General features: G+C 62.1%; 56 protein-coding genes and 1 pseudogene (1 of these 57 running past the window's edge). 34 read left to right on the forward strand and 23 right to left on the reverse strand.

Annotation, left to right across the window (positions count from 1 at the left end):
• The coding region (locus tag VFB05_RS23910; RefSeq protein ID WP_325016903.1) for a tripartite tricarboxylate transporter substrate binding protein at positions 1-957 on the reverse strand (957 nt) is incomplete at its 3' end.
• A gap of 138 nt (positions 958-1,095) precedes the next feature.
• Between VFB05_RS23910 and VFB05_RS23915 the strand changes: the two genes are divergently transcribed.
• The 5 genes from VFB05_RS23915 to VFB05_RS23935 all read left to right on the forward strand — a co-directional run bounded on the left by VFB05_RS23915 (position 1,096) and on the right by VFB05_RS23935 (position 7,570).
• A complete protein-coding gene (locus VFB05_RS23915) occupies positions 1,096-2,160 on the forward strand; it encodes an ABC transporter substrate-binding protein (RefSeq protein ID WP_325016905.1) in 1,065 nt (354 codons plus the stop codon).
• Positions 2,161-2,169: 9 nt separating this feature from the next.
• Positions 2,170-3,543, forward strand: a complete 1,374-nt coding sequence (locus VFB05_RS23920) for an MmgE/PrpD family protein (protein ID WP_325016907.1) — start codon at positions 2,170-2,172, stop codon at positions 3,541-3,543.
• Between the two features lie 108 nt (positions 3,544-3,651).
• Positions 3,652-4,407 carry a 3-oxoacyl-ACP reductase family protein gene (locus VFB05_RS23925; protein ID WP_325016909.1) on the forward strand — a complete coding sequence of 252 codons (756 nt, stop codon included), beginning with the start codon at positions 3,652-3,654 and terminating at the stop codon, positions 4,405-4,407.
• Positions 4,408-4,492: 85 nt separating this feature from the next.
• Complete coding sequence (locus VFB05_RS23930; protein WP_325016911.1) at positions 4,493-6,631, forward strand: molybdopterin oxidoreductase family protein; 2,139 nt, start codon at positions 4,493-4,495, stop codon at positions 6,629-6,631.
• Between the two features lie 156 nt (positions 6,632-6,787).
• Positions 6,788-7,570 carry an enoyl-CoA hydratase/isomerase family protein gene (locus VFB05_RS23935; RefSeq protein ID WP_325016913.1) on the forward strand — a complete coding sequence of 261 codons (783 nt, stop codon included), beginning with the start codon at positions 6,788-6,790 and terminating at the stop codon, positions 7,568-7,570.
• A gap of 1 nt (position 7,571) precedes the next feature.
• Here the strand turns inward: VFB05_RS23935 and VFB05_RS23940 are convergent, their stop codons facing one another.
• The 5 genes from VFB05_RS23940 to VFB05_RS23960 form a co-directional block, all read right to left on the reverse strand.
• Positions 7,572-8,024, reverse strand: a complete 453-nt coding sequence (locus VFB05_RS23940) for a hypothetical protein (protein WP_325016916.1) — start codon at positions 8,022-8,024, stop codon at positions 7,572-7,574.
• On the reverse strand, positions 8,021-8,482 hold the full coding sequence (locus VFB05_RS23945; protein ID WP_325016918.1) for a hypothetical protein: 462 nt from the start codon (positions 8,480-8,482) through the stop codon (positions 8,021-8,023). The genes VFB05_RS23940 and VFB05_RS23945 overlap by 4 nt, the downstream gene beginning before the upstream one ends.
• Positions 8,483-8,553: 71 nt before the next feature.
• Entirely contained in the window at positions 8,554-9,243 is a 690-nt protein-coding gene (locus tag VFB05_RS23950; protein WP_325016920.1) for a DUF4336 domain-containing protein, read from the reverse strand.
• 11 nt (positions 9,244-9,254) lie between these two features.
• A complete protein-coding gene (locus tag VFB05_RS23955) occupies positions 9,255-9,674 on the reverse strand; it encodes a hypothetical protein (RefSeq protein WP_325016922.1) in 420 nt (139 codons plus the stop codon).
• 64 nt (positions 9,675-9,738) lie between these two features.
• Entirely contained in the window at positions 9,739-11,439 is a 1,701-nt protein-coding gene (locus VFB05_RS23960) for an amidohydrolase (protein ID WP_325016925.1), read from the reverse strand.
• A gap of 354 nt (positions 11,440-11,793) precedes the next feature.
• Here VFB05_RS23960 and VFB05_RS23965 point away from each other — a divergent pair, with 354 nt between their 5' ends.
• From VFB05_RS23965 to VFB05_RS23975, 3 genes are all read left to right on the forward strand, one after another.
• Positions 11,794-12,246 (forward strand): hypothetical protein, encoded by a 453-nt coding sequence (locus VFB05_RS23965; RefSeq protein WP_325016927.1) that lies wholly within the window; start codon positions 11,794-11,796, stop codon positions 12,244-12,246.
• Between the two features lie 420 nt (positions 12,247-12,666).
• On the forward strand, positions 12,667-12,867 hold the full coding sequence (locus VFB05_RS23970; protein ID WP_325016929.1) for a hypothetical protein: 201 nt from the start codon (positions 12,667-12,669) through the stop codon (positions 12,865-12,867).
• A 60-nt stretch (positions 12,868-12,927) separates the two neighbouring features.
• Positions 12,928-13,188 carry a hypothetical protein gene (locus tag VFB05_RS23975; protein ID WP_325016931.1) on the forward strand — a complete coding sequence of 87 codons (261 nt, stop codon included), beginning with the start codon at positions 12,928-12,930 and terminating at the stop codon, positions 13,186-13,188.
• 289 nt (positions 13,189-13,477) lie between these two features.
• On the opposite strand, the gene VFB05_RS23980 is transcribed toward VFB05_RS23975, so the two are convergent.
• Positions 13,478-13,837: a VOC family protein gene (locus VFB05_RS23980; protein ID WP_325016933.1), complete on the reverse strand. Its 360-nt coding sequence runs from the start codon at positions 13,835-13,837 to the stop codon at positions 13,478-13,480.
• Positions 13,838-14,084: 247 nt separating this feature from the next.
• Between VFB05_RS23980 and VFB05_RS23985 the strand changes: the two genes are divergently transcribed.
• Positions 14,085-14,348, forward strand: a complete 264-nt coding sequence (locus VFB05_RS23985; RefSeq protein WP_325016935.1) for a hypothetical protein — start codon at positions 14,085-14,087, stop codon at positions 14,346-14,348.
• A gap of 111 nt (positions 14,349-14,459) precedes the next feature.
• A complete protein-coding gene (locus VFB05_RS23990) occupies positions 14,460-14,921 on the forward strand; it encodes a hypothetical protein (protein ID WP_325016937.1) in 462 nt (153 codons plus the stop codon).
• Positions 14,922-15,071: 150 nt separating this feature from the next.
• Here the strand turns inward: VFB05_RS23990 and VFB05_RS23995 are convergent, their stop codons facing one another.
• Positions 15,072-15,533 carry a hypothetical protein gene (locus VFB05_RS23995; protein WP_325016939.1) on the reverse strand — a complete coding sequence of 154 codons (462 nt, stop codon included), beginning with the start codon at positions 15,531-15,533 and terminating at the stop codon, positions 15,072-15,074.
• 138 nt (positions 15,534-15,671) lie between these two features.
• Between VFB05_RS23995 and VFB05_RS24000 the strand changes: the two genes are divergently transcribed.
• The 5 genes from VFB05_RS24000 to VFB05_RS24020 all read left to right on the forward strand — a co-directional run bounded on the left by VFB05_RS24000 (position 15,672) and on the right by VFB05_RS24020 (position 21,347).
• Positions 15,672-16,265 carry a DUF3592 domain-containing protein gene (locus VFB05_RS24000; protein ID WP_325016941.1) on the forward strand — a complete coding sequence of 198 codons (594 nt, stop codon included), beginning with the start codon at positions 15,672-15,674 and terminating at the stop codon, positions 16,263-16,265.
• A 69-nt stretch (positions 16,266-16,334) separates the two neighbouring features.
• Positions 16,335-16,925, forward strand: a complete 591-nt coding sequence (locus VFB05_RS24005; protein WP_325016943.1) for a hypothetical protein — start codon at positions 16,335-16,337, stop codon at positions 16,923-16,925.
• Between the two features lie 775 nt (positions 16,926-17,700).
• Positions 17,701-18,051, forward strand: coding sequence for a UBP-type zinc finger domain-containing protein (locus tag VFB05_RS24010; protein ID WP_325016945.1), 351 nt, complete (start codon positions 17,701-17,703; stop codon positions 18,049-18,051).
• Positions 18,052-18,603: 552 nt separating this feature from the next.
• On the forward strand, positions 18,604-19,755 hold the full coding sequence (locus tag VFB05_RS24015; RefSeq protein ID WP_325016947.1) for a lactonase family protein: 1,152 nt from the start codon (positions 18,604-18,606) through the stop codon (positions 19,753-19,755).
• Between the two features lie 260 nt (positions 19,756-20,015).
• Entirely contained in the window at positions 20,016-21,347 is a 1,332-nt protein-coding gene (locus VFB05_RS24020) for an MFS transporter (protein WP_325017351.1), read from the forward strand.
• Between the two features lie 149 nt (positions 21,348-21,496).
• On the opposite strand, the gene VFB05_RS24025 is transcribed toward VFB05_RS24020, so the two are convergent.
• Positions 21,497-21,943 (reverse strand): helix-turn-helix domain-containing protein, encoded by a 447-nt coding sequence (locus VFB05_RS24025; protein WP_325016949.1) that lies wholly within the window; start codon positions 21,941-21,943, stop codon positions 21,497-21,499.
• 192 nt (positions 21,944-22,135) lie between these two features.
• On the opposite strand from VFB05_RS24025, the gene VFB05_RS24030 reads away from it, so the two are divergent.
• The 4 genes from VFB05_RS24030 (at position 22,136) to VFB05_RS24045 (ending at position 25,444) form a co-directional block, all read left to right on the forward strand.
• Positions 22,136-23,299: an NmrA family NAD(P)-binding protein gene (locus tag VFB05_RS24030; protein WP_325016951.1), complete on the forward strand. Its 1,164-nt coding sequence runs from the start codon at positions 22,136-22,138 to the stop codon at positions 23,297-23,299.
• A gap of 44 nt (positions 23,300-23,343) precedes the next feature.
• On the forward strand, positions 23,344-23,964 hold the full coding sequence (locus VFB05_RS24035) for a permease (protein WP_325016953.1): 621 nt from the start codon (positions 23,344-23,346) through the stop codon (positions 23,962-23,964).
• A 59-nt stretch (positions 23,965-24,023) separates the two neighbouring features.
• Positions 24,024-24,194: a hypothetical protein gene (locus VFB05_RS24040; RefSeq protein ID WP_325016955.1), complete on the forward strand. Its 171-nt coding sequence runs from the start codon at positions 24,024-24,026 to the stop codon at positions 24,192-24,194.
• Positions 24,195-24,280: 86 nt separating this feature from the next.
• Positions 24,281-25,444, forward strand: coding sequence for an alpha/beta fold hydrolase (locus VFB05_RS24045; protein ID WP_325016957.1), 1,164 nt, complete (start codon positions 24,281-24,283; stop codon positions 25,442-25,444).
• Between the two features lie 46 nt (positions 25,445-25,490).
• Here the strand turns inward: VFB05_RS24045 and VFB05_RS24050 are convergent, their stop codons facing one another.
• Positions 25,491-26,156, reverse strand: a complete 666-nt coding sequence (locus VFB05_RS24050; RefSeq protein ID WP_414643314.1) for a lytic transglycosylase domain-containing protein — start codon at positions 26,154-26,156, stop codon at positions 25,491-25,493.
• Positions 26,157-26,529: 373 nt separating this feature from the next.
• Here VFB05_RS24050 and VFB05_RS24055 point away from each other — a divergent pair, with 373 nt between their 5' ends.
• Positions 26,530-29,130, forward strand: coding sequence for an EAL domain-containing protein (locus VFB05_RS24055; RefSeq protein WP_325016962.1), 2,601 nt, complete (start codon positions 26,530-26,532; stop codon positions 29,128-29,130).
• A 32-nt stretch (positions 29,131-29,162) separates the two neighbouring features.
• On the opposite strand, the pseudogene VFB05_RS24060 reads toward VFB05_RS24055, so the two are convergent.
• Positions 29,163-29,630, reverse strand: a pseudogene (locus tag VFB05_RS24060) (IS5 family transposase); the annotation flags it as partial.
• Between the two features lie 247 nt (positions 29,631-29,877).
• Here VFB05_RS24060 and VFB05_RS24065 point away from each other — a divergent pair.
• Complete coding sequence (locus VFB05_RS24065) at positions 29,878-30,195, forward strand: hypothetical protein (protein ID WP_325016964.1); 318 nt, start codon at positions 29,878-29,880, stop codon at positions 30,193-30,195.
• A gap of 31 nt (positions 30,196-30,226) precedes the next feature.
• Complete coding sequence (locus tag VFB05_RS24070; RefSeq protein ID WP_325016966.1) at positions 30,227-30,799, forward strand: isoprenylcysteine carboxylmethyltransferase family protein; 573 nt, start codon at positions 30,227-30,229, stop codon at positions 30,797-30,799.
• A gap of 12 nt (positions 30,800-30,811) precedes the next feature.
• On the opposite strand, the gene VFB05_RS24075 is transcribed toward VFB05_RS24070, so the two are convergent.
• Positions 30,812-31,504, reverse strand: a complete 693-nt coding sequence (locus VFB05_RS24075) for a flavin reductase family protein (protein ID WP_325016968.1) — start codon at positions 31,502-31,504, stop codon at positions 30,812-30,814.
• Between the two features lie 370 nt (positions 31,505-31,874).
• Between VFB05_RS24075 and VFB05_RS24080 the strand changes: the two genes are divergently transcribed.
• The gene (locus VFB05_RS24080) at positions 31,875-32,354 is read left to right on the forward strand and encodes a rhodanese-like domain-containing protein (RefSeq protein ID WP_325016970.1); all 480 of its coding nucleotides are present in this window, start codon (positions 31,875-31,877) and stop codon (positions 32,352-32,354) included.
• A gap of 290 nt (positions 32,355-32,644) precedes the next feature.
• Entirely contained in the window at positions 32,645-33,619 is a 975-nt protein-coding gene (locus tag VFB05_RS24085; protein WP_325016972.1) for an amidohydrolase family protein, read from the forward strand.
• Between the two features lie 79 nt (positions 33,620-33,698).
• On the opposite strand, the gene VFB05_RS24090 is transcribed toward VFB05_RS24085, so the two are convergent.
• Together VFB05_RS24090 and VFB05_RS24095 are read right to left on the reverse strand one after the other, a co-directional pair.
• The gene (locus tag VFB05_RS24090) at positions 33,699-34,673 is read right to left on the reverse strand and encodes an ABC transporter substrate-binding protein (RefSeq protein ID WP_325016974.1); all 975 of its coding nucleotides are present in this window, start codon (positions 34,671-34,673) and stop codon (positions 33,699-33,701) included.
• A 347-nt stretch (positions 34,674-35,020) separates the two neighbouring features.
• A complete protein-coding gene (locus VFB05_RS24095) occupies positions 35,021-35,272 on the reverse strand; it encodes a hypothetical protein (RefSeq protein ID WP_325017367.1) in 252 nt (83 codons plus the stop codon).
• Here VFB05_RS24095 and VFB05_RS24100 point away from each other — a divergent pair.
• The 3 genes from VFB05_RS24100 to VFB05_RS24110 all read left to right on the forward strand — a co-directional run bounded on the left by VFB05_RS24100 (position 35,162) and on the right by VFB05_RS24110 (position 37,000).
• A complete protein-coding gene (locus VFB05_RS24100) occupies positions 35,162-35,989 on the forward strand; it encodes an ABC transporter substrate-binding protein (protein WP_325017353.1) in 828 nt (275 codons plus the stop codon). The genes VFB05_RS24095 and VFB05_RS24100 overlap by 111 nt on opposite strands.
• A gap of 125 nt (positions 35,990-36,114) precedes the next feature.
• The gene (locus tag VFB05_RS24105) at positions 36,115-36,756 is read left to right on the forward strand and encodes a TVP38/TMEM64 family protein (protein ID WP_325016976.1); all 642 of its coding nucleotides are present in this window, start codon (positions 36,115-36,117) and stop codon (positions 36,754-36,756) included.
• A gap of 22 nt (positions 36,757-36,778) precedes the next feature.
• A complete protein-coding gene (locus VFB05_RS24110) occupies positions 36,779-37,000 on the forward strand; it encodes a hypothetical protein (protein ID WP_325016978.1) in 222 nt (73 codons plus the stop codon).
• Between the two features lie 72 nt (positions 37,001-37,072).
• Here the strand turns inward: VFB05_RS24110 and VFB05_RS24115 are convergent, their stop codons facing one another.
• From VFB05_RS24115 to VFB05_RS24125, 3 genes are all read right to left on the reverse strand, one after another.
• Positions 37,073-37,501 (reverse strand): heme-binding protein, encoded by a 429-nt coding sequence (locus tag VFB05_RS24115; RefSeq protein WP_325016980.1) that lies wholly within the window; start codon positions 37,499-37,501, stop codon positions 37,073-37,075.
• Between the two features lie 29 nt (positions 37,502-37,530).
• The gene (locus VFB05_RS24120; RefSeq protein ID WP_325016982.1) at positions 37,531-40,452 is read right to left on the reverse strand and encodes an FAD-binding and (Fe-S)-binding domain-containing protein; all 2,922 of its coding nucleotides are present in this window, start codon (positions 40,450-40,452) and stop codon (positions 37,531-37,533) included.
• A gap of 84 nt (positions 40,453-40,536) precedes the next feature.
• On the reverse strand, positions 40,537-41,265 hold the full coding sequence (locus tag VFB05_RS24125; RefSeq protein ID WP_414643306.1) for a GntR family transcriptional regulator: 729 nt from the start codon (positions 41,263-41,265) through the stop codon (positions 40,537-40,539).
• Positions 41,266-41,379: 114 nt separating this feature from the next.
• Here VFB05_RS24125 and VFB05_RS24130 point away from each other — a divergent pair, with 114 nt between their 5' ends.
• The 4 genes from VFB05_RS24130 (at position 41,380) to VFB05_RS24145 (ending at position 46,623) form a co-directional block, all read left to right on the forward strand.
• A complete protein-coding gene (locus tag VFB05_RS24130; protein WP_325016984.1) occupies positions 41,380-42,582 on the forward strand; it encodes an alanine--glyoxylate aminotransferase family protein in 1,203 nt (400 codons plus the stop codon).
• Positions 42,583-42,770: 188 nt separating this feature from the next.
• Positions 42,771-44,108, forward strand: coding sequence for an MFS transporter (locus VFB05_RS24135; RefSeq protein WP_325016986.1), 1,338 nt, complete (start codon positions 42,771-42,773; stop codon positions 44,106-44,108).
• A 369-nt stretch (positions 44,109-44,477) separates the two neighbouring features.
• On the forward strand, positions 44,478-45,683 hold the full coding sequence (locus VFB05_RS24140) for a pyridoxal-phosphate-dependent aminotransferase family protein (protein ID WP_325016988.1): 1,206 nt from the start codon (positions 44,478-44,480) through the stop codon (positions 45,681-45,683).
• 142 nt (positions 45,684-45,825) lie between these two features.
• Positions 45,826-46,623: an enoyl-CoA hydratase/isomerase family protein gene (locus VFB05_RS24145; protein WP_325016990.1), complete on the forward strand. Its 798-nt coding sequence runs from the start codon at positions 45,826-45,828 to the stop codon at positions 46,621-46,623.
• A gap of 156 nt (positions 46,624-46,779) precedes the next feature.
• Here the strand turns inward: VFB05_RS24145 and VFB05_RS24150 are convergent, their stop codons facing one another.
• On the reverse strand, positions 46,780-47,748 hold the full coding sequence (locus VFB05_RS24150) for a PDR/VanB family oxidoreductase (protein WP_325016992.1): 969 nt from the start codon (positions 47,746-47,748) through the stop codon (positions 46,780-46,782).
• 5 nt (positions 47,749-47,753) lie between these two features.
• On the reverse strand, positions 47,754-48,827 hold the full coding sequence (locus VFB05_RS24155; RefSeq protein WP_325016994.1) for an aromatic ring-hydroxylating dioxygenase subunit alpha: 1,074 nt from the start codon (positions 48,825-48,827) through the stop codon (positions 47,754-47,756).
• A 160-nt stretch (positions 48,828-48,987) separates the two neighbouring features.
• Between VFB05_RS24155 and VFB05_RS24160 the strand changes: the two genes are divergently transcribed.
• Positions 48,988-49,947, forward strand: coding sequence for a LysR family transcriptional regulator (locus tag VFB05_RS24160; RefSeq protein ID WP_325016996.1), 960 nt, complete (start codon positions 48,988-48,990; stop codon positions 49,945-49,947).
• 30 nt (positions 49,948-49,977) lie between these two features.
• Here the strand turns inward: VFB05_RS24160 and VFB05_RS24165 are convergent, their stop codons facing one another.
• From VFB05_RS24165 to VFB05_RS24180, 4 genes are all read right to left on the reverse strand, one after another.
• Complete coding sequence (locus tag VFB05_RS24165) at positions 49,978-50,946, reverse strand: hypothetical protein (RefSeq protein WP_325016998.1); 969 nt, start codon at positions 50,944-50,946, stop codon at positions 49,978-49,980.
• A 152-nt stretch (positions 50,947-51,098) separates the two neighbouring features.
• A complete protein-coding gene (locus VFB05_RS24170) occupies positions 51,099-51,926 on the reverse strand; it encodes an outer membrane protein (RefSeq protein ID WP_325017000.1) in 828 nt (275 codons plus the stop codon).
• A 210-nt stretch (positions 51,927-52,136) separates the two neighbouring features.
• Positions 52,137-52,970: an outer membrane protein gene (locus VFB05_RS24175; protein WP_325017003.1), complete on the reverse strand. Its 834-nt coding sequence runs from the start codon at positions 52,968-52,970 to the stop codon at positions 52,137-52,139.
• Positions 52,971-53,217: 247 nt separating this feature from the next.
• Positions 53,218-53,886: an L-fuculose-phosphate aldolase gene (locus tag VFB05_RS24180; protein ID WP_325017005.1), complete on the reverse strand. Its 669-nt coding sequence runs from the start codon at positions 53,884-53,886 to the stop codon at positions 53,218-53,220.
• Positions 53,887-53,978: 92 nt separating this feature from the next.
• Between VFB05_RS24180 and VFB05_RS24185 the strand changes: the two genes are divergently transcribed.
• A complete protein-coding gene (locus tag VFB05_RS24185) occupies positions 53,979-54,854 on the forward strand; it encodes an S-methyl-5'-thioadenosine phosphorylase (RefSeq protein WP_325017007.1) in 876 nt (291 codons plus the stop codon).
• Positions 54,851-55,712: the 5' portion of an S-methyl-5-thioribose-1-phosphate isomerase gene (gene mtnA / locus VFB05_RS24190; RefSeq protein WP_325017009.1), read on the forward strand. 221 nt of this gene lie beyond the right edge of the window; only the first 862 of its 1,083 coding nucleotides appear in the window; its start codon is at positions 54,851-54,853; its stop codon lies off the right edge, out of view. The genes VFB05_RS24185 and mtnA overlap by 4 nt, the downstream gene beginning before the upstream one ends.

Raw genomic sequence — 55,712 nt, forward strand, 5'->3', positions numbered from 1 at the left:
TTTCTTGACCACTTCCGCCCATTTCGCAATATCGCCGCGCAGATATTTGTCGAATTCGTCTGATGTCATCGACATCGGCAGCGCGCCCTGGTCCTTCCAGAGCTTGACGATATCCGGCCGCTTGACAAAGGCGGCGGTTGCCGCCGCGAGCTTGTCGATGATCGGCTTCGGCGTTCCCGCTGGTGCCATCAAGCCGAGCCAGATCGTGGCCTCATAGCCTGATACCCCGGCCTCGCTCGCGGTCGGCACGTCAGGCAGCACGTCGGAGCGTTTGGTCCCGGTGGTCGCAAGCGCGCGGACCTGCTTCTCGTTGATGTTGGGCGCCATCGCCGGCACAGCGTCGATCATCATCTGCACCTGGCCGCCGATCACGCCCGAACGCGCCTCGCCGCTGTTGCGATAGGGTACGTGCAGAACGTCGATCCCCGCCATGCTTTTGAACAGCTCGCCCGCCATGTGATAGGGCGTGCCCTGGCCGGAGGAGGCGTAATTCAGCTTGCCCGGCTGCGATTTGGCGAGCGCGATGAATTCGGCCAGCGTCTTCGCCTGCACCGATGGATGCACCACGATCACGAGGTCGGAATAATTGATCGGCGCGATGGGGGCGAGGTCCTTCATCAAGTCGTATTTGCGCTGCGCGGCCGGCACCAGCGATTCGTTGGCGGTCTGCGTGTTCGACATCATCAACAGCGTGTAACCGTCCGGCGGCGACTTCGCGACCTCCTGCGTGCCGATCACGCCGCCCGCGCCGGTACGATTCTCGACCACGAAGGGCTGGCCCATCGTTTCCTGGAAGACGTTGCCGACCAGCCGCGCCGCCACGTCGGCCGGCCCACCCGCGCCGAAGGGAACGATGATCTTGACCGGCCGCACCGGATAGTCTTCGGCCTGGGCGCCACAGACCGGCGCCGCGAGCAGGGCGGTCAGCAGCACAGTTGCAAACCTTGGGACGGTCATCTCGTCTCTCCCGAAACCTTGTTTGTTGCAGTCTAGCCCAGCTGCCATGCAAAGCAGCTGTCGACGATAGGCTAGGTTTACGCCCTTGGAATAAAAGATAATTTGCGGGGTCCCATCGCCAACAATGGAAACGCCCCCATGAAGAACCGCAAATTTTCGCGTCGTGACCTGCTCAGGGGCGCAAGCATCGTGGTGGCGGGCGCGACATTCTCGACGCGGGTAATGGCGAGCAGCCCGCCGCCGGAGCCGGTGACGCAGGCGCTGATCGACGCCGCGAAGAAGGAAGGGCAAGTCAGCTACTACACCTCGACCGACCTGCCGGTCGCCGAGAAGGTGGCGAAGGCCTTCGAGGCGAAGTATCCGGGCATCAGCGTGCACACCGAGCGCACCGGCGCCGAACGCGTGTTCCAGCGTATCGGCCAGGAATATTCCTCCAACATCCACGCGGTCGATGTGGTGAACTCGTCGGATGCCGCGCATTTCATCGTCTGGAAGCGCGACGGCATCCTTTTGCCATACGTGCCCGAGGATGTCGCGAAATATCCCGCCGAGCATCGCGACGTCGACGGGCAGTTCGCGAGCTTCCGCGTCTGGCTCTCGATCATCGCCTACAACACCAATCTGGTGAAAGCGGAGGACGCACCGAAGAGCTTCGCCGACCTGCTCGATCCCAAATGGAAGGGCAAGATCGTCAAGGCGCACCCGGGTTACAGCGGCACCATCATGACCGCGACCTATCAGATGCAGCGCGATCTCGGCTGGACATTTTTCGAGCAGCTCGCGAAGCAGAACATCATGCAGGTGCAGTCTTCGGCCGATCCGCCGAAGAAGCTCGATCTCGGCGAGCGCGCTGTGATGGCCGACGGCAACGAATACAACATCTTCCAGCTCAAGGAGGCCGGCCGCCCCGTCGAGCCGGTCTATGCCAGCGAAGGCTCGCCGCTGATCATCGGCCCGAACGGCGTGTTCAAGGACGCGCCGCATCCGAACGCCGCAAGATTGTTCCAGTCGTTCTGCATGAGCCGCGAGGCGCAGCAGCTCATCATCGACGTCGGCGGCCTGCGCTCGGTGCATCCGGACACCCAGGACAAGGCCGGCCGCAAGCCGCTGAAGGACATCAAGACCATGAAGGACGATGCGGCGGCGGTCGAGAAGCAGGGCGATCAGATCAAGGCACGTTACTCCAAGATCTTCCACGTTTGATCGCGGCTCATGAGTCCCGGCCCGCCGAAGGTGTCGGTTGCGCAAACGCTTGCCGACAAGATCGTTGCGCTGAAGCCGGGCAGCCTGCCCGCGACCACCACGCGCAAATGCGAGGATTTGCTGATCGACGTGGTCGGCCTCTGCGTCACCGCACGCAATGAGGACTACGTCAAGAGCGCGCTCGGCGGTTGCGACGATGACGGCGCCTGCACCGCGATCGGACATGCGCGCACGCTGACCGCGGTGGGCGCGGCGTTCGTCAACGGCACTGCGGCGCACGGCGAAGACTTCGACGACACTTTCGAAGGCGGCCCGGTCCATGCCGGCGCGGTGATCGTGCCGGCCGTGCTCGCGGCCTGCGAGCGCCATAATCCGGATGGCCGCATGGCGCTGATCGGGATTGCCGTCGGCACCGAGGTGCTGTGCCGGCTCAGCCTCGTGGTACCGAAGGCCGTGCACAAGGCCGGCTTCCATCCGACCGCGATCTTCGGCGCGATGGGCGCGGCTGCCGGCGTCGGCGCGGCACTCGGTCTCGACGCCAAACAGATCGTCGATGCGCTCGGCATCGCCGGCAGCATGGCGGGCGGCATCATCGAATATCTCGCCGAGGGCGCGTGGACCAAGCGGTTGCATGCCGGATGGGCCGCGCAATCGGGCCTGCGCGCCGCGCTCTTGGCACGCTCCGGCTTTGTCGGGCCGCGAACGGTGTTCGAGGGCGTGCATGGCCTGTTCCAGGGCTTTGCGCACACGACGCAAGGTGACTACGCTGCCCTGACCGGCGATTTCGGCACGCGCTGGGTCACCGATACGCTGGCGTTCAAGCCGTATCCATGCGGGACCATGGCGCAGCCCTACATCGACTGCGCCCGGCGGCTCGCCGCGCGCGGCATCAAGCCGGAGAATGTCGAAGCGATCCTGTGCGAGGTCGCGGAAGGCACGGTGCACCGGCTGTGGGAGCCGCTCGCCGACAAACAACGCCCGCGCAACGGCTATGCCGCGAAATTCGCGGTGCCGTATTTGCTGGCGGCCGGCTTCGTGCATGGCGGCGTCGGGCTCGGTGCGTTCACCGAAGACGCAATCAGCGACGAGCGCGTGCTGGCGCTTGCGGCCAAGGTGAAATTCGTCATCGATCCGGACAATCCGTATCCGAACAATTACACCGGTCATATCAAGGCGACGCTGAAAGACGGCAGCGTGGTCGAGGAACGCCAACCATATTTGCGTGGCGGCGCGCAGGAGCCGCTGACGCAGCAGGATATCGTCGACAAGTTCGCGCTGAACGTTCAGCATGGCGGCTGGAGCAAGGCGCAAGGCGCGGCTGCGCTGAAATTGCTTGCGGGGCTTTATCAGGGCAAGATCGAGTTGAAGGCGCTGCGCTCGTAGTTCTCGTCATGCCCGGCCTTGTGCCGGGCATCCACGTCTGTCTTTGTTGGCGCCAAAGACGTGGATGGCCGGGTCAAGCCCGGCCATGACGCAGGGTAGGGGACAGAAATGAGCAACACCGAACTCAGCGGCAAGGTCGCGATCGTGACTGGCTCGGGCCGCAACATCGGCCGTGCGATTGCGCTCGCACTGGCCGATGACGGCGCTTCCGTGGTCATCAACTCGCGCAGCAACCGCGACGAGGCCAAGGCGGTCGCACGCGACGTCGAGACCACAGGCGCGAAGGCGCTGGTTCATATCGGCGACATCGCCGATCCCGCCGCAGTGCAAGCCATGGTCGATCTGGTGGTGAAGGAATTCGGCCGCATCGATATCCTCGTCAACAATGCGGCGTTGCGACGCGAAAAGCCATTCGCCGAGATGACCTATCAGGATTGGCGCGAGGTCATGAACGTCATTCTCGACGGCACCTTCCATTGCGTGAAGGCCTGCCTGCCGCATCTGAAAGCAAGCGGTGCGGGGACCATCGTCAATGTCGGCGGCCTCAGCGCGCATACCGGCGCCAGCGACCGCGCCCATGTGGTGACGGCAAAAGCCGGCATCATCGGTTTTACCCGCGCGCTCGCCCATGACCTCTCCGCCGACGGCATTACCGTCAATTGCGTCGTGCCGGGAATCATCGGCACGCCACGGCCGAAGAACACGCCGGAGCCAGCCCACCATTTGATCCACCGGACGATCACTGGCGAGCGTGGCAAGCCGGAAGATGTCGCGGCGGTCGTGCGGTTCCTGTGTAGCCCGGCCGCCCGCTACATCAACGGCCAGGCGATCCATGCCAATGGCGGGGCTTATTTCGGGGGGTAGGGCCCGTCCGGCTGCATGGCTTTTCGGCCATCTGCGCAGGAAACGCGCTGGCGACTCCCGCTTTTGGTGTTAATCATAGTATGCCATGAACCAGCACACCAAGATCGAGACCGAGGCGCGCGGCAAAATCGCCATCCGGCATTCGACCTGTCCGCACGATTGCCCTTCGGCCTGCGCGCTCGACGTCGAGGTGATCGACGGTTCCTCGATCGGCCGTGTCAGAGGCTCGAAGCTCCAGACCTATACGGCCGGCGTGGTCTGCGCCAAGGTGGCTCGCTACGCCGAGCGCATCCATCATCCGGAGCGGCTGACCCATCCGATGTTCCGCGTCGGTCCGAAGGGATCGGGCAAGTTCGCGCGGATCTCCTGGGACGATGCGCTCGACGAGATCGCCGGGCGTTTCAACGCCGCCGAGCGCGAGTTCGGGGCGGAATCGGTCTGGCCTTATTATTATGCCGGCACGATGGGGCTGGTGATGCGCGACGGCATCAACCGTCTCGCCCATGTGAAGAAATATTCGCGCTTCTATTCGACGATCTGCTCGACGATTGCGCGCGTCGGCTTTGCCGCCGGCACCGGCAAGATCGCCGGCGTCGATCCGCGCGAGATGGGCGTCTCGGACCTCGTGGTGATCTGGGGCACCAACCCCGTCAACACCCAGGTCAACGTCATGACGCACGCGATGCGCGCGCGCAAGGAGCGCGGCGCCAAGATCGCGGCCGTCGACGTCTACAACAACGAGACCATGAAGCAGGCCGATATCAAGATCCTGCTGAGGCCCGGCACCGACGGCGCATTCGCCTGCGCCGTCATGCACGTGCTGTTCCGCGACGGCTATGCCGATCGCGCCTACATGGACAAGTACACCGACTGCCCTGGCGAGCTCGAGGCGCATCTGAAGAGCCGCACCCCGGAATGGGCCTCCAGCGTTTGCGGTGTGCCGGTGGACGAGATCGAAGCTTTCGCGCGGCTCGTCGGCCAGACCAAGCGAACGTATTTCCGCCTCGGCTATGGTTTCACCCGCAGCCGCAACGGCGCCGCGCAGATGCACGCGGCGCTGTGCATTCCCGCGGTGACCGGCGCGTGGCAGCACGAGGGCGGCGGCGCGTTCTTCAACAATTTCGCGCTCTGGAAGTTCGACGAGTCCATTATCGAAGGCCACGACACGATCGACGACACAACGCGCCGGCTGGATCAATCCAAGATTGGGCGCATCCTCACCGGCGATGCGGCGGCGCTGCATAACGGTCCGCCGGTCAAGGCGATGCTGATCCAGAACACCAATCCGATGACGGTGGCGCCGGAGCAGGCGCTGGTGCGCCGCGGCTTCGCGCGCAAGGACCTGTTCGTCGCGGTACACGAGCAGTTCATGACCGAGACCGCTGTCATGGCCGATGTCGTGCTGCCGGCGACGATGTTCATGGAGCACGACGATCTCTATTACGGCGGCGGCCATCAGCACATCTCGGTCGGCGCCAAGCTGATCGAGCCGCCCGGCGAATGCCGTTCCAACCACGAGGTGCTGCAAGGCCTCGCAACGCGCTTGAAGATTTCGCATCCGGGCTTTGAGATGTCGCCGCGCGAGCTGATCGACGCCACTTTGCGCAAGAGCGGTCATGGCGGGATCGCCGAACTTGAAGCCGATCTGTGGCGCGATCTGCAGCCGGATTTCCGCACCTCGCATTATCTCGACGGCTTTGCGCACAAGGACGGCAAGTTTCACTTCAAGGCGGATTGGGCCAACGTGCCGCTCGGCAATGCCGGCATGATGGGGGCGTGGGACAAGATGCCGTCGCTGCCCGATCACTGGGCGGCAGCGATCGAAGAGGCGGACGAGGCGCATCCGTTCCGTCTGGCGACCAGCCCGTCGCGCAGCTTCCTCAATACGAGCTTCAACGAGACGCCGTCGTCGCAGGCGCGCGAGGGCGCGCCCAGCGTGATGATCCATCCAGACGATGCGGCTACGCTCGGCATCGAGGACGGCGACGCCGTCACGCTCGGCAATCTGCGGGGCGAGACGACATTGATCGCCAAGCACTTTGACGGCGTGCGGCGCGGCGTGCTGATCGCCGAATCCATCCATCCCAACAAGGCCCATATCGGCGGCAAGGGCATCAACATGCTCACCGGCGCCGAGGCCGTCGCCCCTGTCGGCGGTGCGGCCTTCCACGACAACAAGGTCTGGATCAAGAAAGCGGACGCCGAGGCGATTCCGACGCCGTAGACTTACCGCCAAGACGCACTCTAAAATCTAGGCGTCATTGCCTGCGACAAACGCAAGGCGTTTGCGCGAGGGAGCAACGCGACGAAGCAATCCAGCTCTTTCTCGCGGCTTTCTGGATTGCTTCGCTATCGCTCGCAATGACGGGAGGAAACACCCATGACCGACACTTCAGCCGTCCTCATCGAAAAGCGCGGGCCAGCGCTGTGGATCACCATCAACCGGCCGGAGAAGCGCAACGCCATCAATGCCGACGTCATCGCCGGGATCTCGCGCGGCTACCGCATGGCGCATGACGACGCCGAGGTTCGCGTGATCGTGCTGACGGGTGCGGGCGAGAAAGCGTTTTGCGCGGGCGCCGATTTGCAAAATACCGGCGGCGCGTTTGCGCATGATTTCGCGAAGCCCAATGTCGAGTTCGCCGATCTGTTGCGGCAATCGCAGAACGCCACAAAACCCGCGATCGCGCGGGTCAATGGCGTCTGCATGGCCGGCGGCATGGGGCTATTGTGCATGACCGACATGGCGGTTGCGTCCGACCACGCGATCTTCGGCCTGCCGGAGGTGAAGGTCGGCGTATTCCCGATGCAGGTGTTGAGCCTTTTGCAGTCAATCGCGCCGCGGCGAGTCATCAATGAATGGGCCATCACTGGCGAGCCGTTCGATGCAAAGACCGCACAAGCCGCGGGATTGTTGAATCACGTCGTGCCGCAGGCCGAACTCGACGCCAGGGTCGATTGGCTGATCGGCCGCATCGTCGACAAATCGCCGACCGCTATCCGGCGCGGAAAATACGCCATGCGCGCGGTCGCCTCGATGTCGTTCGACGAGGCGATCGCCTACACCGAAAGCCAGATCGCACTGACCGCGATGACCGAAGATGCGAAAGAGGGGCTGAAGGCGTTTGCGGAGAAGCGCAAGCCGGTCTGGCCGGGGAAGTAGCTCACTTGACCAGCTCGCAGCCCTCGAAAGCATCGAGCGAGTTGGCAGCGAACAGAAAGTTGAAGTGGCTGTTCACCTTCGAATCATCGGCGAAGTTCAAGACCGCGGGGCTCGAATAGTTGCCGCGGATGAAGCAGGTCTTCTCTGAGTAGAGAATATAAAGGCCCTCCTGCTTCTTGAACCGATCGGCTTCGCGCGGCGACAGCTTCGCGCGATAGACATTCTTGTCATTCACGACCGTCAGCATCAAGCTGTCTTCCTTGCGTTCCGTCAGGAACACCTTGAGGCTGATATAGTGACCACGGCAGGTGAAGAGCGGCGTCTCGCCGCCTGTCGCGTTCCAGTTCTTTGGAAACAGCGCGCGATCTGCTTCGCAATTGGCGGCGGTGGCTGGGCTTGCGAAAGCGCTTGCCACGAGCAAGGCTACAAGCAGCGCGCTCTTCCAACGTGTCATGGTTTGCTCTCACGGTTGTCCAGTTGCATCACGGCGGCCCGGCTTGTCAGAGCGGAGGCGAGCGCGATCAGGGCAGTTGTTGCGACGAGTGCCGGCGGCGGAAATGCGAGGTGGCCGAACCAGTACCAGTTCTCGAAAACAAAGCAGCCTGCGAGCAGCGCAGCCGCCAATGGCGCGGACAGGAGCAGGGGCGCGAAAGACTGCGGCGCGCGCGTGACATAGACCGGGAAACACGCAACGAGACACAGTCCGGTGGAAAGGCCGATCAAGCGTAAACATTGAGCCGGTGTGAGGCTCTCGATCGAACGTATCATCCCGCTGACGGCTTCAGCCCATCCGTCGCGCATGAATTTCTGGGTCAGACCGATCATGCCGAGGCTCGTCCAAAAGATGACCGTGCCGGCCAGCAGGCAGATGGCCAGTCGCGTCACGGGCGTGTTTTGCAGCGTAAAGCGCATGACGTTTCTTTGTCGGCCAAGCGCTGCCAAAGGTTCGCTCCCACCGACACCCTTCCTGCGGATAAGGTCGCTCACCCCGTCAGCCATTGAAAGGCGCGGCCGATGAAGGCGCGTCCGTCAGTCGTAACGGGCTCACCGTGCGCCATCAGCACCTTCTCAGCGGGCCATTCAAGGATCCGCGCCAGCGCGGATCGTGCGGCGCGGCGGTTGAGAAAGGTGTTGCGGAATTTTCGCGGCACGGCCGGCTCGTCGCCCACCATGAGATCGAGCTTTGCCACGGTCTCCCGCCAGCCGGAAAACCAGCCTTTCGGAAACTGCTGGACCAGATCGGTGAACAGCACGGTCGCGCTCTTGCGGTGAAAGAACACGACCTCGGTCGTGATCAGATTGCCTGACACCACGACCTGATCGATATCGCGGGCCCATTCGGCGGCCGGCTCGTTGCCGAGGTCGGCGGCAAAGTTGATGTCCCTCCGCTTCTTCCGCAAACGGGGAGGCGCCCAGATCTTGGCATCGGGATAAGCGCGCCGCCAGTCGTCGAGAAACAGATGATGCAACGAATTTGGCGGAACGAGATGGTGCACGTCGCCGAACACCTCGATCTCATAGCGAAGTTGCTCGGTGAGCTTGATCGGCGACCAGACGAAGAGGCTGCGATCCGAAAGGCGGATGACGGCCATTCGCGTTCGATAGTGGAAGCCGCCGGTCGACACGTCGGTCCCGTCGGCAATCCAGATTTCCGGACCGAAGTGTTTGAGCATGGCTTGATGGACTAGTCCCGATAAACCCAGGCGCCCGCCAGCATCGACAGCACCGCGCCCACGAGCCCTGCAAGTGAGCCGACCACGATCGTGTTCATCGGATAAGCGCCGAGCGCGATATTCCCGAGCTCCGGCGCGAAGAACGCGCACACCCAGACCGCGACGCCGACTTTCGCCGCGGTGGCCGGCCCCGGAGTGAGCCTGGATCGAACGGCGGCATAGATCCACATGCCCGTAACGCCAATCAGGACCATGACGACCAGCCAGATCAGCGAGGCGACAAGCTGCGACGGCGCATGATTGAGCGGACCCATGGCTTTCGCCCAAGCTCCCCAGTCGCTGCCGAGGATCACGTTATTCGTGCCAGTGGCGCCGACGAACAGAATGATGCCGGCGAGAACGCCGCCATAGAAAATGCGTGTCGTGTTCATGCGCCCCCCTTGGGTCCATTCACGCATGGGAAACTAGGGTTTCACGGTCGCGGTGTCGAGGTCGCTACCGTAAGCCGTCCCCCGGCGCGTGAAAGACTTCGCGGCCGCCGACCCAGGTCGAAAGTGCTTTCATGTCGCGGATCGTCTCGGGCGGCACGGTGAGGAAATCGTCCGTCAACACCGCGAAGTCGGCAAGCTTGCCCGGCTCGATCGAGCCGCGGTTTTTTTCCTCGCCGATGAGCTTCGCGTAGTTGATGGTGACGAGCTTGAGCAGCAGCGGCCGCGAGGCGATCTTCTGATCGGCGCCGTAGACGCCGTCCGAAATCGTGTCGCGGCTTGCCATGTGGTAGAGATTCCAGAACGGATTGAACGGCACCACGGGACTATCGGTGCCGCCGGCCACCAGCAGGCCGGCATCGAGATAGGTTTTCACCGGCGTTACTTCGCTCGCCGTCTCCCAGCCCCAGTATTTCTTCAGCACGGGCGCTGCGAGATAGAGGTGGTCCTGCGCCGAGACCGCGATGTCGAGCTGCTTCAGCCGCGCGACCTGTTCGGGCCGCGAGACGAAGGCATGCTCGACCGACCAGCGCTTGCCCTTGATGGAGGCGTCCTTGTCGGCCGCTGCATAAGCATCGAGCACTTCATCGAGCGCGGCATCGCCGACCGCGTGGGTAATGACGTGCCAGCCCTTGCTGTTCAACTCGCGCACGACTTCGGTGTAGACGGAGGGCGGCGACACCGTGAGGCCGGTGAACGTGCCGCCTTTGCCATAGGGTTCGAGATAGGGCTTTGACAGGTGACCGCCTTCGAAGCCGCCGTCGACCATCAGCTTGACGCCGTCGACCTTGACCCAGTCGTCGCCTTCGCCCTGATGCGTGCCCCAGGCCTCCATCGCCTTGCGCGCGGCGTCCGCCGAGCGCAGCGAAAAACCCGGCATGTAGACGGTCCAGCGCAGCGTCAGCTTGCCTTCCGCCTCCGCCTGCTTCATCAGGTGGTAGGCCGCGATCATGTCGCCCTTGTAGGCGCCGGGGACGCGGATCGCGGTCATGCCGTAGGGCGCGACCGCCTTTTGCGTCGTCAGGATGTCGTCCACGCTCACGGGTTTCGGGCGCGGCAGTGTCACCAGTCCCTTGGCCTCGTCGAACAGTTCGCCGGTCAATTCACCTGAGGCATTGCGGCTGATCTGTCCGCCCGCCGGTACCGGCGTATCCCTGGTGATGTTCCACTTCTTCAAGGCAGCCTGGTTGAGGATGTATTCGTGGCCGCCGCGCACCAGCACGACCGGCTTGCCCGGCGCGGCCTGCTCGATCTCGTCGGCCGTCGGCAGGCGTTGCTCCTTCAGCTGCGCCTCGTGCCAGTCGGAGTTGGAGACGATGATCGTATCGGCCTGCGCAGCCGCTGCCGCATTGGCAACCGTGGTCAGGAGCTCGCCGAGCGAGCGCACATGGCTGAGATCGACGCCGGCGCCGCCGCCCTCGTTGTGGAAATGGTCGTCAGTGATGCCCGGCGACACGAAGTGGCCCTTGAGGTCGACCACCCTGGTTTGCGGACCGACATAGCGGCTTACGTCAACGTCGGTGCCCGTCGCAACGAAGCGATCACCCTTGACGGCAAAGCCCTGCACCACATGATCACCGTCATCGGCTGTAAAGACCTTGCCATGGATGAAAACGGTGTCGGCCGGGGCGGGGGTTTGGGCCTGCGCGGCGCTTGCGGCGGCACACGCGAGGGCAACGGCGAGGACAAAGAAGATTCGCGGATTCATGATCGTTTCTTTATTGCTTGAACGAACAGAGGTTTGTGGCCGAGATCATACTGAATGCCGGCGTCATTGCGAGCGATAGCGAAGCAATCCAGAGCCGCGAAAAAGCTCTGGATCGCTTCCGCTTACGCGAAAGGACGCTTCGGCGGACTCCAAGCCCGCCATAGCTAGCGCAGCTAGCGACGGCGGGTCGTCGTTGCACTCCTCGCGATGACGGGGAGGTACCTGCACTTTGCATCTCCCGGCCATTGCCGACATGCACGATCATGATGACGCAAACCTGCATTCCCGCCGCGCCAATCGCGCCCAGGTCTTGCCAGATCTCTGCCCCCGAGAAGAGGGCGCAGGGAATGCCGGGTGATCAAGCTCACCCGCAGCCTCGTGCGCAAAAATGAAAGCACACGAGTAAGTCCACCACAGGTTCGCCGAACGATCCGGCATTCCCTGCACGACGGTTTTACGACTTATTCCGTGCTCTCTCCGGCGATCGGGCTTTTTGTCACCGTCCCCGCGCAACGCGAAGCGTTGTCGCGAGTTCGCGCCAGCGTCGAGGCGCTAAGACCACACGGCTTCGTCGTCCGCGCTCCGGCGCATTCGTCGCATGCGCCAGCTCGCGTCCATCGCATCCCGCATCCAACGTTCGTGACGATCGCGAAACGCCCCTCTTATCGGGCACGGGACGCGCGAAGAGAAACCATTGATTTGCCCGACGTCACAACTGAAACGCCTGCGACAGATTGGCACGACGGGCAAATCACCTCGCACGGGGAAAATGCTGTCAAGGTCAAATCATCGCCTCGCAGCGGCTGAGGCTTACAAGCATTTGCGGACACGAAAACCGTGAAGCTGTGAACCAGGACACAGACTCCTGTGTCGCGGCCAAATAGGAAACTGGCCCGGATGGCCTTAGCGAAGGTCCCTACCTCCCGCAACGCTAAGCCATCGGCGGCCCCGTCGATCCAACCTTGGCGGGGCCGTCTTCGTTTGCGCACGCCAGAACCACCGCGCTCCGGCCTGCCTGCATTGGACGCTGATCCGGGCCGTCCACATTTGCCTCTACATCCGCCGCCCATCTTCATGAACGTCCACTTTCGAACACAGCAGACATTGTTTGCGCGGTCGGTCAGCCCGAGGTTCAAGGCTGTCGTCGTTTCTTTTGCTGTTCCGTCGAAACAAGTCTTGGACTGTTGTGTTGGCTTTAGAACCACTCAAGCCAGAAGGAGCCATTCGATGGCGAAGGAACAAGAGAAAGGAATCGCGGCTGCCACCGGCTTCGGTCTGTTCGTGCCAAAAACGATTTTGCAGAATCAGGCTCTCTTGCTGAGATACTGGGCCGACAACATTGAGAAGTTCGCTCAGTTCTACGAGAGCGGAGCGGAGACGCTTCAGTCCCGCGTCGAACGGGAGGTGCACCGGTCGGATGCTGCTTAAGCCCTTTGACCAGCAATCGAGGCGCACACGAATGTGCGCCGCCCGCTAGGAGAAACCGCCATGAGAAAGATCGGATTGATTAGGGCGGCGGCGCTGTTATTCGCGGTTGTGGGATTTGCAACGGCCGCCTCAGCCAGGTCTTCAGAATTTCGACCAGGCTACCACGGGCGGCATGTGAACCATCACCTGCGCGCTCAGGACTACGACCATTTCGATTACGGCATCCGACGGCCAACTTACCACTCGGGCTGGGGCGGGCCGTACGGTGACGGTGACTACCCGGGCACGATTGGCCAGAAGATGGGACCTTCCTACTGGTAGCGAACCACGATCTGGTTGAACCACCTTCGGCCCCGGTCTCTCGGCCGGGGCCGTATTTGTTCTGGAATTTAGGTGTCGTCCGCGGTGACGCCGCTCGTCTGGCGCCGCCATACACGTCCGTCGCATCCCGCATTCAACGTTTGTGACGATCGCGAAAGGCCCCCTCTTATCGGGCGCGGGACGGGCGGAAGGTGTTCGTGATTTGCCCGCCGTCGCAAGCAAGCTGCCTGCGGCAGATTGGCACGACGGGCAAATCACCTCGCACGGGGAAAATGCTGGCAAGGGCAAATCATCGCTCGGCCAGCAGCTTCGCAAAGCTGAGTTCATGGCCGTCGGGATCGGTCAGGTGAAAATAGCGTTCGCCCCATTCGGCGTCGCGCGGCTGCGTCGACGGCCTGTGCCCGGTGGCGAGAGCCCGCTCATAGAGCGCATCGACATCGCTGACATAAAAAATGGTGCGGCCCCACCATGACCACTGCTTCTCCAGGGGCTGTGCGATCAGGTTAAGGTAGCCTGCTCCAGCGCGAAAGCTGGTGAAGGAAGCGCTTTCGCTGCCATGGGCGATTTCAAAACCGAGAGATGCGTAGAATCGCACAGCGCGGAGCATGTCGTGCGTGGCGAGCGTAACGGCACTGATCGCTTCGATCACGGTGACACCTCCGGGAATGCGGGGAAAAACGTCTCACGCATTTTCTACAACGGATTGTCGGGTCGATCGTTGCAGAACGGCTTCGGAGGCGTCGTGACCCTGCCGGCGTGACGCAACGCGGAACCCTGGCACCCGATCGACTTTGATCCAGGTCAAGGTCGCCGTTCCCTTGGCGCGCTCGGTTAGGGTTGGCCGCTCTTGGCGGCTCGTCACCTTTTCGTTCGCAAGTGCCGTGAGGAGGATTGTCATGCAGTCGGGAGAGCGAGGTTCGATCAAGTCAGTCACCGTGGCCGGGATTGCCGCCAGCGTCCTGCTCGGGCTTGCAGCCGTCACCGTTGGTCCGGCGCCGGCCGGGGCGGTGATCTACTGCACTTACGTTGGTTATCCGCAGGGCTGCGTTGCCAGGGCCGGTGTCGTGCTCAGGCCGCGCCCGGTGGCGCGCGCAGCGGTCCGGCACAATGTCGGCGGCAATCTAAACGGAGGCGTCAATCGCGTTGGCGTGCGGCGCTAGCGACCTGGTTTGCAAGATGGGTTGCAAGTCACGAACCTCGGCGTGCCGCGTTCGATCCGACCTTTGAGACGCATCGAGCGCGGGAGCCGAACGGCAAACGGGAGCATACACATGCCCATGGTGCGATATTTTCTTTGGGTCGGCGGTGTGTTGCTCGTGTTGCTTTTCATCGCAGACGCATGCCTTCCCAAATTGCCCGCCAGCGTCGCGGCCGACAGGCCGGGGCCCGTCATTCGCATTACTTCCGAGCGCAAAGGGCCCGAGCGCATCGTCTTCGACACCAGCGCCCCAATGCCGGGTGTCGCCGCCGCCGCGAGCTCTTTGCAAGTCAACCCCGTGCAAGAGAGAGCCGCCGTCACTGCGGATCGCGCGCGCGAGGCGATGGCGCAGGTGCAAATGCCGGATGGCGCCCGCGTGCAGGCAGAGAAGCCGAAGAAGCAGGAAGTCCAGCATCGGCAAAAAATCGCCAGGCGACATAGTGAACGGCAACCGCCCTGGATCGTTGCCCGGCCGCCGCCCAGGATCGCTCGCCCATCGCGATATGCCTGGTTTGGCGGCGGCTTGTGGTGGTGAAGGAATAACGTGTTAGGCAGCGGTCCGTCCAGGATCGCAAAACGGCAATTCCAAAGAGGCGGCCCTTCGGTCGCCTCTTTCGGTACCTGTGCGAGATCAGCTCACCTTGACACCGGCTCGTGGCCGAGACCCTCGCGGGGCGACGGCAGCCTAGTAGTGATACCAGCCGGTGTGTGCATAAGGCTGGCAATCCCAGAAGGATGTGCCGGGGGTGCACTCGTGGTAACCCCAGGGGCTTTCCGCATAGTAGCCACCAGCATTACCCGCGTATGTGCTTGCATACGCTGCATTGGGGTCGCTGGCATATCCGGCGGCCTGGTAGCCATAGGGCTGGCCATAGTAGCCATAGGGGGAGGTCGCGGCCGCGATTGTCGCGGCTCCGACCGCCAATCCCGTGCCAACGGCGGCGGCGCCATAGCCGTATGCGTTCCGCCGGTATTGCCGGCGTGCGACACCGGCGACGCTCACGGGAGTGAGCGGGCGGCCGACGCGAGCCTGAGCGCTTTCGACCGACAGGGAAACGCTGCCCTGTCCTGACCAATCGACAGACAGCAGCGTCGCAAGGGCGAGGGTTGTGGTTGCAATCGCAATTTTTCCATATCTCAATTTCATGACTTTTCTCCACACGTTATCCACCCAGCGTCGATGACGCTGCACCCGAGCCTCGGCGCGGTTGACATATGTCAAGGGTGTTCGGACTGTCGTTTTCCGTCCGTAACTTGCCTCGGCTTGATGTGGGGACATGATCGCATGCGCCTTCTCTGCATCCGACTTCAATCTTGCGCGGCCGCGATGGCGATGCTGGCGCCCGAGCGCGCGTTTGCGGGCAGCGCGATCGACCGGGGCGTGAAGCCTTATTTCGTGCTCGGCGGCGGGCTGGCCGCGCTGGTGTTTCTGGGCATCGGCCTGTTCCTGTTGTCGAGGGCGATCCGCACCCGCCGGCTCGCGGCCGCGGCGGTGCATTGGCCGACCACGGACGGCATGGTGATCGCGACTGATGTGATCAAGCGCGTTTCCAGGTCGGACGATGAGTACGATCGTTACGTCCCGCGTGTCAGCTACGCCTACACGGTGAACGGCGTTGGTCGCAAAAGCGATGTGATCCGCATCGGGCTTGGCGATCTGGGCTATCTGAGGGAGGAGCAGGCCCGCGAGCATCTGGCGCGGTATCCGATCGGCGCGACGATTGCCGTGCACTATGATCCGCAAAAGCCTGAGCGGGCGAGGCTGGAGGTCGGGCAGGCGGGCGCCGCCCGGTATTTTTTGGCCGGCATCCTGCTTGCCGGCGTTGGGGTCGGGGCGATGGTGTTTGCGATCTGGAGCGCCAGCCTGCCCGCGCGATAGCTTCACAGGCTCTCCGTCTCAGTGTGAAGCCTTGCTTCACAGCCCGTCCAGATTGTCGCGGATAGTCGCTTGCGAGAGGGCGTCCTATGTCGGGTTGCAGAGCAAGACCCACATCAACTCGGCGCCGAACCCGATCCGGGCGAAACGAGGAGCCAAACAATGCCAGTCGTCAATGTGCCATTTGTCCTGAGCGTCGCAGGCGCCTTCGTGGCGACTGCAGTTGTCGCCACCATCTATGTCTGGCCGGCGGTGCGCGCCTTGCCCCGGTTTGAGGCGTTAAGGCTCCTCGCTGCCTTTCATGCGTTCAGATTTTTCGGAATGAACTTTCTTGTGACTGGATTCGTGTCTTCCGAACTGAATTCGAACTTTGCCAGCAAGGTTGCATGGGGCGATTTCATCGCAGCGAGTTTAGCCCTTGTCTCGATGGCGGCGCTCTCCTGGCGCTGGTCGATCGCCATTCCGCTCGTCTGGCTCTTCAACATCTGGGGCACGCTCGATCTTCTGAACGCATACTACCTGGGCGTAACCCAGCTCCGGGATCCCGGGCTGATGGCCGCGGCGATCTATGTCCCTGCGCTTTATGTCCCGCTGCTGCTTGTCAGCCACGTGCTGATCTTCCTGCTTCTGCTGAATGCCAAGCCGGCTGAACAAGCCCGCTGATCTGCGCTCTCGGTGCGCCGCCTCGGCTTCGCTGTGGACGCTCGGCAAAAGCGTGTCCGGAAATACGTGGTAGTTTGATAAGGTCCTAAATCGTTCCTGTAATATCATCTTTATTTTGGGAACGCGGCAACAGCGCCAACGGTTGTCACGGCATGGAGGATTTGCCCATGCTTGCGTTTTACCTGCCGATCATCATCCTGAATGCTATGTTCGATGCGCGCACAGTGGCGCGCGAGCCAACCGATTTGTCCCGGCCGGAGCATCAGGATGACGACAAATCGTGATGCGACGCACAGAGACCAAAGACAAAATCTCGTTTGGACAGCGACTTGCCAACGAAGCTGAACGCGCGCGAGAGATGGCGCGCACGTTGCCTCTCGGAAACAAGCGTGACGCTCTTCTGGAAAAAGCTCGCCTCGCCGATCTCGGCGCACGCATCAACGGCTGGCTGGCGGGCCACGAACCAGAGCCGGTCAAAGCCACCATCCCGTTACGCCGGCGAGCAACCTAGAAAGCGATATCCGCGAGGATCAGGACGCAAGCCAAGGCCAGGGTCCAGACCAATACCAGTGATGTGTAATACATCAGGGTGTTTCGCGACATGATCGAGAATTCGGACGACCCGTTTTCAGACCGTTGACCTAGATCAAACCGGATTCATCCCCATGCCGCGCGGGCGGTATTCGCGCTTCTGATGGATATGTTACAGAGGTTGAATAAGGCAGGGCCGTGCATCGTTTACGAGTGAACGGCACAACTCCTAAGAGCAATACCCATGAACGAAAGGGAAGGCATCAACCCCGCGGCCAAGCCGACCGGAACAGGCTGCGTCGAGTGCCTCGCCCGGGGCGGATGGTGGTTGCATCTTCGCAGATGCGCCGAATGCGGCCACATCGGCTGCTGCGATGCCTCGCCAGGTCAGCATGCATCGAACCATCACGCGGCGACCGGTCACCCGATCATCACAAGCTTCGAGCCGAACGAGCGGTGGTTTTACGACTATCGCACTGACGAATTCATCACCGGCCCAAAGCTTCAGGCCCCTCACGCGCATCCGCCTGGTCAGCCTGTGCCGGGACCGGCTGGCGCGGTCCCTTCAAACTGGCAAACGCTGCTTCACGACTAAGGGCGCGCGGCTCTTTGGCGTCGCAAGCGCTAGTGGAGGGGATTTGACATTCGCTACTCACTTGGCCGCTTGCTCGTCAGCCGAATGTCCAATCCTAAACTCCACCAGTGTGGCGGTTCAGGAGTCCGCATCATTTGTGCCGAGGGTTCGCCATGCGGACTTCTAAACCAAAGCCACACTAGAATCATAAATTTACTAGTGTCCTATCGATTCCGAAGTTCGAAACGTGGTTCCGAAAAATGTTGCGAACTTCGGAATCGGGACGCTAGAAACCTATATTTGCTGGTGGTCCTTTGACTCTAACATTCGCAAAAGTGCGCGCTGCAAAGGGATGCGAACGTTAGAATCGGATCACTAGCCGCAGCGATGCCGCGCGACTTTCGGCTTTTCAGCCGAACCGACAACGATCTTCCCTGGTCCGAACCGACCCGCTACGATGCGATTCCAGCGCGTGGCAGGAATAACAAGCTACGCGTGTGATCGGTGGTGCGTTGGCCGGCAATCAATGCCGCTCAGAGCGTATCGCAGGGGGACATCAAAGGGAGGCTGAGCGTGAATACGATCGCAAGACTAGGAAGCCGGATCGCAATTGCCGGATTGATGGCACTGGCCGGCCACGTGCCGGCGCAGGCGGGGACATTCGTCTACGTATCGAATGCCGAGGATGGCGATATCGGAGTCTATAGCGTGCAGGCGGACGGCTCCCTGAAGCCGGGAGAGCACGTCAAGGCAGCGAAAGTCGTCATGCCGATGGCGGTGAGCCCGGACAAGCGCTTTCTTTACGCCGCAGCGCGTTCGAAGCCCTATACGGTGTATGTCTATTCCATCGACCGCAACACCGGCTCACTGAAGCAGGTCTCGACGTCGCCGCTGGCCGAGAGCTTTCCATACATATCGCTCGACAAGACGGGGCGCTATTTGTTCGGCGCGTCGTACAGCGCGAACCTGATCAGCCTCAATGCCGTGAAGGCTGACGGAAGCGTTGCCGCTGAGCCGCTCCAGGTGATCCCGGTCGGTCGTAACGCCCACTCGATCCGCATCGATGCGAGCAACAAATTTGTTTTTGTGCCGACGCTCGGTACCGACGAGGTGTTCCAGTTCACCTTCGACGCCAAGAAGGGACGGCTCGCTTCGAACACACCGGCGGTCTTCCTGGTGAAGGCTGGGCAGGGTCCGCGTCACTTTGTGACGTCGAACGACAACAAGTTCCTGTACCTTTTGACCGAGCTCACCGGTACGGTTACGACGTTCTCGCTCGATGGCAAGACGGGTCTGTTGACGGAAGTCAGTTCGATATCCGGCTTGCCGCCTGACACGAAACTCGGTCCCGGTCAGCCGCGCGGCCCGGCCGTGCCCGGCGGCCCGCCGCCGCGCAACACCGACAACGACATCTGGGCGTCTGACTTGCATCTGACACCGAACGGCAAATTCCTGTACGTGGCGGAACGCACGGGCAGCACGCTTTCGACATTCAGTGTCGACGGCGCGACCGGCAAGCTCGCTTTTCTTTCCAGCACAGTCACCGAGAAGCAGCCGCGAGGCTTTGCGATCGATCCGAAAGGAAAGTTTCTCGTGGTCTCCGGCGAAAAGTCGGACACGATCTCGGCCTACAAGATCGATGAAGCGAGCGGCGGTCTGACCCTGATCGGAAAGTATCCGGCAGGAAAGGATGCAAACTGGGTCGAGATCGTCAGTTTCGATTGAAGACACCGGGTCGAACCTGAGCGCGTGACCAGACGACTCTCGATCGCCCGCGTCCGGCGAACATCCATGTTCGTGCGGAGTTGGAACATGAGAAGAGTCACATATGTTGGTCCATGCGCGCCGCCCTGATCGCTATCAGGCGCAGCGCACCATTGGAAATGTCATTTGCGCTGCTCACGCGTGGCCGTCATAGTTTCATCAAACAGAAGGCCGGCGGTTTTTCCGAACCGACCTTCGATGACGGCAAGGGAGAGTTCGCCATGGACGGCATCGAGAAACGGGTCATCGGCAAGGTGATGCTGCGGCTTATTCCGTTTTTGATCGTGTGTTACTTCGTCGCCTATCTCGATCGCGTCAATGTCGGCTTTGCCAAGCTGCACATGAATGCGGCGCTCGGCCTGAGCGAAGCGGCCTATGGGCTCGGCGCCGGATTGTTCTTCATCGGTTACTTCCTGTTCGAGGTGCCTTCCAATCTCTTCCTCGAGCGCGTCGGCGCGCGGGTGTGGATCGCCCGCATCATGATCACCTGGGGGATCGTGTCGGCGGCCTTCGCCTTCATCCCGCATATCTCCTCGTCGACCGGCATTCCGACGACCGGTGTTTTCTATGCGCTGCGCCTTTTGCTCGGTGCCTGCGAGGCCGGCTTCTTTCCGGGCATCATCTTCTATCTGACGCTCTGGTTCCCGGCCGTGTATCGCGCGCGTGTCATCAGCCTGTTCATGCTCGCGATCCCGATTTCCTCGATCATCGGGTCACCGATCTCAGGCGTTCTGCTCGGCCTGACGGGCTGGGGACTCGACGGCTGGCAGTGGCTGTTCATTCTCGAAGCCTTGCCGTCTGTTCTGGTTGGCATCGGCGTCTTGATCTACCTGACGGATTTTCCGCGTCAGGCGCGCTGGCTGCAGCCGGACGAGATCGCCTGGCTCGAAAACGTTCAGGCGACCGAGAAGCGCAACAAGGAAACAGCCGAGCATTTGTCGCTGTTGCAGGCGCTCACCGATGCCAGGATTTTCCTGTGCGCGCTGGTTTATTTCTGCCTGAATGCCGCGAGCTATGGCGTCGCGTTTTTCCTGCCCACCATCATCAAGGGCTTTGGCGTCAGCGACGCCCAGACCGGATTGCTGGCGGCCTTGCCCTTCGTGTTCGGCGCCATCGGCATGGTGGTGCTCGGCCGGCATTCCGACCGCACCATGGAACGAAAGGGCCACGTCGCCGTCGCACTCCTGATGGCGGCAATTGGCGTCGGCCTCGCGGGCCTGATCGGCAATCCCTTCATTGTCATGGCATTGCTTTGTTTTGCGCAGATCGGCATCTCGGCGGTGCCGCCAATGTTCTGGCCGCTGCCGGCAAGTTTTCTCACCGGCGCATCGGCCGCCGGCGGCATCGCTGCGATCAACTCGATCGGCAATCTGTCCGGCTTCGCGGGTCCCTATGCGATGGGCTACTTGAAGGATCTTACGGGTGGCTTCACCGCGGGCCTGTTGCTGCTGGCAGGCTGCGCGCTGCTCGGCGCCGTTGTCGTGATGCTGTTGCGGATCGATGTCCGGCGCGAGCAGGTGTCGGGCGCGGTCGCGGGCGCGGCGCACGCCTGAAAGAGCTGGCTTGCCGGCCGGAAAGCGAATCTTGATGTCGGCTTTGACTCAAAAGTCGACGTCAAGAGCGCACTCAAGACGAAACTCCAAACCCGAGGGCTCGTCGTCTATTCGATGAGCGTTAGACCAGCCTCGCCGCCAGCCTGCCATCAGCCTGGCTCCCTGTGGGATAGCCGCCAGCGAACAAGCTCGTCTGCTCCGACCCCTTCCTTGACTGCAAGATCCTTGGCGCCCAACTGCTCGCCGGTCTTCTTGTCGAAGAAACCCCATCCCACCTCGGCGCCGGTTTTGCGATTCACGAACTTCATCGGCGGCCCCTTGGCGCCAGAAACATCACAGCGATCTCCGATCTGGGCGAGCACTGGCATGACGGCGGCGATCTGCCAGCCTTTCCTGGTTAGAAAATATTCAAAACGTTCCGGATTCGTCTGATAGCGCCGCCGCTCGATCAGGTCGTTCGCCTCCAGGTGCTTGAGCCGGTCGCTGAGCGTCGCGTGGGTCACACCCGTCGAATGGCGAAAATCCTCGTATCGCCTGAGACCGAGGACGAGATCGCGCAGGATCAAGAGACCCCAGCGATCGCCAATCGCCGCCATGACGCCGGCAATCGAGCAAATCATTCCATCGAAACCCTTTGAGCGCATTCAACAAACCCTTGTGTTTCCCTGCAGACGATTGTCGCACAAATCCGTGGCTGGAGCCTAACGCGATAACAGCTTCGCGAGCAGGGCAACAAAACTCTTGTCTTCCTAGTCACTCTTATTATAAGAGTGAGTAGCGATAAGGCAATGGTCCAGGTGCGCAACGGCTCGAAAGGGCGGCGACCGACGACCGGCCATTCAATCGAGGAGATGGTGATGTCCGTCCATGACACGTCCAGGATATTTGTCGTCGGCGGTACAGGCGCCCAGGGGCTGCCTGTTATCGGCGCGCTCGTTGCAGACAAGAAATATTCGGTTCGAGCCCTCAGCCGTGATCCGGCTTCCCGACGTGCCAGGGAGCTCGTCGCGCTCGGTAACGTCTCGATTCTCGAAGGAACATTCGCTGACGAAGCCACGCTTCGGGAGGGTTTCAGAGGCTGCGATGGCACGTACGTCAATATTGACGGCTTCAATACCGGGGAGAAGACGGAACTGTACTGGGCAATTCGCAGCTACGAGATAGCCATCGAAGAAGGCATCAAGTTCTTCGTCTACGTAAATCTGGACTACGCGCTCAAGAAGTCCGGCTACGATTCAAGATTTCGCGCGGGTCACTACGATGGCAAGGGCCGCATAGGCGAGTGGATCCTGTTCCAGAACCAGTCGAACCGGGAGAGAATGGGTGCGGCTGTGTTTACGACGGGCCCGTACATGGAGATGGCGGTTTCGGCGATGACGCCGATGACCCCCTCCGTGGAAGATGGCGTCGTGACCTGGCGGGTGCCGCTCGGCGCCGGGGCAGTCCCTCACGTGGCGCTTGCGGATTGCGGTTATTACGCGCGCTGGCTCTTCGATAATCCCGAGCGAGCCAACGGCATGAACCTCGAGGTCGCTATCGAAGATGTCGATTACCACAAGCTTGCTGCGGCGTTCGAAAACGTAACGGGGCATCCGGCGCGATACATCGACGCTCCGCTCGACGACTACTGGAACGGCCCGCTCAAGATGGCCGCTGGTCTGCCGGCCGGATACAATGCCGATCCCGCCGACAAAAGCACGATGAGCTTCCGGGACAACTTCACCGGATTCTGGAACATCTGGAAACATAAGATCATCGCGCGAGATTACGCGTTGCTGGATGAAATCCATCCCAACCGGATCAAGAGCGTTGAGCAATGGCTCCGTCGCGAGGATCAGCTTGGCAGAGAGCTCGGCAAGGGAAGCCTCTGGGAAAGAGTCCAGCCGGGAAATCTGTCGAAAGCCAACCCGCTTCTAAAACTGACGGAAGACAGGAGAAAGGGGAAGCTCTAGGGCTCCCCTGGACTTGAGCAACCGACCTGACGGGAGACGAGATCATGAATCAGACTGGGAATGTCGACAAAGTCCGTGGGACACGCGTGCTGTTGGGTGTGCTGGCCATCTGGGGATTGGCTGTTGCCGCGGCAGCCGAGACCGGAGTTTTTACCTCTATACCTCCGCTGCTGATCGCACCGCTGATTGCGCTCGGAATCATCATGCCTGTCATTGTGTATGCGATGTCCGACGGATTCCGTGCGTACATCGCAGCCGTCGGATTGCGACCGCTGACGGCTTTTCACATCTGGCGCATCGGGGCTGCGCTGTTGTTCTTCTGGTACGGCGCACACAACCTGCTTCCCGAGGCTTTCGTCCGCAACGCGGGGTGGGGCGATCTCATCGCAGGCGTTCTCGCGTTGGTCGTCGTGCTGCTGCCCGAGAGCCGATCCGGATATCTCATCTTCCACATCGTCGGCTTCGCGGATTTTGTGGTGGCCGTAGGCACCGGTCTCGCTCTCTTCCTTCTCAACGACCCGCGGATGGCGGCCATCCAGACGCTGCCCATGGTGCTCATTCCGCTCTATGGCGTCGGGATTTCGGGAGCGAACCATCTCATGGCTTTTGATCTTCTGCGTCGAGGCGCGGCAAGCAGAGCGAAAGGCTCCGCTGTCGAAGCATGACGGCGCGGAGCGGCAGCGCGACTGCGCGGAGAAAACAGGAAACCGTGAAAGGACAACAGATGGCTTACGCGAATGGCAATGATCCGGTTGCGCGAAGTTCGGAGGAGAAGGTCGGGTTTCTCAGGCGTCTGTGGCTGAGCATTGTGCAGTTCGACGATGCGCTGAACTTTGATCGGCATGACGATCTCGCGCGACGGATATCGGAACTTGAGCGCAAATCAAAAGCCTGAGAGCTGCTTCCAACAATAAGCTTGCATGCTTAGTGGTATGATGATCATCATCCAATAATATTGCCTAACCAAGCAGGACGACCGTCATGAAGCCTCAGCGGATTCCGTCAACAACCAGCCTCCTGTTTGCTCTCCTGATGTCCGGGACATTGCTTTCAGGTGCAGCATCTGCCCAGTCCGCTCCGGCCGCGGCCAACAATGTGGCGCCATCGCCGTGGGACCAGCAAGCGAACACGGTGGCCGTCCAGGCCGAGGCCCTGTTCGACAATTACAGGTTCAGGGACGGGGAAACGCTTGATCACGTCAAGATCCACTACGCAACTCTCGGCAAACCGCACCGTAACGCCCAGGGCGGCATCGACAACGCCGTGCTCGTGTTGCATTGGACCGGCGCCGATAGCCGTGTTCTCCTGAGCCCGACCTTTACCAAGGCGCTGTTCGATCCGGGACGGCCGCTGGACGCGAACCGCTACTACCTGATCTTTCCAGATAGCGTGGGCCATGGGCAGTCCAGCAAACCCAGTGACGGTCTGAAAGCCAAATTCCCCAACTACGACTATGGCGACATCGTCGACCTCCAGCACAGGCTGGTGACCGAAACTCTTGGCATCAAGCATCTGCATGCCATCCTCGGCATATCGATGGGCGGCATGAACGCATGGCAATGGGCAGAGGCCTATCCGGACATGATGGACGGTGTGATGCCCGTCGTTTCGCTGCCGATGCCCGTTTCCGGACGCAACCTGCTGTGGCGGCGCATGGTGGTCGATGCGATCCGCTCCGATCCGGAATGGAAGAACGGTGACTATACGACGCCGCCGCGCGGCTTGATCGTCGGATACAATATTCTGCGAATGATGATCGATAGCGTTTCTGCGCTTCAGCACGAAGTCGCCAATGGTCAGGCGGCTGATAAATTCCTCGCCAGTACCCGTGTCACGGCAGAGCACGTCGACGCAAACGATATCCTTTACTCTCTTAAATCGTCTTTCAGCTACGATCCGGAGCCTGAGCTGTCGAAGGTCTCGACGAAGCTCTTTGCACTCAATTTTTCCGACGACGAATTCAATCCTGACCGCTTGCAGGTTCTCCAGACCGTCGTGCCGAAGCTCGAGCATGGCCGGTTTGTGGTTCAGCCGGGGACGTCGTCATCACCTGGCCATTTCACGATGACGCGGCCGGACCTCTGGGCCCAGCACGTCGGCGAATTCATGCGCTGGCTTGGTGATCAGCCTTCGGCCGGAAATTAGCTGCATCTGATGGGAGTCGAGACACTGCCGCGCGGCGCCGTCGCGCTCAGCGTGACGCCAAGCGGCGCCATCTGGCTTCGATCCGCGCCTTGATTGCGCGGACACGGGCTTCATGAGCGGCCCAGAAGGCCCGGCTCGCCGCCGGCGTTCCCTGCCGGTACTGCGCATAGACGTCCTTTGGCGAAATCAAAAGCGACCGCGGCTGATCGTTGGCAAGCACGGACTTGGGGATGATCGCAGGCGGCGTCGGTCCGTCCGTCGTCGCCAGCGATGAGCCGAGCGCGGCGAGACGGGTTCGCGCCCGATTGCAATAGCTCACCGAGCGCGCCGTCATGACTTCCTCGCCATGCCCGGCGCGGTACTTCATCAGCGTGCGGCACAGGTCGCCGTTCGCGAGGCGCCACGCCTTGCTCAGATAGGCGACGCCATAGTGGATATTGATTTCCGGCTTCGCGAGGTCTTCCGTGCTGCCTTTGAACCCCAGCATCGCGGCCGTCCCGGGCCTGATCTGCATCAGGCCGATTTCGCCGACGCCCCCGATCGTTGCGGGGTTGTAGTTGCTTTCGACATACACGACCGCATCGGCAATGTCGGCCGGAAGGCCGGTTTTTTGAACTTCTTGTTCGACCATGGCGCGGACCGCGGCGCGGAAGGAAGGCCCCGGCCTGTCGGCGGGTTTTTCCGCATCGGCTTTCGCTGCGTCCGCCTGCATCGGCGGGTCAGCGTCCTTGGGTTCCGATGGCTTCGGCTCGCCCGCAGCTGAAGCGATCGGACCCGCCATAGCGGCGAGCAGGGCGGCCGCCAGAACAAAGCAGAACCTGAAGCTACTCATCAAAACGTCCCCGGCGCGAAAGGACCTCAGGTTGTCCAGCACAGGACCATCAACAGGTTTTCTAACATTCAGAGGGCGAGAAGGTGGCACACGCCTTGCGAATAATTGGTTCACCGCGCGACTCCCGGCGCTGGTAGCGAATTCTTAAGGATAAATTCTTATCCCAACAGCATGCCAGGTTGCACAACCCTTTAAATACCGCTGAGGCGATAGGCTTTTCGCGCAGAGTATTCCCTGCGGGATCAAGCCGTTGATGTCCGTGCACGACCAACTTCCGGTAGAAAGTTCCGATGTCCTCCTGGCCGCACTCGAGCGGGCCAATGAGGCCGTCGTAATCCTGGATCAGGATCATCGCATCACGCATTTCAACGCGTCGGCCGAGCGGATCTGGGGACTTTCCCGGGCCGAGGTTCTGGGCCGATCCGCCGCCGTGCTCGGCTTTGGCGATCTCGACAGGGAGCGCAGGACTGAACTTACGGTCACGCGTCCCGAGGGCGAGCGTCTGCGCGTTGCACTGTCACTCTCGCATGTCGTGTCGGAAGGCGTGCCGCGCACGATTGCGCTCGTGCGGGACATTACGCCCGATCTCGAGCTGCGCGAGCGGCTCGCGATTCATGTGATGATCGCCGACGGAACCAATCGCGCCGTCATCATCGTCGACCGCAACATGAAGGTCGTCTACGTCAACGCCACCTTTGTCGGCATGTTCGGCCACAGGATCGAGCAAGCCGAAGGCCGCAAGATTGGCGAACTGCTCGCCGGGCCGCACACCGATCGGCGAATGCTCAAGCGGTTGCAGCGCTGCGTCGGGCGCGAAAGCGGCATCGACGAGGACATCCTTGCCTATGACTCCGGCGGCGAAGAGATCTGGCTCGGCGCCCACGTCAAGGCGTTCCGAAATGCGCGCGGCAAGGTCAAGTATATCGTCGCGCTGCTCGCCGATATCACCGAAACCCGGCAATTATGGTCGTTGCAGCAATTGATCATGACGGCGCTCGCCGACGAAATTCCGATTGCTGACATCGCCGACCAGCTTTGCCGCCGCGTCGAGGAAATTGCGCCTGACGTCGTTGCCTCGCTGCTTCATGTCGACTCCGAAGGCTTGGTGCATCCGCTCGGCGGCCCGAGCCTTCCCGACGACTATTCCCGGGCGCTCGACGGGATTGCGATCGGGCCCGATGTCGGCTCCTGCGGATCGGCCGCCTATTTTGGCAAGGCGGTGCTTGCCATGGACATCGACACAGATCCGCGCTGGCAGCCCTACAAGACGAGGCCGCTGGACGTGGGCTTGCGCGCGTGCTGGTCCTCGCCGATCAAGGCCAAGGATGGCCGCGTGATCGGGACCTTCGCCTTCTATTTCAGGGAATGCCGCGCGCCTTCGCGCTGGCATGAGCGGATCGTCGAGGCCTGCGTTCACCTCGGCGCGCTTGCCATCGAGCGCAAGGAGGCGCGTGCCCAGATCGCGCAGCTTGCCTATTACGATACGCTGACCGGCCTGCCCAACCGCGCGCGCTTGCGCCATCTGATCTCCGAAGCGATCGCGGAGGTCGCGGCCGGCAAGAATGTCGCGCTGGCCTTCCTCGACATCGACAATTTCAAGGACGTCAACGATTCACTCGGACATGCGGCCGGCGACGAGATGCTGGTCGAGTTTGCGCAGCGGCTGCTTACGCAGATCCAGCCGGGCGATGTGCTGGGGCGTCTTGGCGGCGACGAATTCGTGATCCTGCTTCCCGAGCGCGACGCCGCGGGAGCCTCGCTGGTGGCGTCCCGGATCATGGAAGCCCTTAGCCCGCCGCTCAAGCTGGGAGCGAGGCAAGTGCCGGTCTCGGTCAGCATGGGCATCAGCATCTATCCGGATAACGCGACCGATCTCGACACGCTGATCCAGCAGGCCGACGCGGCCATGTACAAGGCCAAGCAGGCGGGCCGCGCCACCTATCGCTTCTTCAGCGCCGACATGAACCGCCTCGCCGAGCAGCGGCTGGCCTATAGCGCGGCGCTGCGCGTCGCGCTCGCGGGCGGCGGCCTCTCGCTGCATTATCAGCCGCAGATCAGGACCAGCGATGGCTCCTTGCGTGGCGTCGAGGCGCTGGCGCGCTGGCATGATCCGGTGCTTGGCGAAGTTCCTCCCGCCAAGTTCATTCCGCTTGCCGAGGAATGCGGGCTGATCGAGCAGATCGGATTGTGGTCGATCCGCGAGGCCTGCCGGCAAATGGCGGAGTGGCGCAGCGCGGGCCTCGACATTCCCTGCGTGTCGGTCAATCTTTCGCCGATCAATTTCCAGAACGCTGGTCTTGCTGGCGTCGTCGCCGAAATTCTCAGCGAGCATGGCCTGCCGCCGGACGTCCTGATGCTCGAGGTCACCGAGAGCGTATTCCTGAACGAGCACGCGGTCGCGGTCGAGACCATGAGCGCACTGCGCAAGCTCGGCACCGGTCTGTCGCTCGACGATTTCGGAACGGGCTATTCGAGCCTCAACCGCCTTGCGCATCTGCCGATCCGCGAACTCAAAATCGATCGCAGCTTCATGCGCGAGGTCGAGAGCGATCCGGCGGCCCGCGCCGTCGTGACGACCGTGGTGCGCGTCGGGCAGAGCCTCAAGCTCACCGTGGTCGCCGAGGGCGTCGAGACCGAAGGACAGCGAAATCTGCTGTCCAAGCTCGGCTGCGATGTCATCCAGGGATTCCTCTACGCGCCCGCGCTGTCGCCGTCCGCCTTCGGGCGCTGGCTGGTCGACCATAGCGCGACCTGCGCGAGCGCCATGTTGCGAAGCGTTGGCCGTTCGATCTCGGAGCAGTCATCCGGTGGCGCTCGCGCGCTCAAGGTGCCGGATCAACAGGCGGTGATGTAGTCTTCGTCCCGGAACCATTTGCTTTCGGTGGACTAGGGCGTGGACTCATTAGCACGCAGCCAAATTCGGATCGATGCGAGTTTGACGAACGCAAGATAGTTGGCTGCGAGTTTGTCGCACCGGGTCGCGACACGCCGACATTGCTTGATCTTGTTGAAGAACCGTTCGATCAAATTGCGTGCGCGATACAGATACGGACTGAAGCAGATCGGGTCTTTGCGATTTCGTTTCGGCGGAATGTTCGCCCATGCTCCTTGCTGGCGGGCAAGCTCCCTGATCCAGTCGGCGTCGTAGCCGCGATCCGCGAGCAGCATCGTCTTGGGAAGCAATGCGCTGAGCAGAACCGAACACAGCCGGTTGTCATGCGCCTCACCGGGCGTGAGGGCGAGATGGACCGGCAGGCCATTGGTGTCCACCACCGCGTGAATCTTGCTGGTCAGGCCACCTCGTGAGCGACCCATATCTTCCTGATTGTTGTCCGCGATACAGGCTCCGTGCTGACCGGACTCGCTGCCGGCTCGCCCCAGTCGCGAATGACTCGACTCGGACTCTGCAACCCGAGGTCCGTCCCGTCATCCAGCCGAGCTTGGCCATTCCACGGCCGGCACCGCACAGTTTTCGGGGAGAGCCGTCGACCAACCTGCGGCATGACGACGAATTTGATGCCGTTTCAGCCGAATTTGCACAGACGAAGAACGATCTGTCGCACATGGTCTGGTCTAGCTGCGTCATCCTGAGGAGGCCCCCATGAAGTCGAATCTCCCGTCCTCCGGCATCAGCCGTCGAGTGCTGCTGGCGACATTGGCCGTGGCGCCGGCATTACCGGAGCTTCTTCTTCCCGCTGCTGCGCAGGCTCAGGCAAGCTCGCTGGCCTCGTGGAACGACGGGCCGGCAAAGCAAGCGATTCTCGACTTCGTACGCGCCACCACGGACCGGGCAAGTTCGAGCTTCGTGCCACCGGAAGAACGCATCGCTACGTTCGACCAGGACGGCACGCTGTGGGTCGAGCACCAGTGGAGTTTAGGATTTGACATTCGCTTTTCGAGTTCGCACCTAGCTGGGTAGCGAATGTCAAATCCACTCCACCAGTCCCGTCATGACGATCTTTCGGCTGATCATTCCCGCGCTCTGGCTTGTTTTCGCCGTGTATTGGGGGATCTCGGCGCTCAGCGCCAAGCGCAGCCTCGGCATCACGCTCTGGTGGAGGCAAAGCCTGTTGCGCGGCGGCCTTGTCGTCTTGATCGTCGTGGCGCTTCGTTTCACGCCCGCGCGCGGCTTGCTCCGCGCCGTGCATGCCTATCAGGCGCACAGCATCCTGCTCGGCGCCATCGGCGCGGCGATCGTTCTGCTCGGCGTTGGCCTTGCCGTTTACGCACGCATCTATATCGGTCGCAACTGGGGCATGCCGATGTCGCGCAAAGAGGAGCCGGAACTGGTCACGAGCGGTCCCTATGCGTATGTCCGTCACCCGATCTACACCGGGATCGTGCTCGCGATACTCGGCTCGGCGATCGGCTTAAGCGTGCTCTGGGGGATCATGCTTATCGTGTTCGCGCCGTATTTCGTCTACAGCGCGCGGCGCGAGGAGGAATTGATGCGCGAGCAGTTTCCCGCGCAATATCCGGACTACATGCGGCGGACGAAAATGATCGTGCCGTTCGTGCTGTGAGGGCTTGCGGCCTTACGATCCGCCGCCGGAGGCGAAAGCCGGTTCGGGGATTCGCGCAAGGGGCCTGTAGGCGTCTTCGGGAATCCGGGCGAGTGTCGAGTCATGGAGTTCGTCGCCGAGACCATAGAAGCGCTGGAAGCTCATGATGAGCGGACGCCATTTGTCCGGATCGATGCGATTGGGGTTGCCGTCCATCAGAAGACCTGGGTGGAGGTGCACACGCACAATCCGCGCCTCGAAGACGACGAGCGCGCCGCGCACGGCGTCATCGTCCTCCATCAGGCCGTGCCTTGCCGCGATGACCGCCTCCAGATGGATCGGACATTCGAGCGCGCGCGGTGGCGCCACGCTCAGTGAGGGGACACGGGTCAATCCGGCGATCTCGAACTTGTTCTTCTCGTGCGTATAACCGAGCGGCTGCTTCCACGCCGGAACCGGATTCTTGCCGGTCAGACGTGCGAGGCGGTTCACCGCGCCGACATTCTGGACCGAAGGCAGATTGAGGACACACTGGCCGGTGCGGATCAGATTTTCCGTTGTCTTCGACGAGGCGTCCAGGCCGAGCATGCAGCGCCAACCCAGCCAGAAGGCCGATGACATCGGCCCGAGATTGGCGGAGCCGTCTTCGTTTTCAGTGCTGATCAGCACGACCGGAGTCCCCAGATAGAGGATGGACGGCTCGCCGACGATGTGGGGGATGTTCATTTCGATCTCGCATGCAGTGAAGGTCGAGACCGAGACTGGACGAAACGCCCGACATCGAAACTCCGAATCGTGTTCTCAAATTCAAAAGCAATTGCGAACGCGCATTTATGGTTGCGCCGGAAGCGTCACGGGCCGCATCAGCAGCGGTTTTGTGGGCCGATGTTCAGTTTTCGGGGAAGAGCCGACATGCCGTTTCAGCCACGCGGCTCCCGCTCAAGACCCGAAGCCGACATAACCGCGCAGGTGAGCTGATCGGATCCACCACGCCAGGGCGGAAAGTTACAAGTGGACCATCGCCTTGATCTAACGCAACGCGGCGCATCTCGCGGGTAACTTACATAGATGTTTCAGTCGCAAGGGAGGTGTCGTGATGAGCCGCAAACCCAGCTTGTTTGCCATTGTTGTCTGCGCAACAATCGCTCTTACACAGCCGACCTTCGCCGCCGAAAACTGGCCGGACTCGATCGACGAGTACGTCCTGCAAGTTCGTAAAACCATCGATACGACCGATACGGATAGCTACCTGGCGGTAGTCAAGAATCCGGGAGACGCTTTTCTAGTGGATGTTCGTGAGCCGGACGAATTCAAGGCTGCACACGTACCCGGCACCGTCAACATCTCACGCGGACGCCTCGAGTTTCGGATCTGGCGAGCATTGGGCTATCCAAACAAGATCGATTTGAATCGCAAGATTTTTGTCCAGTGTGCGACCGGTGGCCGAGCCACGCTTGCAGCCAAGCAACTTAGGGATATTGGTTTCACCAACGTCACAGCGGTATTGATGACCCTAACAGACTGGGAAAAGAAGGGTTATCCCATCGTCAAGGACCAAACCAACTCGAAAGACTGACGCCAAGCGTCATCGTTGACCTGTGTGCGGTTACGTCGCCTTTTGGCCCGTTGCCGACCTGCACTCCGAACATTTCGAGGTCCGCTCTCGGAGGCGGAGCCGACGGAGGTCGGGTTACCGGCCTACGGCAGTAAATGACCCAACTGAGACATGTGCCGTGAGGATTGTTGCGACGCAAATCGATGATGGTCGCAACTTTCTGATGTGATCTTCAATAATGCGAGCTAATTTCCTGCAATCCTTGCTCACGTCGCGCGGTGTCGGCCTCTACAATGTCGTGACAACGAATAGTGAAACAGGAAGAATATCACATGCCTTCACGCCGCAGTTTTCTGACCGGTTCCGTCGCAACCAGTGTCGCGCTGTCCATGCAGTCCACCACGGCGACACTTGCGCAGCCAAAACGAGTGATCGTTGATTCCCAAGTTCACCTCTGGCCGGCAAGCACTCCGGAGAGACCCTGGCTCCCCGGGGCCAAACCGCAGCTTCCGGAGCCCTTCACCATTGAGCGAATAATCCCGCTGATGGACGAGGCTGGCGTCGATCGCGTCGTCATTGTTCCGCCAGCGTCGGTAGAAGGCGAGCGCGTCGACTATGCCCAAGAGGCGGTCAAACGGTACGCGGGCCGCTTCGCTATCATGGCGCGTGTAGCCCTCAACAAGCCCGATGGCGCGGCACGGCTTGCGACCTGGCGCGACCAACCCGGTGTGCTGGGCGTGAGGTTGAACTTCGGTCCGGACGAAGCAGCGTGGTTGACGGACGGGACCGCGGATTGGTTCTGGCCGGCGGCGGAGAAGGCTCACCTGCCTGTGATGCTTCTCACGTCGGGCCAAACATCGCTGTTCGCACGCATCGCCGAACGACACCCCGCACTTACGCTTATTCTGGACCACATGGGCGTCGGCGCGGGCCTTCGCCCTCGTCGTGATTCATCGGTATCGATGAGAAACGACATGGTGGCGGAAGCTATCGCCCAGACGGCCGCGCTCGCAAAATACCCCAACGTGTCGGTAAAGTTGTCGTCGGTCCCCCTGATTTCGACCGAGTCCTATCCATTCCGCGACGCCATCCCGCATATCCATCGCCTCTTCGACGTGTACGGCCCGGAGCGCTGCTACTGGGGAACTGATCTAACCAATTCATTCGCCCGTGCTACCTACCGGCAGCGCGTGACGCAATTCACAGAGGAGCTTCCGTTCCTCACCGAGAGCGACAAAGACTGGATCATGGGTCGTGCGATCCTGGCACGGCTTCGCTGGACGTGAACCAACCTGCTTCGATGACCTGAATCAGGCCCTCCTCACTATCTCCACGAGGAGCAGTGGGTGGTGATCCAAAGTTGGGTTATTTTGTCCGGGATGCGTAGAGGTGCTCGATGAACCCGTCGTGTTCCATCTCTTCGATGAACGAAGCATCCGCAATGTCACTTTCCTTGAGTGAAATGGCAGCGGGATATTTCCCTACGAGCACGTCTTGCACGTTCTTCAAGTTGTCCAAAAGCGGCTTCGGCACCTTCTGAAACACCGGGACGTGGAATTTATACAGATCCTCCGCCGCACTTCGATCGGCGATATCAAGGTATCGCTGAAGTAAAGGCACGACGACGTCGGGCTGCGTCTTGAACACATAAATTGCCTCAACGAATCCACGCATGACGCGCCTGACAAGGTCGCGGTCGGATGCGATCAGCTTGCGCGTGCTCGCAAAGATCGAGGGCGTGCCAAATTCGTGGAGGGGAAAGGCGTTCCAACCATGGCGTGAAGCGCCAACAAAGCGCAGATCGACGGGAAGCACCCCGGCATCGATCTCGCCGGCCGCGAGCGCCGCAAAGATTCGATCGAACCGGACCAGGGGCAGGTATGTCGCCGTTGCGCCCGCCTTTTCGATCGCGATGCGGGTGGCAACACTGGTCTGCCCGGTCTCGCTCAGCACCCCTACTTTTTTCCCCGCCAATTGATCGAGCCCGGTGATCTCCCTAGGCGTCATCACGAACTGATTGGTAAACTCCGTCGTCGGGGTCGCCAGGATCACGATATCGTTGCCTTTGAGCACCTCTTCGGCAACAGGGAGGACGCCTGTGTGGGCGAACTCGAAATCGCCGCGGATGACGCCGGCAGCTGCCTGTGGACCGCCAACAGCAATCGCGGGTACGCTGAGCTCGATCCCGTGCTTCTTGAAGACTCCGGCTTCAGCCCCTAGCCAGGCCGTGCTCTGCCACGTCGCGAGCAGGCCAGTTGCGACGCGTATCTTTTGAGGCGTCTGTTGCGCCTCACCTCGGCTGAGCGAGATGGTCGAGGCGGCCGTTGCGCCCGCAAGCAACTGCAAAAACTCGCGTCGAAAAAACGTCATAAGGACCCCGCAACTGGGATACGGTACAACAGCTTTATTCCCAGCGCGAGCGTGGCCTTCGGATGCTGTCGCCCAGCCATGGGCACAGCTCGGATTGACCTTCGTCTGGTTCTGGCCCGTTGCCGACCTGCACTCCGAAGTTTCGAGGTCAGCTTTCGGGGGCGGAGCCGACGGAGGTCGGGTTACCGGCCTACAGCAGCAAACGACCCGAAGCGGACATCTGGATACCGCGCAACCCCTTCAAGACAGCATCCTGAGTCGATAGACTTTCGGCTCCCAGCTTTCGGGGCGGCATGAGACGGCGGACGTTTATCGGATTACTCGGCGGCGCGGCGGCAGCATGGCCACTGGCGGCTCATGCGCAGCGACGCGAGCGCGTGCGTCGCATTGGCGTGTTGATGCACCTGGCTGCGGACGACTCGGAAGGCCAGAGCCGCTTCGCCGCATTTCTTCAAGGCTTGCAGGAGGCGGGCTGGGCTGTCGGCCGCAACCTGACCATCGATGTACGATGGGCCGCCGCGGACGTCGAATTGATGAAACGAGCCGCCAGAGAGCTCGTTGCGCTTCAACCCGATCTCCTCTTCACAAGCTCGACGCCGGCTGCCGCGGCAATGCTGCAAGCGACGAGAACCATTCCTGTCGTGTTCGTATTGGTAGCTGATCCGGTCGGCACCGCGTTGATCGCGAGTCTCCCTCGACCCGACGGTAACATGACCGGCTTCGCTCCCATTGTGCCGTCGCTGGGCGGCAAATGGACCGAGTTGGTCAAGGAGGTCGCGCCAAACACCAAGCGGGTCACGATGCTGTTCAACCCGCTATCGGCAACTTTTATCGAGAGCTTCGTGCAGCCGTTCAAGGTTGCGGCGTCCTCCCTCGGCATGGAAGCAATCATTGCGCCGGTGGAGAACATGGATGTCGTCGAGTCTGTGGTCGTGGCTGAGGCGCGTAAGCCAGATGGCGCTTTGGTCGTAATACCAGATGCATTCACTGAACTTCATCGGGCGGAAATTGTTTCCCTGACGGTTCGCTATCGTCTACCCGCCATCAATTGGTCCCGTTCGTTCGCCGAAGGCGGCGGTTTGATCTCCTACGGCCCCAATCTCGTCGACGAATACAGGCGCGGCGCGTCGTATGCGGATCGTATCCTCAAGGGCGAGAGCCCGAGCGAGCTTCCCGTCCAGACACCCGTCAAATTTGAGCTTGTTGTCAACATGAAAGCCGCCCGGATGCTCGGTCTCGACGTCTCGCCCGCGTTTCTGAGCCGCGCCGACGACGTGATCGAATGACAGCGATTCTTTCGGCTAGCGCATGAGTCGGGAAATGGCCCGAAGCGGTTCCATCGAGGATAAAAACGGTTTGGACCGGCGTGCAGGGTGCGATATACGGCCCGGTGCAGACGAGGGGATCTGGCTTGCGTTTCAAAATATTTCGGTTGGCTGTTCTCGCGATGCTGCTCGGTGCCGGGAGTTTTCTGGCGGCGAGGGGCGGTCTCGACTTTCTTCATGTCCAGGCCTTGCTTCAACAATCGCGTTTCGCGCCGGTCGTCTTCATCGCGCTTCACGTCGCGTTCAGCCTGCTGTTTCTGCCGCGCGCCATCATGGGGATCGCGGCCGGCCTCGTATTCGGTCTCTGGAGCGGCGTGCTGTGGGCGACGCTGGGAAGCCTCATCGGCGGGCTGACCGGTTTCTGGCTGGTTCGCTATGTGGCGGCCGATGTGGTTTCGCCGTCGCAATGGCCTCGCTTCGCTTCGGTCGCGCGACGCGTGGAAGAAGGGGGGTGGCGGGCAGTCGCGATGCTGAGGCTGGTCCCGGTTCTGCCCCATTCACCGACGAACTACCTGCTCGGATTGACCAGCCTCGGTACTGCGGATTTCGCCCTCGGTTCCCTGCTCGGCCAGGCGCCGATGACGTTTGCATTCGTGCAATTTGGCGTCGGAAGCGCGCAGGCGATCACGGATCGTCCCGGATGGCTTTGGCCCACGCTGATCGGAGCGACCGTTCTTCTGCTTTCGATGCTTCCGCAATTCTGGCAACGACTATCTCGTCAGCAGTGAGCGGCAAGCGGCAGGAGTTCGCATGGCAATTTCCACCTGCGCAAAATGCGAGGGTCATGCTTTTGAGCGTGCCCTTGTCACACCACTAAGAGAGCTGCGCTCGGTGCCCGTTCTACAGTGCGCCAACTGCGGGGCTGTGGTCGGGACACTGGAATCGGAAGCGGCGATCGACGGCCTCCAAAAGCAGATTGGCGCGATCGATGCGGGTCTCATCCGGATCGTCAAAGCGCTTCAAGGACAATAAGGGATTCTCAGATGCGCAACTGCGCACCACAGCTCGCTCGTTTGGCTCACGCCGGGGAATGACGAGTCAGGTCTAACCCGGATTGGCTTTCAATCCCGCCGCCTCGATGCCGGCGATGGCGCAGATCTCGTCATTGTCCGAGGTGTCGCCGGAGACGCCGACCGCCCCTAACAACGTCGCGCCGTTCTGGATCAACACGCCGCCGGGCACCGGCACCAGCCGTCCTTCGGCGAGCGAATTCACGGCGCTGACGAAGTAAGCCTGCTCCTGCGCGCGCTGGAACAGCGCCCGCGAACCCATTCCCATCGCGAGCGCGCCATAGGCCTTGCCATGCGCGATTTCGGCCCGCATCAGGCTGGTGCCGTCCTGCGCCGCCGTGACCTTCACCGCGCCGCGCGCATCGAGCACCGTGATGACGAGCGGCTTGAATTTCTTCTCGACCGCCTTGGCAAGCGCGGCGTCGAGGATCTTGCGGGCGACATCGAGGGTGAGTTCGGACATGGGCATTCCTTATGCGTGAGAGATGAATCTTAGGAAATTGGACGCGCCGCGTCGAGGCTCATGGCGAGCACGCGGGCGACATGGATGGCAGAACGCTGGGTGCCGTCCTTGATCTGATGACGGCAGGAGGTCCCGTCGGCGATCACGAGCGTATCGGCCTCAGCGCGGCGAACCGCGGGAAGCAGCGACAGTTCCGCCATCTCGATCGAGGTATCATACGTGTCCGCGCCATAGCCGAACGCGCCGGCCATACCGCAGCAACTGGACTCGATGGTTTCGACCTGCAATTCCGGGATGAGCCGCAGAGCTTGTTCGACCGGCTTGAACGCGCCGAAGGACTTTTGGTGGCAGTGGCCATGCACCACGGCCTTGTCGGCGATCGCGCCAAGTCGCAACTTCAGCCGTCCGGCAGCGGCCTCGCGCACCAGAAATTCCTCGAACATGAGAGCCTGCGCGCTGACGGCCTTGGCCCTCTCGTCCGAGCGCAACGACAGCAGCTCGTCACGCAGCGTGAGAAGACAACTTGGCTCGAGGCCGACGATCGGCACGCCGCGCGCCGCGAAAGGCGCGTAGGTGGCAACCAGACGGTCGAGCTCAGCACGGGCGTGATCGACAGAACCGGCCGACAGGAAGGTGCGGCCGCAACACAGCGGGCGGCCGCCGCCTGTCGGCCTCGGAACATGGACGCGATAGCCGCCGGCGATCAGCACCCGCAATGCGGCGTCAAGGTTCTCGCGCTCATAGGTGCGGTTGAAGGTGTCGCCGAACAGCACGACCTCGCGGCCGTCGGCCGGGCCAAACACTTCGCCGTGCGGATCGAACACGTCGCGCCGGAACGACGGCAGCGCGCGCTTGGCGCTGATGCCGGCGACACGCTCGAGCAGCGCGCGCAGGATCTTGCTGCGGTTGCGCAGATTAGCCAGTGGCGCGAGGCGCGAGAACAGCGGTGCATAATGAGGGAGAAAGCCGACGAGGCGGTCGCGCAAGGAGAGGCCGTGTTTGGCGCGGCGCGCTGATAGCACTTCGATCTTCATCTTGGCCATGTCGACGCCGGTCGGGCACTCGTGGCGGCAGGCCTTGCAGGACACGCAAAGCTTCATCGTGTCCATCATCGCATCGGAGGACAGCGCGTCGGGTCCGAGCTGGCCGGAAATCGCGAGCCGCAGCGTGTTGGCGCGGCCGCGCGTGACGTCTTTCTCATTGCGCGTGGCGCGATAAGACGGGCACATCACGCCGCCCTCGAGCTTGCGGCAGGCGCCGTTGTTGTTGCACATCTCGACCGCGCCCTGGAAACCGCCTCCGGCGCCGGGCCAGGCCGACCAGTCGAGCGCGGTCTTGAACTCGCGGATAGCGTAGTCCGGCGTGTAACGGAACAGCGAGCGGTCGTCCATTTTGGGCGGATCGACGATCTTGCCCGGGTTGAGCACATGGCCGGGGTCGAAGCGTTCTTTCACTTCCCTGAAGTCGGCGATGATGCGCGCGCCGAACATCGTCTCGTGGAATTCCGAGCGCACGAGCCCATCGCCATGTTCGCCGGAATGCGAGCCTTTATACTCGCGCACCATTGCGAAGGCTTCCTCCGCAATGGCGCGCATCGCCTTGACGTCCTTTTCGAGCTTCAGGTTCAGCACGGGACGCACATGCAGGCAGCCTTCGCTCGCATGCGCATACATGGTGCCGCGGGTGCCGTGCTTGGCGAAGACTTTATTGAGGCGATCGGTGTAGTCGGCGAGGTGGGGCAGGGGCACTGCGCAGTCCTCGACAAAGGACACCGGCTTGCCTTCCTGCTTCATCGACATCATGACGTTGAGGCCGGAGGTGCGGAAATCGGCAATCGCGGTCTGCACGGCGGGCTCGACGACGTCGACCACGCCGCCCCATTTGCGCGTGTCGTTGGCCCACGCGAAGCCGAGATCGCCCATCAGCTCGGCGAGCTGTTTCAGCTTCTGTAAATTGTCGGCTTGATCCTCCTCTGCGAACTCGACGATCAGAAGTGCATCGGGATCGCCTTTCACGGTCGCCTCGATCACGGGGCGGAACATCGCGATGTCACGGCCGAGCGCGATCATGGTGCGGTCGACCAGTTCGACGGCAATTGGCCTCAGCTTGACGAGATGCTGCGCGGCGTCCATCGCCTCATAGAAACTGCCGAAGTGGCAGACGCCGAGCACCTTGTTCTTGATCACAGGCCACAGCTTCAGTTCGACTTTTGTGGTGAAGGCCAGCGTGCCCTCCGAGCCGACCAGAAGATGAGCCATGTTGTTGGCCGCATTGCGCGGCACGAGCGCATCGAGATTGTAGCCGCCGACGCGGCGCTGCACCTTCGGGAATTTGTCGGCGACTTCCGCAGCCTCACGCTTGCCGAGATCAAGCATGTCGCGGAACAGGTCTGACGTCGTGTCGCGCGCCACTTCGCCGAAATGCATCAGCGTGCCGTCGGCGAGCGCCGCATCCATCGCAATCGTGTTGTCGCGCATGGTACCGTAACGCAGCGAGCGGCCGCCGCAGGAGTTATTGCCGGCCATGCCGCCGATGGTGGCGCGCGAGGCGGTCGAGACGTCGACCGGAAACCACAGGCCGTGCTTTTTCAGTTGCCGGTTGAGGTCGTTGAGCACGATGCCGGGTTCGACCACGCAGGTTTTGTTCTCGACGTCGAGCGAGATCAGCTTGTTCAGATGCTTGGAGAGATCGATGACGATGCCGTCATTGATGGTCTGGCCGCATTGCGAAGTGCCGCCGCCGCGCGGGGTCACCTTGCGCCCGGCGTCGCGCGCGATCGCAAGCGCGCGCAGCGCCTCATCAATCGAGCTGGGGATGACCACGCCAGCAGGCACGATCTGGTAGAACGAGGCGTCGGTGGCGTAACGGCCGCGGCTGAAGGAATCGAACAGGACGTCGCCGGTGATCTCGCGCGAGAGCCTGTCCCTCAGCTTCAAGTCCGTATTGGTCATCCGATCCCCGTAACGCCCAAAGGCGATCTTCTTTTTGCCTTCCCCAAGGCAATTTTGAATGCAAAATTCGGCTTTTCGGCCCTGCTAAGCCGGCTCAGAAGCCGTAGCCGCACCCGTCTTGAGGTGCTCGACCGCCGCGGTGCGCTTGTTGCGGAGATGCCTGAACAGGATATCCGAGAGTTCGTTGCCGGCGCGGCGGCGCAGCGCCTCCAGGATGGTCTCGTGCTCGCGCATGGCCTCGCCCCAGCGCTCGCGCTTGCGGGCGAAGTTCGCCGAATAGCGCACGCGGCGAATGCGACCGGCAAAGTTCGCGTAGGCCGCCTTCAGCGTGGCATTGCGCGAGGCTTCCACGATCTTCTGATGGATCAGCTGATTGACGTGGAAGTAGCCGTGCATGTCGCGATGCAGGTAGAAGCCGTACATTTCATAGTGCAGCCGCTCGATTTCGGCGATTTCCTCGTCGGTGATGCGCTCGCAGGCAAGGCGCCCCGCAAGGCCTTCGAGCCCGCCCATCACGTCGAACAACTCAGCCAGGTCCTGTTCGCTCAATGTGCGCACCCGCGCGCCGCGGTTCGGCAACAGCTCGACCAGACCCTCGGCCGCCAGAACCTTGAGCGCCTCGCGCAGTGGCGTACGCGAGATGCCGAGCATCTCGCACAATTGCCGCTCGGGAACACGGCCGCCCTCGGGAATGTTGCCCTCGACGATGTGGTCGCGCAGGCGAGACAGGATCTCGTCGTGCAGCGATTGCTCTTCCCGCACGCTCTCGCCCAGCGCCTGCGTCGCCGCGTCGTTTGGAATCATCGCTTTCATGGTCGGGAACATACGGAAGACGCGGCCGGTAGTCGACCCCATTTGAACACAATTTAGAAGTTGCTGCTCGTAAAAATGAATGCAATATGGGGTGACAAAGACCGGGAGAACGCCATGACCAAGCACCAGGGACGCCATTTCCTGAACATTCCGGGCCCAAGCCCCGTCCCGGACCGTGTGCTTCGCGCCATGGACATGCCTGTGATCGACCACCGCAGCGCCGAGTTCGCCGAACTCGGCAAGCAGGTTTTCGAGGGCTGCCAGAAGATCTTCAAGACCAAGGGCCCGGTGATCGTGTTTCCGTCCTCGGGCACGGGCGCCTGGGAAGCGGCGATCGTCAATACGCTGTCGCCCGGCGACAAGGTGCTGATGGTCGAGACCGGCCATTTCGCCACGCTCTGGCAACAGATGGCGAAGCGCTGGGGCATCGATGTCGAGTTTCTCCCCGGCGACTGGCGCCATGGCGCGAGCCCCGCCGAGATCGAGGAGAAGCTGAAGGCGGACAAGTCGCACGCCATCAAGGCGGTCATGGTCGTCCACAACGAGACGTCAACCGGCGTCACCAGCCGGGTCGGCGAGATCCGCGCCGCCATGGATCGCCAGGGCCACCCGGCGCTGCTTCTCGTCGATACGATTTCCTCGCTCGGCTCGGTCGACTTCAAGCACGACGAGTGGAAGGTCGACGTGACCGTCTCCTGCTCGCAGAAGGGTTTCATGCTGCCGCCGGGGCTCGGCTTCAATGCCGTCTCGGATAAGGCGCGCGCTGCGTCGAAGACCAACAAGATGCCGCGCTCCTATTGGGATTGGGAGGAGATGCTCAAGCCCAATGCCAACGGCTTCTTCCCCTACACGCCGGCGACCAATCTGCTTTATGGCCTGCGCGAGGCCATTGCGATGATGCTTGAAGAGGGCCTCGATAACGTCTTCACCCGCCACAAGCGCCTCGCTGCGGCAACGCGCGCGGCGGTGACCCATTGGGGCCTTGAAGTGCTGTGTCAGGAGCCGGAAGAATTCTCGCCGGTCTTGACCGCCGTGCTGATGCCGCCGGGGCATAATGCCGACGAGTTCCGGAAGATCACGCTGGAGAAATACAACATCTCGCTTGGCTCGGGCCTGTCCAAGGTGGCCGGCAAGGTGTTCCGCATCGGCCATCTCGGCGAGTGCAACGAACTGACATTGTTGGGGGCGCTCTCGGGTGTCGAGATGGGCCTGACAGCGGCGGGCGTGCCGCATCGCGCCGGTGGCGTCGATGCCGCGATGAAGTCGCTGGAGGACGCCGACAAGTCCAACGCGCCGAGCCACCTGAAGGTCGTCTAGCGTCTCGCGGCGGGATTGACTTAATCGTCATGCCCGCGCTTGTCGCGGGCATCCACGTCCTGAATCCAGAGGAAACAAAGACGTGGATGGCCGGAACAAGTCCGGCCATGACGACGAGAGTATTATTTGAGACGCATGCGGCCGCTGATTATCGAACAAGAGACCAGAAGCACGTAGGGAGAGTTGAGATGGAAGGCCAACAGCCGCGCCGCAGCATGGGACGATGGTACATCCTTGGCTTGATCTGCCTGATGTACCTCATCACCTATCTGGACCGGGTCAACATCTCGACGGCCGCGCCGATCATCAGCAAGGAGTTTGGCTTCGACAAGATCACCATGGGCGCGATCTTCAGCGCCTTCGGGTGGGCTTACGCGCTGTTTCAGGTTCCCGGCGGCTGGCTCTCGGATCGCTTTGGCGCAAGGCCGGTGATCGGCACCATCGTCGCCTACTGGTCGGTGATGACGGCCGCGACCGCGGCGGCAACCGGCGCGGTCTCGTTCATCGCCGTGCGATTCCTGTTCGGAATGGGAGAGGCCGGCGCCTTCCCGGGCGCCACGCGCTCGATGCAGCTTTGGTATCCACGCGAGGAGCGTGGCCTGGTGCAGGGATTGACGCACAGCGCGAGCCGCCTTGGCGCCGCGATTGCCCCGCCGCTCGTGGTCTTCATCATGACGGATTGGGGATGGCGGGCGGCGTTCTATGTCTGCGGCGCGGTCGGGCTGATCTGGTCGGTCTGGTGGTATGTCTCCTACCGCAACTTGCCGGAAGACCATCCGCTGGTGAACCAGGAGGAGCTCAAGCACATTCGTGGCGTCGACGCGACCGGCGCGGCCAAGCCGGCTCATATCGAGCGCAAGGCCGCATCGGTCCCCTGGGCCACGCTGCTGCGCTCGCCCAACATGTGGGCGATCATGTGCGCCTACTTCACCTACGTCTATTGCCTCTGGATCTTCCTGAGCTGGCTGCCGTCCTATCTGGTCGAATTCCGCCACTTCACGCTGATCAAGGTCGGCGTGCTGGCGTCGCTGCCGTTGTTTGCCGGCGTGCTCGGCGACACCGTCGGCGGCGTCGCGACCGACTGGCTGCTCAAGAAGACGGGCAACACCAGACTGGCGCGCCGCTCGGTCGCGATCACGGGCCTGCTCGGATGCTGCGCCTTCATCGTGCCGGCCGCGCTGACCGAGAACGCCATCACCGCCATCACCTGCCTGACCGCCTCCATGTTCTTCCTGGAATGCACCATCGGTCCGTCCTGGGCGGTCCCGATGGATGCGGGCGGCAAATACTCAGGGACCGTCTCCGGCATGATGAACATGGCCGGCAATTTCGGCGGTGCGCTGTCGCCGCTGGTGTTCGGTTTCCTCGTCCAGTACGGCAGCTGGCAGGCGCCTTTCATCGTCGCGGCCGTGCTGCTGGTCATCGGCGCCGGCGTCTGGGCCTTCTGGCTCGATCCGGACCGCTCGGTGCTGGAGCCGGCCGACACCTCGCCCGTCGGCCTGGAGCACGGCGCGCGGGCGCCCTGAACTTGCGGAGAGTTCTACCGTGTCAAAACCCTCATGGTGAGGAGCCGTGGCGCTCGAGCAGGCCGAGCGGTCGCGAGGCCGTTAGCGAACGGCGTAAATGAAATTCCGGCGTCTCCGGACGATGCGTCGCATCGCCGGGAGAACCATGAGGCCCCAGACGGGCCTGCATCCTTCGAGACGCGCGCAAGCGCGCTCCTCAGGATGAGGGTTATGCCGCTTAGGACGCAGTAGGAGTTAGGAGAAGGTTTTTCCCCGGATCAGGCCGGGGTAAGCCTATCCATTCTTATGCATTGACGGGATACCCCTCGCCGGGGGACAAGGCCGTCAACATATGAGCGCGCGCTCAGGATTCCCCGGGAAGGACGCCCAATGGCCCTGCATACAGGACGGCATTTTCTTCAGATTCCAGGCCCTACCAATATACCGGACCGGGTCCTGCGGGCCATGGACATGCCGACGCTGGACCATCGCGGTCCGGAATTCGCCGAGCTCGGCTTTGCGGTGTTCTCGGGCATGCAGCGGATCTTCCGCACCAAGCAGCCGGTGATCATCTTCCCGTCCTCCGGCACCGGCGCCTGGGAAGCGGCGATCGTCAACACGCTGTCGCCAGGCGACAAGGTGCTGCTCGCCGAAACCGGCCAGTTCGCGGTGCTCTGGCGCGGCATCGCCGAGAAGTTCAAGCTCGACCTCGAATTCCTTCCGACCGACTGGCGCCGCGGCGCCGACGTTGCCGAGATCGAGGCGCGGCTGGCCGCCGACAAGGCGCACAAGATCAAGGCCGTGCTCGTCATCCATAACGAGACCTCGACTAGCTGCGTCACCCATCCGCTTGACGTGCGCAAGGCGCTCAACCGCACCAACCATCCGGCGCTCTTGATGGTCGACACCATCTCGGGCCTCGCCTCGCTCGAATACGAGCACGACGCCTGGGGCATCGACGTCTCCGTCGGCGGCTCGCAGAAGGGCATGATGCTGCCGCCGGGCCTGTCCTTCAACGCAGTGTCGGACAAGGCGCTCGCGGCCTCGAAGAGAAATACCTCGCTGCGGTCCTATTGGGACTGGCACGACATGATCGCGATCAACAAGACCGGCACCTTCCCCTATACGCCGGCGATCAACCTCTTGTTCGCGCTGCGCGAGGCGATCGCGATGCTGGAGGAAGAGGGGCTCGAGAACGTCTTCGCCCGCCACAAGCGCCATGCGGCCGCAACGCGCGCCGCGGCCAAGGTCTGGGGCCTCGATCTCGTTTGCCTCGATCCGAACGCCTACTCGCCGGCGCTGACCGCGGTCATGACGCCGGAGGGCCATGATGCGGATGCGTTCCGCAAGATCGTGCTGGAAAACTTCGACATGTCGCTCGGCACGGGTCTTGGCAAGATCAAGGGCAGGGCGTTCCGCATCGGCCATATCGGCCACTTCAACGATTTGATGCTGATGGGCACGCTGTCGGGCGTCGAGATGGGCCTCGACCTTGCGAAGATTCCGCACCGCGCCGGCGGCGTGCTGGCCGCAATGGACATTCTGAAGAACCGCGACGTGGTGGCGATGCCGCAGAACAAGGCGGCGGTGGCCTGAAGTTAGGTTTGCATTGCGAGGAGCCAGTCCCACATTCGTCGTTCCGGGATGGTCCGTAAGGACCAGACCCGGAATCTCGAGATTCCGGGTTCACGCTTCGCGCGCCCCGGAATGACGAGCAAAATTGAGGAAAGAGCGCGACATGAACGCCCCCGTGAATACCAATGAAGACCTGATCCATTCCGTCGAGGACGGAATCGCGCGGATCACCTTCAACCGTCCGCAGGCGCGCAATGCGCTGACCTTTGCGATGTACGAACAGATGGCCGCGATCTGCGAGAGCATCAACGCCGATCGCTCGATCAAGGCGTTGATCATCACCGGCGCGGGCGACAAGGCGTTCGCCTCGGGCACCGACATATCGCAGTTCCGCGCCTTCAAGACCGCGCAGGACTCGCTCGACTATGAGGCGCGGATCGACCGCGTGCTCGGCACGCTGGAGAGTTGCCGCGTGCCTGTCATCGCCGCCATCGCGGGCGCCTGCACCGGCGGCGGCGCGGGCATTGCCGCCTGCTGCGATATCCGTATCGGCACGGCGGCGACGCGCATCGGTTTTCCGATCGCGCGCACACTCGGCAACTGTCTGTCGATGTCGAACATCTCGCGGCTGGTCGCTCTCATTGGCCCCGCGCGCACCAAGGACCTGATCTTCAAGGCGCGCCTGGTTGAAGCGCCCGAAGCGCTCGCGCTTGGCCTGCTCAATGAAGTGGTGCCCGATGTCGAGACGCTGCAAAAGCGCGCTGACGAGACCGCAAAGCTCGTCGCCGGCCACGCGCCGATTACGTTAGAGGTGACCAAGGAAGCGGTGCGCCGCATTCGCCGCACGCTCTCCCGCGACGAAGGCGAGGACCTGATCCTGAAGGCCTATATGAGCGAAGATTTCCGCGAGGGCATGGACGCCTTCCTCAACAAGCGCGCGCCGAATTTCAAAGGCAAGTAGCTCCTCGTCATTGCGAGCGCAGCGAAGCAATCCAGTGCTGATACGAAAGGTGCTGGATTGCTTCGTCGCTGACGCTCCTCGCAATGACGGGAGTTTTGAACGGACCGTATCCTGAAAGGCAACAAAAGCCCGGCTCAAGGTCGGACTTTTCGCTGTCTAGCGGCGATCAGGCGTATCCAGGGTGATGCAGCCGCCAGCGACGCGCGAGACGCAGGTGCAGAGCTTGGTGTTTGCCGTCCGCTCGTCCGGGCTGAAAAACACGTCCCGATGGTCGACCGTAACCGGCGCGTCCAGAATCGGCAGCGCGCACAGGCCGCATTCGCCGCGCCGGCAACCGAAGATCATGTCGACGCCGGCATCCTCGAGCGCCTCCAGCATGGACCGGTCGGCGGGAACGTCGATTTCGAGGCCGAGCCGGGGAATCCTGATCTTGAAGGGGTTCGCCGCAGAGCCGCTGTTGCCAAACGTCTCGTAGCGCAGCTGCGTCGCAGGCCGGGCGGAGTCGCGCCACAGTCGCTTTGCCGCCTCCAACATGCCGAACGGACCGCAGATGTAGAGTTCGCCGTGGGAATCGAGCCGGGCGATCTCGCCTGACATGTCGATGGCCTGTTGTTCGTCGTCAACGAACAGCCGAAGCCGCTCGCCGATCTGGCGCGCGAGTTCGTCCGCGAGCGCGAGATCGCGGCGGCTGCGCGCGCCATAGAGCACGCGAAAATTCGCGCCCGCCTGCTTCAGCGCCAGCGCCATGGTGTAAATCGGCGTGATGCCGATGCCGCCGGCCAGCAGCAGATATTCGCTCCGGCCGTAGCTCAGTTCGAAACTGTTGCCGGGGGCGGAAATGGCGAGCCGCTCACCTGGCTTGATGCGCCACATGCCGGCGGATCCGCCGCGGCTGAATGCGAGCCGCTTGACGGCGATGCGATATCGCCCGTCCGTACAGGGGCCGACCAGCGAATAGCTGCGAACCAGCGGCTTTCCGTCATTGGGCACGATGACATCGATGTGGCTGCCGGGCGCTGCGCCGACGAAAGCGCCTTCCGGTTCGATCTCGAACAGACGTACGTCGTGAGTGAGGTCGCGGACGGCGTGAAGGTGCGCGCTGCGCCACGCGGTTGCTTTCGTCATGGTATTCACTCGGCCGCGACGTTTGCGACCGCGCCGGCGCGTTCAGCGGCGAGCATCTGGTCGATCAATCGCCGTGCCCAGAGCGCGCCCGCATCGATGTTGAGATCGTAAAAAGGCGAGCGCGGATTGTTGTCGATCGCCGCCTGCTGCGCTTCGAGCACCCTCTGATCCTGATCGTAGACGCCCGCACCCGCGTTGACATGGGCAAGCTGAAGCTCGCGCGTGAGCTCTGCGTCGTCCTTTCGATAGTTGCGGACGAAATTCCAGAAATAGTGGCAGGTCGTGTCGGTCGCGGGCGTGATCGCCGCAAGGAACGCGCCGTTGACGCCTTGCGAGCGATCGCCTTGCGGCGCCCCGGTGCCGGTCAGCGCCACGCCGACATCGCCAACGATGACCGATGGCGTCTGGAAGGTGACGATCTGCCAGCGATCGACGCGGCCCGGCCGTCCGAGCTGGCGCGCCCAGTATGGCGGCGGATCGATATCGATCATCCAGCGCGTCATGGTCGCGGTGTCGCGGGTATGGGTCACCTCGAACGGCACGGCCGTGATCGTTTCATCGCCGATGCTGCCGGCATGGACATAGGTCTCGTGCGTGAGGTCCATCAGGTTGTCGATCACGAGACGATAGTCGCATTTGAGCTGATAGAACGTGCCGCCTTCGCCGACCCATTCGGTGCCGTCGTTCCAGTGAAAGTCCGGAATCTTCGCAGGATCCGCCAGCGCGGGATCGCCGGGCCACAGCCAGACCAGACGATGCCGCTCGGCGAGGGGATAGGCGCGCACGCAGGCCGACGGATTGATTGTCTTCTGTGCCGGCATGTAGGTGCAGCGTCCCGCCGAATTGAACACCAGCCCGTGATAGCCGCACATGACGTCGTCGCCCTTCAGGTGTCCGAGCGACAGCGGCAGCAGGCGGTGCCAGCAGGCATCCTCAAGCGCCGCAACCTCGCCGTCGGTGCGGCGATAGAGCACGACGTTCTTGCCGCAGACGGTGCGGGCGGAAAGCTCACGGCCGATTTCGTGCGACCACGCGGCCGCATACCAGCTGTTCAGCGGAAAGGCCTCTGTTGCGCTCATGGATAGCGTCCCTCCTGTTTCGTTCCGGCCCTGGGTTCCGGGCGGCTTTTTCAGGCAGGTTGCGGCAAAGGCAGATATCGGGCAATCAGACAGAGTTGATATTCTCCATCGAATTTATCGATAACGCACTTGGCCTTTCCGGCACGGAGGAGTTGAGGCAATGGCCAGGGACCCTGATCCGTTCGCGATCGATTTTGCCGCCATCCGCACCTTGCGCCTGGTGTCGGAGCTGCGCTCTTTTTCGAAAGCCGCGGAAGTGCTCGGCACCAACCAGTCGACCGTCAGCTACACGATGGACCGGCTGCGCGCGGCGTTCCACGACCGGCTGTTCGTGCGCCAGCACGGCGGCATCGCGCCGACGCCGCGCTGCGCCGAGATCGTCGAGCGCGCTGGCCAGTTACTCGAAACTTTCGAGGAACTGGTGCAGCCTCCGGATTTCGATCCCGCGACCGCAGGGGGACGGGTCACGATCGTCTGCAATTATTACGAGCGGTCGATCATCCTGCCGCGCACCGTTGCCGAGATCAGGCGCCACGCGCCGCACTTGATGGTTGAGATCAAGACGGCCGGCGCCGAAGGGCTCGCCACCCTCAGGCGCGGCGATGCCGACCTTCTGGTCGGTCCCTACGAGGTGCATGAGGAGAGCTTCTATCATCGCCATCTGCTCGACGATCACTATGTCTGCGTCATGCGCCGAAACCATGCGCTTGCCGGCAAGCGGCTGCGGCAGGCCGACTACGTCAAGGCGAGTCATGCCGTCGTCACCTATGGCGGCCTGTGGCGCTCCGGTTATCTCAAAGAGCTCGATGCGCGCGGCCTGTCGCTCAACCAGGTCCTTGCGGTGCCGAGCATCTCCGATCTCACGCATATTCTTCCCAGGACCGACTTGATCTCGACGGTGCCGAGTCGAATTGCGCCTGATATCGCCAGGTCCGTCGTGACGGCGCCCTGTCCGTTCCCGGAACCGTTTCAGATCGGCATGACCTGGACGTCGAGGACCCATCATTCCGCGGCTCACCGCTGGCTGAGACAGCTCATGGCCCGGATTGCCGCAGCGTTGCCCTACAGGGCCGGCATCACTGCGCCCTCCCGGCGCCCGCCGAACGTCGAGGGGGCGTAAGCTGCTATCCCCGGGATGGGGACCTGACAGCTACCGCGCTTTGGGCCGGCCCATCATGGTGCGCTTCCATTCATCCGGCATCGTGTTGTTCGATTCGTCCGGCGCAGCGGTCTCGCCCTGCGTCGTGTCCTGATATTGTCCCCATGCCGTAAGGACGGTCTTGAAGACCTGATCGCCGGTTTCGCCTTTCTCGATGGCAAGAATGGCGCGCTTCTGGTTCGCATAGACAGTCGGGATATCGAACCAGGAGCGCTCCAGCAGCAGCTTCAGGTTACGCGCGCGATCGGCGGGGACATTCGACAGCCCAACGAGAAAAAAACCGTCGGTGACTCTGACCGCAAGTCCGGCGAAAGGCGTACCCGCCGCCTGTTCGTTGGCTTTCATGAGCATGCCAGGGATGTTGGCGATCCCGCCGGCGTCAAAATCGCCGGATGCCGAAATCATCAGCTCGACGACGTGACTCGCCGGCAGCGCCGGGTCGAGGTTGCGTTTGATCGACATCTTCATGCGCAGGCCACGCGAGGGAATCTCGATATCGGCACGTGCGGCGAGTTCGTCGGGCTGGTGCGGGGTCTTGATCGTTTCGGTGCTCCAGATCACCGAGCCGTCAAACCGTCGTCCCCTGGCGTCAGTGGGGTCTTCTTCGTAAAGCACGGCGTGTTCGCGCTCGCGGTTTTTTGGCATCGGCGGCAACGACGGCGCGCGCGGGTGCGTCTTGGCGGCGGCCGCCTTGAGTTCCTCGAGCCGCGCCTTTGCCATCTCGGCAAAGAAGGTCGTGCCATAGCGTTTGATGAAGGCTTCGAGCAGCGCCGGATTGGTCGTGGTCTTGACGGCATCCCAGGCTTCCGCGGCTTCGCTTTTGGGAGCAGCGCCTTCGGAAGACCGTTGCCCGCTTTGCTGCGGACTTTCCGCTGATGCGGCATAGGTGGCGTCGGGACAGCACGTCAGCGAAAGCGCGAGGGCAAAAGCCCCGGTCAAGCGCGCGAGATACGACAGCACGAGCGAACCAACCTCTAACCTTGACGGCACGCAATATAGCACAGGTTGCGGCGTGCAGGAATTGCGCTTTGATGTGAGCGACTGATCATGAAAGCCGCCCATAAGAAAGCCCGGCGCGAGGCCGGGCTTTCTATTCGAAAGGAGCGAGCGCGTTAGTACTTCGCCACCACCGGGCTGTTGAAGTGATAGTTGATGCCAGCTCGCACGATATTGTCGGTGAAGTGCGACGAATAGGACAGGCCGGCGACGGTGCGAACGGGCACGAGAATTCCCGTGAGCTGCATCGGGCCGCCGCTGACGCTGCCGAGGTCCATGTAGAGATATTCGAGCTTGGCGGTCCAATTGCCGCCGATGTGGCCCTCGACGCCCGCGCCGACAGTCCAACCGAAGCGCGTCGACGAATTGCCCGGCAGAAAGACCGTCGTCTGATTGAAATTGCCGGTCGCAGAGCCCGTGACATTGACCTCACCGTAGGCGAGGCCGCCAGTGGCGTAGAAAACTGCATCTGGCGTCGCCAGGATACCGGCGCGACCCCTGACGGTGCCGAACCAGTTCAGGCTCTGGTCGAGGCGGGTCACGATATTGGTGCCATCGTCCGAGCAGGCCAAGCAGATCACCGACGACGACCCGCGTTCGCCGCTGGCTTGAATGTCCGCTTCAAGTCCGACCAGCCAGTTGGTGATCTGCCAGTTGTAGCCGATCTGGCCGCCGCCAATGAAGCCATCGGCTGCGTTTTTGGCGCTGTTGGTGCCGATCAGCGTGCCAGGCAGCGGCAAGCCGGTCAGGAAGCGGTCGATCGTCGTGGAGTTGTCAGCTTGCCCCGCGCTGTAACCGATGTTGCCGCCGACGTAGAAGCCGGTCCAGCCGAACACTTCCACAGGGGCCTTGTAAACCGGAGCCTTCACGGGCAGATCGGCGGCAAGCGCGCCGGTTGCGAGCAGTGTTGCGGCCGCGGCAATTCCAACCAAAATACGCTTCATGGCAAATCCCCAAACCCAAAATGCGGCCTGTATTATACCGTGGAATCGCCCTCCTTGGTGTCGCCCCGAGAGCACAGTCGTCGACAATCGGCCACTTCTCCAGCGGTAAGGTTTGCTTCTGATTACCGACCGTTGCGGAGAACTCCTGATTGATTCGGCAAACAAAAAGCCCGGCGCAAGGCCAGGCTTTTGTCCAAATGGTCTGGCGGATCAGTACCTCGCCACCACCGGGCCGCCGAACTTGTAGTTGATGCCGGCGCGCAGGACGTTGTCGGTGACGCGCGAGGAGAAGTTGCTGACCAGATTGGTCCCTGCGACTGTCGTCGCGAACGAACCGCTCACCGTGCCGAGGTCGACATAGAGATATTCGAGCTTGGCAGTCCAGTTGGGGGCGATCACGCCTTCAACGCCAACGCCGAGCGTCCAGCCAACATTGGTGCTGTTGACGCCGGGGATAACCGCGGACACGCCGGTCACCGTGGGGGCGATGGTCGCGCTGGAGGCAACTTCGCCATAAGCGAGACCGCCGGTTGCGTAGAGCAGCACGCGCGGGGCGGCGAGAACACCAATGCGGCCGCGAACGGTGCCGAACCAGTCGATCTTCTGGCTCAAAGCCTCGGAGACCGAGACTGCCGGGATCGGGAGAGCACCGAACCTTGAGGGAATACAGGTCGTCGCGCAGAGATAATCGTGCGTGCCCTTTTCGTCGGTGCCCTGGATATCCGCCTCAAGGCCGAACACCCAGTTCTGCATTTGCCAGTTGTAACCGATCTGGCCGCCACCCACGATGCCGTTCAGGTCGGTCCTGTCGGTCGCCGAAAACAAGACCGCGCCGGCCGGGCTCGTGACGGTGGTCGCGTCGCTCGAGCGGCCCCAGCTGTAGCCGACGTTGCCGCCGATATAGAAACCGGTCCAGTCGTAGATTGGCTCCACGTAGGCCGGAGCCTTGGTGTAGACCGGCGCCTTGGCCGGCAGGTCGGCGGCAAACGCACCGCCAGCGATCAGCGAGGCGGCTGCGGCAATTCCAATCAACAAACGCTTCATGGCAAAATCCTCGGCAAGAAATTATTATTGCCATCATACCGCCCGATCGCTGCCGCCGTCTGTCACGCGAAAACCACAGGCTTCCATAATCGGCTCCCTCGCGGATTATGGTGAAAATTTGAAGTCCAAGCCAACTGCTTGATTCGATGAAGTTTCTCTTTGCAGCTCGTTTCAGCTGGTATCCCAGCGGCGGGTCCTTCATGCGCTGTTCGCGCGTGCTCAGGGCGCACAGCGCGAATCGTATCGTCTAGTTCTCGCTGCCGCCGACGCCATATCCCGCCATTCGCGTGCGAACTATTTCGATCTCGGCTTTCGACAGAACGGGTGGCGTGCCGATCTGCAAGGCGCCGTGATATTGCCGCGCCAGCGTCTCGACCTCGACGGCGAGCCACATCGCCTTCGCGAGCGAGCTACCTGCCGCGATCATGCCGTGATGCGCCAGAAGGCAGGCGGAGCGATTCTCCAGCGCGGTCACCGCGTGGCGCGACAGTTCTTCCGTGCCGAAGGTCGCATAGGGCGCGCAGCGGATCGTGTCGCCGCCGGCGCAGGCGATCATGTAATGGACGGCCGGAATCTCGCGCCCCATGATCGCGAGGATCGTCGCATAGGGCGGATGCGCATGGACCACCGCGTTGACGTCGCTGCGCGCTTTGAGAATATCGCGGTGAAAGCGCCATTCGCTGGATGGCCGTTGCCTGGCCGGCGGCGCGCCGTCCAGTCGCATGAACACGATCTGGTCCACATGCATGGTGTCGTAGGGAACGGATGTCGGCGTGATCAGCATGCCGTCGTCGTGGCGCAGGCTGATATTGCCTGACGTGCCCTGATTGATGCCGAGCCGGTTCATTTCCCGGCAGGCGTCGATGATCTGATGACGCTTTGCCTTGTCACTGGCGAGCTCGCTCGTTGAAGGCATCCAATTTTCCCTGTAAGTGGCCGTTGCGCCTGAAGAACATTAGTTGAATATGACGTTGCGATATAGTCGTTCTCAAACCGTCCGGAGCAATCATGACGAAGGCCGTGCTTGGCATTATCGGCGGATCCGGCATTTACGACCTGCCGGGACTTGAAAATGCCCGCGACGAGATGGCGGTCAGTCCCTGGGGTGCGCCGTCGGCGCCTTTGCGCCACGGCACCATTGGCGGCCTGCCGATCGTGTTCCTGACGCGCCACGACAAGGGCCATCGGCTGTCGCCATCGGACATCAACTATCGCGCCAATATCGACGTGCTGAAGCGCGCCGGCGTCACCGACCTGATTTCGCTCTCGGCCTGTGGTTCGTTCAAGGAGGAACTGCCGCCTGGCACCTTCGTTCTGGTCGATCAGTTCGTCGACCGCACCTATCGGCGCGAGAGTTCCTTCTTCGGCAAGGGCTGCGTCGCGCATGTCTCGATGGCGCACCCGGTCTCGCCACGCTTGCGATTACACCTGGCGGCGGCCGCGGAAGCCGAAAGCATTCTGTTTGCGCGCGGCGGCACCTATGTGTGCATCGAGGGCCCACAATTCTCGACCTATGCCGAAAGCATGACCTACAAATCACAGGGCTATTCCGTGATCGGCATGACCAACATGCCCGAGGCCAAGCTCGCCCGTGAGGCCGAGATTTGCTACGCGAGCGTCGCCATGGTGACCGACTTCGATTGCTGGCATCCCGATCACGACGCGGTCACTGTCGCCGACATCATTCGCGTGTTGAGCGCCAATGCCGAGAAGGCGCGGCATCTGGTGGCGCGGCTGGCGCAGGATTTTCCGAAAGAGCATGAGCCGTGCCCGATCGGCTCGGACCGCGCGCTCGATAGCGCGCTGATCACTGCGCCCGAGGCGCGCGATGGCGAACTTTTGAAGAAACTCGATGCCGTAGCCGGGAGACTGCTACGCGCATGAAAGTCGACGGCCGCCACTTTCGCAGTATCTGGGTCGAGGGCGATGGCTGGACTGTCGCTGCAATCGATCAGCGGCGGCTGCCGCATGAGTTCGTCATCGCCAAGCTGACGACGTGCGAAGAGGCGGCGGAAGCGATCCGTTCCATGCTGGTGCGCGGCGCGCCACTGATCGGGGCGACTGCGGCGTATGGCATGGCGCTCGCGATGCGTGATGAGGCTTCCAATGCCGCGCTGGAGCGCGCCTATGGAAAGTTGATCGCGGCGCGGCCAACCGCAATCAATCTGAAATGGGCGTGCGATGAGATGCGAAAGGTGCTGGCGCCGCTGCCTCCATCGGCGCGCGCTGCGGCTGCCTACGCACGCGCCGATGACATTGCGGAGGAGGACGTCGCGATCAACCAAGCGATCGGCAGCCACGGCCTCAAGCTGATCGAGGCGATCGCGCCGCGGAAGAAGCCGGGGGAGGCGATCAACATCCTGACGCATTGCAACGCCGGCTGGCTTGCGACAGTCGATTGGGGAACAGCGACCGCGCCGATTTACCTTGCGCATGACCAAGGTCTGAAAATCCATGTCTGGGTCGACGAGACCCGTCCGCGTAACCAGGGCGCTTCGCTCACCGCCTGGGAGCTTTCGCATCACGGCGTGGCGCACACGGTGATTGCGGACAACACCGGCGGCCATCTGATGCAGCACGGGATGGTCGATCTCGTCATCACCGGCACGGACCGCGTCACCGCCAATGGCGATGTCTGTAACAAGATCGGAACTTACCTGAAGGCGCTCGCCGCGCACGACAACGGCGTGCCGTTCTATGTCGCGCTGCCGTCGCCGACGATCGACTTCTCCATTGACGACG

The organism is Bradyrhizobium sp., from assembly GCF_035652035.1.
Lineage (GTDB): Bacteria > Pseudomonadota > Alphaproteobacteria > Rhizobiales > Xanthobacteraceae > Bradyrhizobium.

Bases quoted from the DNA above. Each gene is read 5' to 3' on its own strand.
- VFB05_RS23915 (WP_325016905.1), top strand. From the start codon at position 1,096: ATGAAGAACCGCAAATTTTCGCGTCGTGACCTGCTCAGGGGCGCAAGC.
- VFB05_RS23920 (WP_325016907.1), top strand. From the start codon at position 2,170: ATGAGTCCCGGCCCGCCGAAGGTGTCGGTTGCGCAAACGCTTGCCGAC.
- VFB05_RS23925 (WP_325016909.1), top strand. From the start codon at position 3,652: ATGAGCAACACCGAACTCAGCGGCAAGGTCGCGATCGTGACTGGCTCG.
- VFB05_RS23930 (WP_325016911.1), top strand. From the start codon at position 4,493: ATGAACCAGCACACCAAGATCGAGACCGAGGCGCGCGGCAAAATCGCC.
- VFB05_RS23935 (WP_325016913.1), top strand. From the start codon at position 6,788: ATGACCGACACTTCAGCCGTCCTCATCGAAAAGCGCGGGCCAGCGCTG.
- VFB05_RS23940 (WP_325016916.1), bottom strand. From the start codon at position 8,024: ATGACACGTTGGAAGAGCGCGCTGCTTGTAGCCTTGCTCGTGGCAAGC.
- VFB05_RS23945 (WP_325016918.1), bottom strand. From the start codon at position 8,482: ATGCGCTTTACGCTGCAAAACACGCCCGTGACGCGACTGGCCATCTGC.
- VFB05_RS23950 (WP_325016920.1), bottom strand. From the start codon at position 9,243: ATGCTCAAACACTTCGGTCCGGAAATCTGGATTGCCGACGGGACCGAC.
- VFB05_RS23955 (WP_325016922.1), bottom strand. From the start codon at position 9,674: ATGAACACGACACGCATTTTCTATGGCGGCGTTCTCGCCGGCATCATT.
- VFB05_RS23960 (WP_325016925.1), bottom strand. From the start codon at position 11,439: ATGAATCCGCGAATCTTCTTTGTCCTCGCCGTTGCCCTCGCGTGTGCC.
- VFB05_RS23970 (WP_325016929.1), top strand. From the start codon at position 12,667: ATGGCGAAGGAACAAGAGAAAGGAATCGCGGCTGCCACCGGCTTCGGT.
- VFB05_RS23975 (WP_325016931.1), top strand. From the start codon at position 12,928: ATGAGAAAGATCGGATTGATTAGGGCGGCGGCGCTGTTATTCGCGGTT.
- VFB05_RS23985 (WP_325016935.1), top strand. From the start codon at position 14,085: ATGCAGTCGGGAGAGCGAGGTTCGATCAAGTCAGTCACCGTGGCCGGG.
- VFB05_RS23990 (WP_325016937.1), top strand. From the start codon at position 14,460: ATGCCCATGGTGCGATATTTTCTTTGGGTCGGCGGTGTGTTGCTCGTG.
- VFB05_RS23995 (WP_325016939.1), bottom strand. From the start codon at position 15,533: ATGAAATTGAGATATGGAAAAATTGCGATTGCAACCACAACCCTCGCC.
- VFB05_RS24000 (WP_325016941.1), top strand. From the start codon at position 15,672: ATGCGCCTTCTCTGCATCCGACTTCAATCTTGCGCGGCCGCGATGGCG.
- VFB05_RS24010 (WP_325016945.1), top strand. From the start codon at position 17,701: ATGAACGAAAGGGAAGGCATCAACCCCGCGGCCAAGCCGACCGGAACA.
- VFB05_RS24020 (WP_325017351.1), top strand. From the start codon at position 20,016: ATGGACGGCATCGAGAAACGGGTCATCGGCAAGGTGATGCTGCGGCTT.
- VFB05_RS24025 (WP_325016949.1), bottom strand. From the start codon at position 21,943: ATGGCGGCGATTGGCGATCGCTGGGGTCTCTTGATCCTGCGCGATCTC.
- VFB05_RS24030 (WP_325016951.1), top strand. From the start codon at position 22,136: ATGGTCCAGGTGCGCAACGGCTCGAAAGGGCGGCGACCGACGACCGGC.
- VFB05_RS24035 (WP_325016953.1), top strand. From the start codon at position 23,344: ATGAATCAGACTGGGAATGTCGACAAAGTCCGTGGGACACGCGTGCTG.
- VFB05_RS24040 (WP_325016955.1), top strand. From the start codon at position 24,024: ATGGCTTACGCGAATGGCAATGATCCGGTTGCGCGAAGTTCGGAGGAG.
- VFB05_RS24045 (WP_325016957.1), top strand. From the start codon at position 24,281: ATGAAGCCTCAGCGGATTCCGTCAACAACCAGCCTCCTGTTTGCTCTC.
- VFB05_RS24050 (WP_414643314.1), bottom strand. From the start codon at position 26,156: ATGCAGGCGGACGCAGCGAAAGCCGATGCGGAAAAACCCGCCGACAGG.
- VFB05_RS24055 (WP_325016962.1), top strand. From the start codon at position 26,530: ATGTCCGTGCACGACCAACTTCCGGTAGAAAGTTCCGATGTCCTCCTG.
- VFB05_RS24065 (WP_325016964.1), top strand. From the start codon at position 29,878: ATGAAGTCGAATCTCCCGTCCTCCGGCATCAGCCGTCGAGTGCTGCTG.
- VFB05_RS24070 (WP_325016966.1), top strand. From the start codon at position 30,227: ATGACGATCTTTCGGCTGATCATTCCCGCGCTCTGGCTTGTTTTCGCC.
- VFB05_RS24075 (WP_325016968.1), bottom strand. From the start codon at position 31,504: ATGAACATCCCCCACATCGTCGGCGAGCCGTCCATCCTCTATCTGGGG.
- VFB05_RS24080 (WP_325016970.1), top strand. From the start codon at position 31,875: ATGAGCCGCAAACCCAGCTTGTTTGCCATTGTTGTCTGCGCAACAATC.
- VFB05_RS24110 (WP_325016978.1), top strand. From the start codon at position 36,779: ATGGCAATTTCCACCTGCGCAAAATGCGAGGGTCATGCTTTTGAGCGT.
- VFB05_RS24115 (WP_325016980.1), bottom strand. From the start codon at position 37,501: ATGTCCGAACTCACCCTCGATGTCGCCCGCAAGATCCTCGACGCCGCG.
- VFB05_RS24120 (WP_325016982.1), bottom strand. From the start codon at position 40,452: ATGACCAATACGGACTTGAAGCTGAGGGACAGGCTCTCGCGCGAGATC.
- VFB05_RS24125 (WP_414643306.1), bottom strand. From the start codon at position 41,265: ATGAAAGCGATGATTCCAAACGACGCGGCGACGCAGGCGCTGGGCGAG.
- VFB05_RS24130 (WP_325016984.1), top strand. From the start codon at position 41,380: ATGACCAAGCACCAGGGACGCCATTTCCTGAACATTCCGGGCCCAAGC.
- VFB05_RS24135 (WP_325016986.1), top strand. From the start codon at position 42,771: ATGGAAGGCCAACAGCCGCGCCGCAGCATGGGACGATGGTACATCCTT.
- VFB05_RS24140 (WP_325016988.1), top strand. From the start codon at position 44,478: ATGGCCCTGCATACAGGACGGCATTTTCTTCAGATTCCAGGCCCTACC.
- VFB05_RS24145 (WP_325016990.1), top strand. From the start codon at position 45,826: ATGAACGCCCCCGTGAATACCAATGAAGACCTGATCCATTCCGTCGAG.
- VFB05_RS24150 (WP_325016992.1), bottom strand. From the start codon at position 47,748: ATGACGAAAGCAACCGCGTGGCGCAGCGCGCACCTTCACGCCGTCCGC.
- VFB05_RS24155 (WP_325016994.1), bottom strand. From the start codon at position 48,827: ATGAGCGCAACAGAGGCCTTTCCGCTGAACAGCTGGTATGCGGCCGCG.
- VFB05_RS24160 (WP_325016996.1), top strand. From the start codon at position 48,988: ATGGCCAGGGACCCTGATCCGTTCGCGATCGATTTTGCCGCCATCCGC.
- VFB05_RS24170 (WP_325017000.1), bottom strand. From the start codon at position 51,926: ATGAAGCGTATTTTGGTTGGAATTGCCGCGGCCGCAACACTGCTCGCA.
- VFB05_RS24175 (WP_325017003.1), bottom strand. From the start codon at position 52,970: ATGAAGCGTTTGTTGATTGGAATTGCCGCAGCCGCCTCGCTGATCGCT.
- VFB05_RS24180 (WP_325017005.1), bottom strand. From the start codon at position 53,886: ATGCCTTCAACGAGCGAGCTCGCCAGTGACAAGGCAAAGCGTCATCAG.
- VFB05_RS24185 (WP_325017007.1), top strand. From the start codon at position 53,979: ATGACGAAGGCCGTGCTTGGCATTATCGGCGGATCCGGCATTTACGAC.